49 protein-coding genes and 1 pseudogene (1 of these 50 only partly in view) are annotated in these 57,671 nt (G+C 51.3%); 34 read left to right on the forward strand and 16 right to left on the reverse strand.

Translation table 11 applies throughout. The annotated features are described in order from the left end of the window. Nucleotides 1-1,055 carry the 3' portion of an NADH-dependent flavin oxidoreductase gene (locus ACYP03_RS01945; protein WP_459778283.1) on the forward strand. 82 nt of this gene lie to the left of the window's left edge, so the window shows 1,055 of its 1,137 coding nt (coding positions 83-1,137); its start codon lies beyond the left edge, outside the window; its stop codon occupies nt 1,053-1,055. 32 nt (nt 1,056-1,087) lie between these two features. Here ACYP03_RS01945 and ACYP03_RS01950 read toward each other — a convergent pair whose 3' ends face one another. Then, complete coding sequence (locus ACYP03_RS01950; RefSeq protein WP_459778284.1) at nt 1,088-1,996, reverse strand: AraC family transcriptional regulator; 909 nt, start codon at nt 1,994-1,996, stop codon at nt 1,088-1,090. Nucleotides 1,997-2,360: 364 nt separating this feature from the next. Here ACYP03_RS01950 and ACYP03_RS01955 point away from each other — a divergent pair, with 364 nt between their 5' ends. The 4 genes from ACYP03_RS01955 to ACYP03_RS01970 all read left to right on the forward strand — a co-directional run bounded on the left by ACYP03_RS01955 (nt 2,361) and on the right by ACYP03_RS01970 (nt 7,815). After that, complete coding sequence (locus tag ACYP03_RS01955; RefSeq protein ID WP_459778285.1) at nt 2,361-3,620, forward strand: efflux RND transporter periplasmic adaptor subunit; 1,260 nt, start codon at nt 2,361-2,363, stop codon at nt 3,618-3,620. 13 nt (nt 3,621-3,633) lie between these two features. After that, the gene (locus ACYP03_RS01960; protein WP_459778286.1) at nt 3,634-6,813 is read left to right on the forward strand and encodes an efflux RND transporter permease subunit; all 3,180 of its coding nucleotides are present in this window, start codon (nt 3,634-3,636) and stop codon (nt 6,811-6,813) included. Beyond that, the gene (locus ACYP03_RS01965) at nt 6,810-7,157 is read left to right on the forward strand and encodes a hypothetical protein (protein ID WP_459778287.1); all 348 of its coding nucleotides are present in this window, start codon (nt 6,810-6,812) and stop codon (nt 7,155-7,157) included. Before ACYP03_RS01960 ends, ACYP03_RS01965 begins: the two co-directional genes overlap by 4 nt. 226 nt (nt 7,158-7,383) lie before the next feature. Beyond that, a complete protein-coding gene (locus ACYP03_RS01970; RefSeq protein WP_459778288.1) occupies nt 7,384-7,815 on the forward strand; it encodes a MerR family transcriptional regulator in 432 nt (143 codons plus the stop codon). 56 nt (nt 7,816-7,871) lie between these two features. On the opposite strand, the gene ACYP03_RS01975 is transcribed toward ACYP03_RS01970, so the two are convergent. Further along, complete coding sequence (locus tag ACYP03_RS01975) at nt 7,872-8,582, reverse strand: type 1 glutamine amidotransferase domain-containing protein (RefSeq protein WP_459778289.1); 711 nt, start codon at nt 8,580-8,582, stop codon at nt 7,872-7,874. 224 nt (nt 8,583-8,806) lie between these two features. Here ACYP03_RS01975 and ACYP03_RS01980 point away from each other — a divergent pair, with 224 nt between their 5' ends. After that, a complete protein-coding gene (locus ACYP03_RS01980) occupies nt 8,807-9,772 on the forward strand; it encodes an NAD-dependent epimerase/dehydratase family protein (protein ID WP_459778290.1) in 966 nt (321 codons plus the stop codon). A 125-nt stretch (nt 9,773-9,897) separates the two neighbouring features. On the opposite strand, the gene ACYP03_RS01985 is transcribed toward ACYP03_RS01980, so the two are convergent. Further along, nucleotides 9,898-10,830 (reverse strand): LysR family transcriptional regulator, encoded by a 933-nt coding sequence (locus ACYP03_RS01985; protein WP_459778291.1) that lies wholly within the window; start codon nt 10,828-10,830, stop codon nt 9,898-9,900. Between the two features lie 93 nt (nt 10,831-10,923). Here ACYP03_RS01985 and ACYP03_RS01990 point away from each other — a divergent pair, with 93 nt between their 5' ends. Continuing rightward, a complete protein-coding gene (locus ACYP03_RS01990) occupies nt 10,924-11,844 on the forward strand; it encodes a DMT family transporter (RefSeq protein ID WP_248139496.1) in 921 nt (306 codons plus the stop codon). Nucleotides 11,845-11,923: 79 nt separating this feature from the next. Here ACYP03_RS01990 and ACYP03_RS01995 read toward each other — a convergent pair whose 3' ends face one another. Beyond that, nucleotides 11,924-12,907, reverse strand: a complete 984-nt coding sequence (locus ACYP03_RS01995; RefSeq protein ID WP_248139498.1) for an LLM class flavin-dependent oxidoreductase — start codon at nt 12,905-12,907, stop codon at nt 11,924-11,926. A 402-nt stretch (nt 12,908-13,309) separates the two neighbouring features. Between ACYP03_RS01995 and ACYP03_RS02000 the strand changes: the two genes are divergently transcribed. Next, nucleotides 13,310-14,122, forward strand: a complete 813-nt coding sequence (locus ACYP03_RS02000; protein WP_459778292.1) for an alpha/beta fold hydrolase — start codon at nt 13,310-13,312, stop codon at nt 14,120-14,122. Nucleotides 14,123-14,214: 92 nt separating this feature from the next. Here ACYP03_RS02000 and ACYP03_RS02005 read toward each other — a convergent pair whose 3' ends face one another. Continuing rightward, nucleotides 14,215-16,089, reverse strand: coding sequence for a monovalent cation:proton antiporter-2 (CPA2) family protein (locus ACYP03_RS02005; protein ID WP_248139502.1), 1,875 nt, complete (start codon nt 16,087-16,089; stop codon nt 14,215-14,217). 548 nt (nt 16,090-16,637) lie between these two features. On the opposite strand from ACYP03_RS02005, the gene ACYP03_RS02010 reads away from it, so the two are divergent. From ACYP03_RS02010 to ACYP03_RS02035, 6 genes and pseudogenes are all read left to right on the forward strand, one after another. Next, complete coding sequence (locus tag ACYP03_RS02010) at nt 16,638-16,823, forward strand: DUF2474 domain-containing protein (RefSeq protein WP_248139503.1); 186 nt, start codon at nt 16,638-16,640, stop codon at nt 16,821-16,823. A 195-nt stretch (nt 16,824-17,018) separates the two neighbouring features. Beyond that, nucleotides 17,019-18,023, forward strand: coding sequence for a GTP 3',8-cyclase MoaA (moaA, locus tag ACYP03_RS02015; RefSeq protein WP_459778414.1), 1,005 nt, complete (start codon nt 17,019-17,021; stop codon nt 18,021-18,023). Between the two features lie 12 nt (nt 18,024-18,035). Continuing rightward, nucleotides 18,036-18,554, forward strand: a complete 519-nt coding sequence (moaB, locus tag ACYP03_RS02020; RefSeq protein WP_459778293.1) for a molybdenum cofactor biosynthesis protein B — start codon at nt 18,036-18,038, stop codon at nt 18,552-18,554. A gap of 30 nt (nt 18,555-18,584) precedes the next feature. Beyond that, the gene (gene moaD / locus ACYP03_RS02025) at nt 18,585-18,845 is read left to right on the forward strand and encodes a molybdopterin synthase sulfur carrier subunit (RefSeq protein WP_459778294.1); all 261 of its coding nucleotides are present in this window, start codon (nt 18,585-18,587) and stop codon (nt 18,843-18,845) included. 1 nt (nt 18,846) lies between these two features. After that, nucleotides 18,847-19,329 (forward strand): molybdopterin synthase catalytic subunit MoaE, encoded by a 483-nt coding sequence (moaE, locus tag ACYP03_RS02030; RefSeq protein ID WP_459778295.1) that lies wholly within the window; start codon nt 18,847-18,849, stop codon nt 19,327-19,329. Between the two features lie 348 nt (nt 19,330-19,677). Next, nucleotides 19,678-21,992: pseudogene (locus ACYP03_RS02035) on the forward strand (FdhF/YdeP family oxidoreductase). A 27-nt stretch (nt 21,993-22,019) separates the two neighbouring features. On the opposite strand, the gene ACYP03_RS02040 reads toward ACYP03_RS02035, so the two are convergent. Both ACYP03_RS02040 and ACYP03_RS02045 read right to left on the reverse strand, forming a co-directional pair. Continuing rightward, a complete protein-coding gene (locus ACYP03_RS02040; protein ID WP_459778296.1) occupies nt 22,020-23,756 on the reverse strand; it encodes an Lnb N-terminal periplasmic domain-containing protein in 1,737 nt (578 codons plus the stop codon). Nucleotides 23,757-23,860: 104 nt separating this feature from the next. Then, nucleotides 23,861-24,223 carry an adenosine deaminase gene (locus ACYP03_RS02045; protein WP_248139512.1) on the reverse strand — a complete coding sequence of 121 codons (363 nt, stop codon included), beginning with the start codon at nt 24,221-24,223 and terminating at the stop codon, nt 23,861-23,863. Nucleotides 24,224-24,969: 746 nt separating this feature from the next. On the opposite strand from ACYP03_RS02045, the gene ACYP03_RS02050 reads away from it, so the two are divergent. The 3 genes from ACYP03_RS02050 to ACYP03_RS02060 all read left to right on the forward strand — a co-directional run bounded on the left by ACYP03_RS02050 (nt 24,970) and on the right by ACYP03_RS02060 (nt 27,360). Further along, nucleotides 24,970-25,500, forward strand: a complete 531-nt coding sequence (locus ACYP03_RS02050) for a hypothetical protein (protein ID WP_248139513.1) — start codon at nt 24,970-24,972, stop codon at nt 25,498-25,500. Nucleotides 25,501-25,586: 86 nt separating this feature from the next. Beyond that, nucleotides 25,587-25,991: a hypothetical protein gene (locus tag ACYP03_RS02055; RefSeq protein ID WP_459778297.1), complete on the forward strand. Its 405-nt coding sequence runs from the start codon at nt 25,587-25,589 to the stop codon at nt 25,989-25,991. Nucleotides 25,992-26,370: 379 nt separating this feature from the next. Continuing rightward, nucleotides 26,371-27,360, forward strand: coding sequence for a hypothetical protein (locus tag ACYP03_RS02060; protein ID WP_459778298.1), 990 nt, complete (start codon nt 26,371-26,373; stop codon nt 27,358-27,360). 185 nt (nt 27,361-27,545) lie between these two features. Here ACYP03_RS02060 and fdhD read toward each other — a convergent pair whose 3' ends face one another. The 4 genes from fdhD to ACYP03_RS02080 all read right to left on the reverse strand — a co-directional run bounded on the left by fdhD (nt 27,546) and on the right by ACYP03_RS02080 (nt 31,157). Then, on the reverse strand, nt 27,546-28,382 hold the full coding sequence (fdhD, locus tag ACYP03_RS02065) for a formate dehydrogenase accessory sulfurtransferase FdhD (RefSeq protein WP_459778299.1): 837 nt from the start codon (nt 28,380-28,382) through the stop codon (nt 27,546-27,548). 108 nt (nt 28,383-28,490) lie between these two features. After that, the gene (locus tag ACYP03_RS02070) at nt 28,491-29,387 is read right to left on the reverse strand and encodes a LysR family transcriptional regulator (RefSeq protein ID WP_459778300.1); all 897 of its coding nucleotides are present in this window, start codon (nt 29,385-29,387) and stop codon (nt 28,491-28,493) included. 105 nt (nt 29,388-29,492) lie between these two features. Next, on the reverse strand, nt 29,493-30,098 hold the full coding sequence (gene mobA / locus ACYP03_RS02075; protein WP_459778301.1) for a molybdenum cofactor guanylyltransferase MobA: 606 nt from the start codon (nt 30,096-30,098) through the stop codon (nt 29,493-29,495). Between the two features lie 159 nt (nt 30,099-30,257). Next, nucleotides 30,258-31,157 carry a bestrophin family protein gene (locus ACYP03_RS02080; protein ID WP_248139521.1) on the reverse strand — a complete coding sequence of 300 codons (900 nt, stop codon included), beginning with the start codon at nt 31,155-31,157 and terminating at the stop codon, nt 30,258-30,260. A 579-nt stretch (nt 31,158-31,736) separates the two neighbouring features. Here ACYP03_RS02080 and ACYP03_RS02085 point away from each other — a divergent pair. The 3 genes from ACYP03_RS02085 to cydB (ACYP03_RS02095) all read left to right on the forward strand — a co-directional run bounded on the left by ACYP03_RS02085 (nt 31,737) and on the right by cydB (ACYP03_RS02095) (nt 36,556). Next, on the forward strand, nt 31,737-34,061 hold the full coding sequence (locus ACYP03_RS02085; RefSeq protein WP_459778302.1) for an FdhF/YdeP family oxidoreductase: 2,325 nt from the start codon (nt 31,737-31,739) through the stop codon (nt 34,059-34,061). An 86-nt stretch (nt 34,062-34,147) separates the two neighbouring features. Further along, nucleotides 34,148-35,527 (forward strand): cytochrome ubiquinol oxidase subunit I, encoded by a 1,380-nt coding sequence (locus tag ACYP03_RS02090; RefSeq protein WP_459778303.1) that lies wholly within the window; start codon nt 34,148-34,150, stop codon nt 35,525-35,527. Between the two features lie 12 nt (nt 35,528-35,539). Beyond that, nucleotides 35,540-36,556, forward strand: coding sequence for a cytochrome d ubiquinol oxidase subunit II (gene cydB, locus ACYP03_RS02095; protein WP_459778304.1), 1,017 nt, complete (start codon nt 35,540-35,542; stop codon nt 36,554-36,556). Nucleotides 36,557-37,236: 680 nt separating this feature from the next. On the opposite strand, the gene katG is transcribed toward cydB (ACYP03_RS02095), so the two are convergent. Beyond that, nucleotides 37,237-39,447, reverse strand: a complete 2,211-nt coding sequence (gene katG, locus ACYP03_RS02100) for a catalase/peroxidase HPI (protein WP_330959780.1) — start codon at nt 39,445-39,447, stop codon at nt 37,237-37,239. A gap of 1,398 nt (nt 39,448-40,845) precedes the next feature. On the opposite strand from katG, the gene ACYP03_RS02105 reads away from it, so the two are divergent. After that, a complete protein-coding gene (locus ACYP03_RS02105) occupies nt 40,846-41,436 on the forward strand; it encodes a hypothetical protein (protein ID WP_330959779.1) in 591 nt (196 codons plus the stop codon). Between the two features lie 110 nt (nt 41,437-41,546). Here ACYP03_RS02105 and ACYP03_RS02110 read toward each other — a convergent pair whose 3' ends face one another. Further along, nucleotides 41,547-42,965, reverse strand: a complete 1,419-nt coding sequence (locus ACYP03_RS02110; RefSeq protein WP_330959778.1) for an aminotransferase-like domain-containing protein — start codon at nt 42,963-42,965, stop codon at nt 41,547-41,549. A 149-nt stretch (nt 42,966-43,114) separates the two neighbouring features. Here ACYP03_RS02110 and ACYP03_RS02115 point away from each other — a divergent pair, with 149 nt between their 5' ends. The 3 genes from ACYP03_RS02115 (at nt 43,115) to ACYP03_RS02125 (ending at nt 45,768) form a co-directional block, all read left to right on the forward strand. Next, entirely contained in the window at nt 43,115-44,482 is a 1,368-nt protein-coding gene (locus ACYP03_RS02115) for a cytochrome ubiquinol oxidase subunit I (RefSeq protein WP_330959777.1), read from the forward strand. Nucleotides 44,483-44,526: 44 nt separating this feature from the next. After that, nucleotides 44,527-45,534 carry a cytochrome d ubiquinol oxidase subunit II gene (gene cydB / locus ACYP03_RS02120; RefSeq protein ID WP_330959776.1) on the forward strand — a complete coding sequence of 336 codons (1,008 nt, stop codon included), beginning with the start codon at nt 44,527-44,529 and terminating at the stop codon, nt 45,532-45,534. A 108-nt stretch (nt 45,535-45,642) separates the two neighbouring features. Further along, the gene (locus ACYP03_RS02125; RefSeq protein ID WP_248139536.1) at nt 45,643-45,768 is read left to right on the forward strand and encodes a DUF2474 domain-containing protein; all 126 of its coding nucleotides are present in this window, start codon (nt 45,643-45,645) and stop codon (nt 45,766-45,768) included. A gap of 300 nt (nt 45,769-46,068) precedes the next feature. Here ACYP03_RS02125 and ACYP03_RS02130 read toward each other — a convergent pair whose 3' ends face one another. Next, nucleotides 46,069-46,245, reverse strand: coding sequence for a hypothetical protein (locus ACYP03_RS02130; RefSeq protein WP_330959775.1), 177 nt, complete (start codon nt 46,243-46,245; stop codon nt 46,069-46,071). A 205-nt stretch (nt 46,246-46,450) separates the two neighbouring features. On the opposite strand from ACYP03_RS02130, the gene ACYP03_RS02135 reads away from it, so the two are divergent. The 9 genes from ACYP03_RS02135 (at nt 46,451) to ACYP03_RS02175 (ending at nt 52,662) form a co-directional block, all read left to right on the forward strand. After that, nucleotides 46,451-46,807 carry a hypothetical protein gene (locus ACYP03_RS02135; protein WP_248139539.1) on the forward strand — a complete coding sequence of 119 codons (357 nt, stop codon included), beginning with the start codon at nt 46,451-46,453 and terminating at the stop codon, nt 46,805-46,807. Nucleotides 46,808-46,894: 87 nt separating this feature from the next. Next, entirely contained in the window at nt 46,895-47,212 is a 318-nt protein-coding gene (locus tag ACYP03_RS02140) for a hypothetical protein (RefSeq protein WP_459778305.1), read from the forward strand. A 226-nt stretch (nt 47,213-47,438) separates the two neighbouring features. Continuing rightward, entirely contained in the window at nt 47,439-47,969 is a 531-nt protein-coding gene (locus tag ACYP03_RS02145; RefSeq protein ID WP_459778306.1) for a cytochrome b, read from the forward strand. A gap of 284 nt (nt 47,970-48,253) precedes the next feature. Further along, entirely contained in the window at nt 48,254-48,586 is a 333-nt protein-coding gene (locus ACYP03_RS02150) for a DUF7709 family protein (protein WP_330959774.1), read from the forward strand. Nucleotides 48,587-48,596: 10 nt separating this feature from the next. After that, nucleotides 48,597-48,797: a hypothetical protein gene (locus ACYP03_RS02155; RefSeq protein ID WP_459778307.1), complete on the forward strand. Its 201-nt coding sequence runs from the start codon at nt 48,597-48,599 to the stop codon at nt 48,795-48,797. 109 nt (nt 48,798-48,906) lie between these two features. Then, on the forward strand, nt 48,907-49,668 hold the full coding sequence (locus ACYP03_RS02160; RefSeq protein WP_330959772.1) for a metallophosphoesterase: 762 nt from the start codon (nt 48,907-48,909) through the stop codon (nt 49,666-49,668). Nucleotides 49,669-49,729: 61 nt separating this feature from the next. After that, nucleotides 49,730-49,894 (forward strand): DUF2256 domain-containing protein, encoded by a 165-nt coding sequence (locus ACYP03_RS02165; RefSeq protein ID WP_330959771.1) that lies wholly within the window; start codon nt 49,730-49,732, stop codon nt 49,892-49,894. A 198-nt stretch (nt 49,895-50,092) separates the two neighbouring features. After that, nucleotides 50,093-51,640, forward strand: a complete 1,548-nt coding sequence (locus ACYP03_RS02170; protein ID WP_330959770.1) for a methyl-accepting chemotaxis protein — start codon at nt 50,093-50,095, stop codon at nt 51,638-51,640. 89 nt (nt 51,641-51,729) lie between these two features. Continuing rightward, on the forward strand, nt 51,730-52,662 hold the full coding sequence (locus tag ACYP03_RS02175) for an isoaspartyl peptidase/L-asparaginase family protein (protein ID WP_330959769.1): 933 nt from the start codon (nt 51,730-51,732) through the stop codon (nt 52,660-52,662). Nucleotides 52,663-52,669: 7 nt separating this feature from the next. Here ACYP03_RS02175 and ACYP03_RS02180 read toward each other — a convergent pair whose 3' ends face one another. Continuing rightward, nucleotides 52,670-54,001 carry a DUF2252 family protein gene (locus ACYP03_RS02180; protein ID WP_459778308.1) on the reverse strand — a complete coding sequence of 444 codons (1,332 nt, stop codon included), beginning with the start codon at nt 53,999-54,001 and terminating at the stop codon, nt 52,670-52,672. 120 nt (nt 54,002-54,121) lie between these two features. After that, nucleotides 54,122-55,057, reverse strand: coding sequence for a DMT family transporter (locus tag ACYP03_RS02185; protein ID WP_459778309.1), 936 nt, complete (start codon nt 55,055-55,057; stop codon nt 54,122-54,124). Nucleotides 55,058-55,358: 301 nt separating this feature from the next. Here ACYP03_RS02185 and ACYP03_RS02190 point away from each other — a divergent pair, with 301 nt between their 5' ends. Next, nucleotides 55,359-57,575: an esterase-like activity of phytase family protein gene (locus ACYP03_RS02190; protein WP_459778310.1), complete on the forward strand. Its 2,217-nt coding sequence runs from the start codon at nt 55,359-55,361 to the stop codon at nt 57,573-57,575. Nucleotides 57,576-57,671: the final 96 nt, after the last annotated feature.

Consider the following 57,671-nt stretch of genomic DNA (forward strand, 5'->3'; position numbering starts at 1 on the left):
CGATGACCACCTGGTCGTCGAATGTCGATGGCACGATTTCCGAACAGGAACTGGCATATTATCGCCGTCGCGTGAATGGCGTCGGTCTGGCCATCACGGGTTGTTCTCATGTCATGGCCAATGGAATTGGATTTACCGATGAGTTTGCGGCCTGGGATGATTATTTTCTGCCAAGCCTGACCCGGTTGGCAGCTGCGACCAAAAGTGGTGGCGCACCTGCCGTGCTTCAGCTGTTTCATGCCGGCAACAAAGCGGTGCCTGAACTGACACCCAAGGGTGAAATTGTCAGTGCGAGTGAACTGGCTGCCGCACCCGGTCCATTCAATACCGGGCAGCAAGCCAGCCGCGCCTTAGCCGATGAAGAGATTCATGACGTGATTCAGGCTTTTGGTGAGGCGACCCGTCGGGCTATTGAGGCCGGGTTCGATGGCATTGAGCTGCATGGTGCGCATGGTTTCCTGATTCAGAACTTCTTTTCACCTCATTACAATCAACGGACCGACGCATGGGGCGGTTCACTGGAAAATCGCATGCGTTTCCCGCTTGCGGTGGTGAACGAAGTTCAGCGCGTGGTCAAGCAGTACGCGCAACGTCCGTTTCTGGTCGGCTACCGGATTTCTCTGGAAGAAGCGGAATCGGGCGGGCTGCGGATAGGCGATAGCTTCGCTTTGATCAACCGATTGATAGAGCAGGGGATCAGTTATCTTCATGTGTCGCTCAAGGATTTGCTGACCGATAAACCCATCGATGATCGGGATGGTCTCCCGACCGCTTCGCTGGTGGCTGCGCACGTAAAACAGCGAGTCCCTGTCATTGCCGCAGGTCAGATCAATCGCCCGGAGCAGGCCGAGCAGGCGTTGCAACTCGGCGTGGACATGGTCGCGATTGGCCGCAGTCTGGTGATCAATCCTGAGTGGGTCGAGATGGCGCAAGGCAGAGTGCCGGCTTTTATGCGGGAAATGCTGCCGCGGGATGCGAAACCTGATCTCACAATTCCGGATAAACTCTGGCAGGTGATTGAACAGACGACGGGATGGTTTCCACTGGAAAAATAAGATTGTTGTGTAGCCCCGTTCAGGGGCTACGACTATATCCGGTCTTCCATCGTTGGTTTGTGGCCTCGCAGGCGGCTGATATCTGTCATGGGCGGTATGCCAAACAGCCGGCTGTATTCGCGGTTGAAGTGGGACGGGCTTTCATAGCCGACCCGATAGCTGGCGGCGGAAGCGTCGAGCCCGTCCTGCAGCATGATCCGGCGTGCTTCATTGAGCCGGAGTTGTTTCTGAAACTGCAGCGGCGTCATGGACGTCACGGCTTTGAAGGCATTGAACAGGGAAGACTGGCTCATGTGGACCATATCGGCCAGTTCCTGAACCCGGATCGGTTCCCGGTATCGCTGCTGAATCATCTCAACCACTTTGCTGATGCGGTTGGCCTGCGTGTCCCGAAGCAGGAACTGGCGAAGCTGCACACCCGCCGGGCTTTTGAGCAGCCTGTACATGAGTTCCCGTCTGAGCAGCGGCAGCATGACGGCAATATCTTCCGGATGGTCGAGTAACGTCAGGAAGCGTTTGAAGACCGACAGCATCTCTTCATCAGAAGACACGGTTCTGATGCAGTAAGGACATTTGGCGATGGCTTCGGGCGGCTCTTTCATGGCGATCAGCAAATCGGTCAGTTCTTTGAGATCCAGCGCAATGCTGATGCCGATGTAAGGCTGTTCTTCTGAAGCCCGAAGAATTTCGCCGACCACAGGCATCATGACGGGCACCAGTAAAAAATCTCCGCCTTTCAGTAACAGTTCGCGTGCGCCGGCCGTAATGCGCTTTTCACCCTGCACCAGTAAACACAGCATCGGGCTGTAAATGGTCGGTGAACAGGAGGAATTTTCCGTGCTGTGCATCAGCTTTAATTCTGGCAGCACCGTTTCGGTCAGTCCCGGCCCATCAATATGCCGATTCACCAGATTAATTAATTCTTGTTGGGTCGCCGTCATTCCGTCACTCGTCTTTTTCTGTCCACATGCGACTATAGAGTATAAGGCAAGCCTGGGGCCACCGTTTTGTGGAATGACAGCGTTCGGAGGAATAGGCAAGGATTGTGTAGGAACAGGCAAGGCTGGCTTTTGTCAGGGGATTTATGCAGTGTTTTGTGACTTTGTTCGGTCTGTCGAAAGTGTGTTGATTCTATGGGTGAAAATCCTGCTTTGTAGAAATAGGCAATCATTCCCGAGGTTTCGACAATATCAATAAGCTGAATGAGACATAGAATGTCAAGGTGACATCTGAACCCTGAGAGGTGGTTCGTCACGACATTGCATTTTTCGAATTCAGCCTATCAACGTCAGAGAGGATTGCCTGATGATGACTTTCAACCGATTTGGAAACCGCCTGCGGGGCGGCATTTCTGTGATTCTGCTGTCCGCCTCCGGGGCAGCATTTGGCAATGAATCTCCGGCATCGCCTCCGCTTCCGCAAATCAGTGTGGCCCCCGTGATCAGCGAGCGAATCACGGAGTGGGACGAATATACAGGCCGTTTGCAGGCGCCTGTGAATGTCGTCCTTATGCCCCGTGTGTCTGGTTATGTGACCGAAGTGGCTTACCGGGAAGGCGACATGGTTCATCAGGGCGATGTGCTGTTCAGAATTGATGATCGCCTGTTCCGTGCGGAAGTCGAGCGGCTGGAAGCTCAGCAGGTCAGTCTGCAGAGTCAGCTGAAGCTGGCTGAAAGCGAGTTCGTCCGGGCGAAGCGGCTGAATGCAACCAAAGCCATTTCCGCCGATGTCTTTGATAATCGTCAGGCAGGGTTACAGCAGGCCAGAGCAGAGCTGGATGCGCTTAAAGCATCGCTCAAACATGCCCGTCTGCAGCTCTCATTTACCGAAGTGGTGTCCCCAATCGATGGCCGTGTGTCCCATGCACAGGTGACGCAGGGAAATTATGTCACCAGTGGTCAGAGTGAACTGACGACCATTGTGTCGACCGAGCAGATGTACGCCTATTTTGACGTCGATGAACAAACCTACCTGAATTATGTCCGGAATCACCTGTTGCGTGTGTCTGACGCCAGTGAATCCAGCCCGGTGATGATGGCTTTGTCCGGTGATGCCGGATTTTCATATCAGGGTCATATCGATTTTGTGAATAACACCGTGAATCAGCAGACCGGTTCAATCCGGATGCGTGCGACGTTTGAGAATGAAGCACAGGTGCTGATGCCCGGTCTGTTTGCACGTTTACGTCTGGTGGCCAGCAAACCCTATGACGCCATTCTGATTGATGAAAAAGCGGTGGGCACTGATCTCAACCGGAAGTATGTCCTCAAACTGGATGACGCCAATGTGGTGACTTATCAGCCCGTGACCCTGGGTGAGAAAGTTGCCGGATTGCGGGTGGTGCAGTCCGGTTTAACTGCAGCCGACAGAATCGTGGTCAGCGGTCTGCAGAAGATCCGGCCAAGTATGCAGGTGTCACCGAAAATCGTTGACATGGCGACCACAGAACAACTGGCGGATATCCAACGTCTTCAGCAATGGGGCACCGAAGAAAGCTATGCAGAAAACAGCAATGGTGAGGGAAGCCATGTGCTGACCGCCCGCCAACCGACCGACGCACAGTAATCAGGACGCTTCTATGTTTTCACAATATTTTATTCGCAGACCTGTCTTTGCCTCGGTGCTGTCATTGCTGTTTGTCATTATCGGCAGTATTGCGGTCTGGCAGTTGCCGGTCACTGAATACCCGGAAGTCGTGCCGCCGACCGTGGTCGTGAGCGCAAAATATCCCGGCGCGAATCCCGACGTGATTGCCCAGACCGTGGCCTCGCCGCTGGAGCAGGAAATCAATGGCGTGGAGAACATGTTGTATATGTCTTCGCAGTCCACCGCAGACGGCATGATGACGCTGACCCTGACCTTTGCCATCGGCACCGATGTTGATCTGGCGGTGTCTCAGGTGCAAAGCCGGGTCGACCGGGCGTTGCCGCGCTTACCGCAGCAAGTGCAGCGATTGGGTGTGGTGACGGAAAAGTCATCGCCCAACCTGACCATGGTGGTGCATCTGTTCTCGCCGGATGACCGTTACGACATGCTGTATTTATCCAATTTTGCCAATCTCAAAGTGAAAGATGAGCTGGCGAAAGTCAGCGGTGTCGGCTCTGTCCGGTCGTTTGGTGCGGGCAACTTCAGTATGCGGGTCTGGCTGGATCCGAATCAGGTCGCTGCGTTGCATCTGACCCCGGCGGATATCGCGGAAGCGATCCGTCAGCAGAACCAGCAGGCCGTGGCGGGCAGCCTGGGCACGCAACCGGCAACCCACTCGGATTATCAGTTACTGATCAATGTGAAAGGGCGGTTGTCGACCGTTGAAGAGTTTGAAAACATCATCATCCGCGTGGGTGAGCACGGTGAAATCAGCCGCCTGAAAGATGTGGCCCGGATTGAGCTGGGCGCGGATTCCTACGCGCTGCGCTCTACGCTGGACAATCAGGATGCCGCAGCTATCGGTATTTTCCAGGCCGCCGGTTCGAATGCGATTCAGATCTCCAATGATGTTCGCGAGACGATGGCGCGTCTGGCGGAAGACTTCCCGGAAGGCGTGTCTTACGAAATCGCCTATGACCCGACGGTGTTCGTGCGGGGCTCGATTGAAGCCGTGATTCAGACGCTGCTGGAAGCGGTGCTGCTGGTCGTTGCTGTGGTGGTGGTGTTCCTGCAAACCTGGCGGGCGTCGATTATTCCGCTGGTGGCGGTGCCTGTGTCGCTGATCGGTACATTCGCCTTTATGCTGCTGATGGGATTCTCCCTCAATGCACTGTCACTTTTTGGTCTGGTGCTGGCAATCGGCATCGTGGTGGACGATGCCATCGTGGTGGTGGAAAACGTCGAGCGGAATATCAGCGAGGGCTTGTCCCCGGTTGATGCCACGGTAAAAGCCATGCGTGAGGTCACCGGGCCGATTGTCGCGACCACGCTGGTACTGGCGGCAGTGTTTATTCCGACGGCATTTATGACCGGACTGACCGGCCAGTTTTACAAGCAGTTTGCGCTGACGATTACCATTTCAACCTTCATTTCCGCGATCAACTCGCTGACGCTGAGCCCTGCATTATCAGCGCTGTTGCTGAAAGGGCATGATGCGCCGAAAGACTGGCTGACCCGCGGCATGGACCGTCTGTTTGGCCGCTGGCTGTTCAACCCGTTTAACCGGTTCTTCAGCGCCTTGTCAGATGGCTACGGCGTGGTGGTGCGTAAAGTGATTCGTGCCGGTGCAATCGCCGCTGTGGCTTATGTGGCCTTACTCGGTTTGACGGGCTATCAGTTTGCCACCACACCGACCGGTTATATTCCGGCGCAGGACAAGCAGTATCTGATTGCTTTCGCACAGTTGCCGAATGCAGCCTCGCTGGATCGCACCGATGCGGTGCTGAAAAAGATGTCTGATCTGGCGCAGGCGCAGGCAGGGGTTACGAATACACTGGGCTTTCCCGGACTGAGTATCAACGGATTCACCAATGCCTCCAACAGCGGCATTGTATTTGTGATGCTGGATGATTTTGACCAGCGTCAGGATCCGGCTGCCAGTGCGTATGCGATCGCTGCCCGGCTGAATCAGCAATATGCCGGGATTGAAGAAGCCTTTGTCGCGGTCTTCCCACCACCGCCGGTGATGGGCCTGGGCACGATTGGCGGATTCCGGCTGCAGATTGAAGACCGGAACGGGCTGGGTTTTGAGGCGTTGCATCAGGCAACCATGACGGTGATGCAAAAGGCGGCAGCGACGCCAGAACTGGCCGGGGTTTTCTCAGGGTATCAGGTCAACGTGCCGCAGCTGGATATTGAAGTCGACAGAACCAAAGCGATGCAGCAGGGCGTGAATCTGGATATGCTTTTCCAGACGCTTCAGGGCTATCTGAGTTCAACTTATGTCAATGATTTGAATCTGTTTGGCCGGACGTATCAGGTCAATATGCAGGCCGATCAGGCGTATCGTCAGGATGCGGCGCAGGTCGGGCAGATCAAAGTCCGGAATGCGCAGGGCGACATGGTGCCGATTGATTCTTTCATCCATGTGAAAGATACCGCCGGACCGGATCGCGTGATGCATTACAACGGCTTTATGACGGCAGAGATCAATGGCGGTCCGGCACCGGGTTACAGCTCCGGGGAAGCTCAGGCAGCCATCGAGAAAATTTTGGCTGAAACCCTGCCCAGAGGCATGAGCTATGAGTGGACGGAACTGACCTATCAGCAAATGATCACCGGAGACAGCAACCTCTATGTGTACCCACTGGTGATCCTGCTGGTGTTCATGGTGCTGGCCGCTCAGTATGAAAGTGTCCGCTTGCCGATGGCGATTATTCTGATTATTCCGCTGACCCTGCTTTCTGCGCTCAGCGGGGTGGTGCTCTACGGCGGTGATAACAACATCCTGACGCAAATCGGCTTTATCGTGCTGGTCGGGCTGGCCACCAAGAATGCCATCCTGATCGTCGAATTTGCGAAAGAGTTGCAGGATCAGGGGTACTCGGTCAAAGACGCGATTCTGGAAGCCAGCCGGTTGCGGTTACGACCGATTCTGATGACTTCCATTGCCTTTATCATGGGTGTGGCGCCTCTGGTGTATTCGACCAGCGCAGGCGCCGAGATGCGTCAGGCCATGGGAGTTGCGGTTTTCTCAGGCATGATTGGTGTCACCGTGTTCGGACTCTTGCTGACCCCGCTGTTTTATTACCTGCTGGCGAAGCGGGGGCAGAAACAGTCCGGTGAAGCAAAAACGTCAGCCACATCAGAGCTCCAAGAGGCCACAGGATGAATGACTGGCAGGAACCACTCCTTGGCATCCTGGTGTACTGTGTGGTCAGTCTGACGACGGTGCTTCAGTGTGCGCTGTCTCCCGAGCGGCAGTTTCAGCTTGCTGAGGCTGCTCCGGGGGTGCAACAGCAGGATGATGGTGCCTGGACACAGATCTTCGATGCCGAGGCATTAGCGCAGCTGTCGGTTTCGGAAAGGTCGGAGAAAACGGCTCAGCCGTTATGGCAGCCCCCAGAGCTACCGGTTGGCACCGGGGGGATTGATTCCGAAAGTGCGGGTGTAAAAGCGGCGCACTGTCTGAGATCTTCCAATGAAGCAACCGGTGCAGTCAATCTCGTGTTCTGACGCACCGCATATCAGGTCGTAATCCGCTGAATCACTGTGGCGGGGAGTGACCTGATTTTTTGCTCGTGTTGTGCAGAAGGATTGATTGGGGATTGAATGTACACCTGAATGCACTTGATCCGGAAAAGAAGACAAAAGGCATGACGAGGTATCTGTGTCATCCCGGCTTGAGAGTGGTAACCTTTGATTGAAGGTTCAGGTCAGACAGATGAAAAAGGCGGACACGATGAAAATTGGGGAATTGGCGAAACGCACAGGTGTTGCCCCATCCCGCATTCGTTTTTACGAGAGTATTGGTTTGCTGAAGGTGGTGCAGCGCAAGGCAAATGGTTACCGGACGTATCCGCCGGAAGCCGTCCAGGTACTCCATCTGATTTTGATGGCTCAGAAAGCAGGATTCAGTCTGGATGAGCTGCGCATGTTATTGCCATCAGATTTAACCCGGTGGGACCACGACTCGCTGGTCAATACTCTCCGTGAAAAAATTCGGGACATTGAAGTCTTGCAGCAACAACTGACAGAAAGCAAAGCGCATTTAGTTCAGGTGTTGGCGGAGATAGAAGCCAAACCCGATGATATGGATTGTACGACGAATGCCGGGCGAGTATTGTCGCAACTTGGTCTGAGTGAACCGGTAACGAAAGAGGATAAAGGCTAACCCGCTGTCAAACATGTTGTTTTTCAGCATGAATGTCAGATGAACCCTCCGCTTTTTCAGTTTGTTGATTCCATCTTTGATAAATGCGCGCCGGTCGTCAGCAGCACAGCCACCTGCTTCGCGGTTGCCTGAGCCGATTGCGGATTCTGACCGGTGATCAGCCGGCCATCCATTTCAACTCGGGCTGTAAATGGCAGCCAGTTTTTCCGGAAGCGTGCACCGCGCTGCTTCATTTCAGATTCTGCGTTGTAGGGCATTTTTTTCGCAACGCCCGCGAGAATCTCTTCCCGCCAGGAAAAGCCTGTGATGCGTCGCCCTTCGACCAACAGCGTACCGTCCGACAGCTTTGTATTGAGCAGCCCGCAGTACCCATGACAGACGGAGGCAACAATACCGCCATGGTCATAAATGTCACGCGTGATCTTCTGCAATCCGGCGTGATTTGGAAAGTCCCACATGACGCCATGACCGCCCGTAAAATAGATGGTGTCAAAAAGCGCCGGATCGATGTCTTCGGGTGTGGCGGTGTTTTCAAGCAGTGCCATCCGATGATGATCGGCCAGCCAGGCTTTGGCTGTCGCGTCCAGATTCGGCCACTTGAGGGAACGAGGGTCCAGTGGTGCGTGCCCGCCCATGGGGCTCACAATGGCCTGTTCGAATCCATATTCTGCAAAAACCTGCCATGCGTGGGTGAGTTCTGACAGCCAGAGGCCGGTTGGCGTTGATTGTGTGGTGTTGGTGACCACGTGAAGAATTCGCCGGGCCATCTCTGATGCTCCTGTTCTGGCGGGTTAACATTGATGAAAGGCATCATCACTTGCTGAGTATCGGGATATTTGCAGCTTAAGGTTAAAGGTCACTTGAAGGTCAAGTCTTTCATCCGGTTGTGTGCTGCGCCGAAAAGGGTTCAGCATAACCATTGACATTCAAGTTAACTTTAACCTTAGGATTCCTTCATTGCAGACATCGACAGTTGAAGGAGTACGAAGGTATGCAAACGATATTAGGGGCAAACGGCCAGATCGGCCGAGAACTGGCAGTGGGTCTGAAGCAGGATTTTACCCCGGATATCCGGCTGGTCAGCCGGAACCCGCAACCGGTGAATCAGACCGATCAGTTGCTGAGTGCCGACTTGCTTGATCCGAAAGCTGCACAACGGGCGGTTGAAGGTTCAGACATTGTGTATCTGACTGCCGGGTTGCCGATGGATACACAGCGCTGGATCACGCAATGGCCGGTTCTGATGCGGAACGTTATTGAGGCGTGTGCGCAGCAGGGAGCGAAACTGGTATTTTTTGATAATACCTATATGTACCCGCAGAGCAGTGCACCGCAAACAGAAGCGACCGAATTTCAGCCGGATGGTCAAAAAGGTCAGGTACGGGCATTAATAGCCACGGAACTGAATGACGCCATTGCGCAAGGCCGGGTGGAAGCCATGATTTGCAGGGCGCCTGAATTTTACGGTCCGGGTAAGACGCAGAGCATTACCAATTCGACAATCCTCAGTCCGCTGAAGCAGGGGCAGAAGGCCCGGGTGTTCCTGCGCGACGATACGCTGCGCAGCCTGATTTACACGCCGGATGCCAGTCGTGCAATGGCGCTACTCGGCAATACGCCGGATGCTTACCAGCAGACCTGGCACTTACCCTGTGACGACAACCGTCTGACTTACCGTCAGTTCATTGCGCTTGCTGCGGACATCATGGGTGTGGAAGGACGTTACAACGTGGTGAAACACTGGCAGCTCAGGCTGGTGGGATTGTTCAACCGTACCGTGCGGGATGCGGCCGAGCTTTTGCCCCGCTATGGCGAGGACAACATCTTTATTTCAGACAAATTCAAGGCTCGTTTTCCTGAGTTTCAGGTCACGACTTTCCGCGAAGGACTGACGACTATTCTGCAGGAAAGCACGCAGCAAAAAGACACGCAGCAGAAAGGCACGGGCCATGCGTGAACCGTGCGCGGCTGGTGATTGCCTCCATAAAGGGGATACGGTGGAGAAATGCACGAAGCATCGTCTTGTGCTGAATCCGGAATGGGTTGAAGTTGCACAGGACAATGCATCTGAGCTGATTGGGTTCACTCGTGTATGGCCTGCTTATCCGGCTGCTGCGCCTTGCCCGTCTGCCCGAACCGTGCCATCACGAAAGCGACAAATAACCGCACCCGCATCGGCAGATGATCCCGGTCTCGGTACAGCATAAATAAAGTCCGGGGTTTGCTGCGCCAGTCGGGCAGTACACGGCTGAGTTCGCCCTGTTCAATCATGGGCAGGGCGTAATAATCGGGAATGTAGCCGATGCCCAGACCCGCCTGAATGGCGTGGGTCAGCATCCGAATTTCATCAACTTCCATACGAATGGCTTTGGCAGGCTGGTGGTCAAACGTCTGCCCGTTTTTCAGGTGCGCCAGCTGCCAGATGTTCATCGGATGGCAGAGAATGGAAGGATGTTCGCCGAGCATGTCAGGGTGCGTGATGGCCTGTACCGGATAATCCGGGTGCGCACAGACAATAAAATGGATATCTTTCAGAGGCCGGGCAATCCAGTTTTCGACCACTGGGGTGCCAACCCGGAACACAACGTCCATGGCCTGCGCTTCAATGTCGATCAGGGTATTTGAAAACTGCAGATCAAGCTGGATCTCCGGATACTGCTGTAAAAATTCTAAAAAGATGTCGCGCAGAAACTGTGACCCGGCATTAATGGGAGCACTGATGCGAATTTTCCCTTTGGGTTCATGCTTATCCCGGTGCAGATCTTCCCCGATATCACTCAGCTCATCAAATAAGGTGCTTGAGCGTTCAAAATACTGCTGGCCGGTGTGGGTCAGTGAGACACGGTGGGCATCCCGGTTCAACAGCCGCAACTGAAGATCGGTCTCCAGCTGACGGATACGCCGGCTGAGGGTGGACAATGGCATGCCGAGGTTTTCTGCGGCCAGTTTGAAACTGCCCAGTCTGGCAACTGAACAAAAACAGCGCAGATCGTCGAGAGAGTAGTTAGATTTCATTTTTGAGATTTACTGTCTTAATTTTGCCTGTTTATCCATATACTGAAACTAATAGACTATCGATTATCTTCTGACAAGTCATCTGGAGAAACGATGAACTCATCTTCAACAATGAAAGCGGTTGTCCTGCTCATTATCTGCAGCTTTTTTTGGGGCAGCTGCTTTCCGATTGGTAAACACGCTCTGAATGAAGTGCATGCGCTGACCCTGGTTTTCTGGCGATTCACCATCGCGGCGGCCTGTCTGGCGCTTTATATTCTGGTCATGGGTTCTGAACGGTTTAAATTAACCGCAAAACAATGGGTCTGGGTGATTGCCGTGAGCGCAGTCGGGGTGGGGGGCCTGAATCTCGGCCTGTTTACCGGTCTTGAACATACGGCGGCAACCAACGGTTCGCTGATTATGGCGCTGAGCCCGTTGATGACGGCACTCATTGCCTGTGTGGCGATGCGCACGTTGCCAACTCTTCTGCAATGTCTCAGCCTTGTGGTGAGTTTGTCCGGCGTCCTGGTGGTGATCACCAATGGTCATCTGGATGCGCTGTTCAATATGCAATTCAATCAGGGCGATAAGATGATTTTCTGCGGCATGTTTGCGTGGAGTTTTTACACCTACTGCAGTCAGGGAATCAGCCGCTGGATGCCTGTCATCCCCTACACATTCGTCGGGATGATCAGTGGTGCCACTGTGATTGGGCTGATGTGTCTGGCGACCCCGGAAGTCCGTCCGTTTGCAGAGTTTTTCAGCAGCACTTCTGTTGGCATGACGGAAGTCGTTTACATTGGTGTCTTCGGTACAGTGGCCGGATATTTGTTGTGGCTGAATGGTGTCCGGGTCCTGGGTTCCCCAACGGCAGCGCTGTTCTTCAACTTTGTACCTGTCTTTGCGGTCTTTACAGCTTTTCTGATGGGGCAGCCGGTGACACCATTGCAACTGATCGGGATTGCCGTCGTGATTCTTGGCCTGCTGCTGCCAAGGCTGCTGACGTTCCGGAAAGCCGCTCGCGTGGCCTGAGTCCGATCGTTTCTGTCTTCATTTCTTTCAACAAGTGCTCCCGCGATTGCGGGAGCACTGGATCAGGTGGGGGGAAAATTCAAAGCTCCGCCAGCAACTCATACGATCGTAGCTTTTTCTCCTGATCAAAGATCAGGGCATTCGCCATAATCTCATCAGCTTGTGTGCGCTCGACCAGATCCATCAGACGACTGCGAACGGTTTCGGGATCACCGTGGATCGACTCCCGCAACTGGTTTTCAATCTGCAGTTTCTCATGGGGCAGCCACAGGGATTCCATGCTCCAGACCGGCGGCGGGATCTTGCCCTGAACGCCGCGGATCATATTGAGGAATTTTTGCTTCTCGGTGGTCCCCAGATACTGTGCTTCCTCATCGGTGTCTGCCACAATCACGTTCACTCCAATCATCACATAAGGTTGCGACAGCTGTTCGGAGGGCTGGAAATGATCGCGATAGATTTGGATCGCGCTCATCATTGCATCCGGCGCAAAGTGTGAGGCGAAAGCAAATGGCAGCCCTTTGATGCCGGCCAGACGGGCGCTGTAAGTGCTGGAGCCCAGCAGCCAGATCGGTACTTCGGCATTGGAGCCGGGACAAGCTTTTACCGGTTGGTTGGGCGAGACCGGACCCATGAAAAATTGCAGTTCTTCTAACAGTTCATCAAAGTTCGGATCCATGTGTTCCGGGTCACGTCTCAGAGCATGCATGGTGGGATAGTCAGTACCCGGCGCACGGCCCAGCCCCAGATCAATCCGGCCCGGATACAGGGCTTCCAGCGTACCGAATTGTTCGGCAATCACCAGTGGCGCATGGTTGGGCAACATGATCCCACCGGAACCCAGCCGAATTGACGAAGTTTTGGCACCAATATGGCTGATCAACACCGATGTTGCAGCACTTGCGATGTCTGGCATGTTGTGATGTTCAGCCAGCCAGAACCGTTTGTAGCCCCACTTTTCGGCATGCTGCGCTAAAGAGACGGAACGCGCATAAGTTGTTGAGAAATCGGCGCCTTCAACAACAGGCGCTAAATCCAGGATTGAGCGTGGCGGTAGTGTCATGGACCCTTCTTTCAGATTAATGATGCATGAATGTCAGACTATGCCCGTTTATTTGAACCGGGTAAACGGACAGAAAAATGCTTGGTTTGAAATAGGGGATGCACTTACAGGCGGAATGTTTTCCGTGCAACAAGAAATCTGTTATTGATATTTAACCTATTGTTTTTAAAAGGTTGATTGCGAGAAGGAATGTTTCTATAGTGCTGGCCAATTCAATCAGGTTATTCCATTCAGCGATGTAGCCGATAATTTTGAATCCAATGGAAATTCATGGCTTATCCATGTGTTTCATTTCAATCACCACTGTTGATTGGATGTGGTAAATCGCGTGAATGACTGAAATGAATGCTCATATTAAACCAGTGGAGACAGGCAAATGACAAAGTATGATCAGGAAGGTTCATGAAAAGAACAGTCAAGTTATCTCATTCAAGAGTTTCGTATACAGTCTATTTGCCTGAGGAAAAGAAAAAAGATGTGCTGACCCCGCTGGTTTTCTTGCATGGCACAAACAGCGACGGTGAGTCCAGCTTTGGCCAGATTCATCCCCGGTTCAGTCTGAACCGGAAAGTCATTATTCCGGATTATGCTGGCTGTGGTGACTCCACACTTCCTTGTGGCGGCATCACGGTAGAAACATTAGTCGATCAGGTCGTTGCGATTTTAGATGATTACGGCGTCAGTCAGGTTGATCTCGTTGGGCACTCTCTGGGTGCGGTGGTTGCAGCGGCACTCGCTGGCCGACACCCGGCATATGTGAATCGACTGATTCTCAGCTCACCATGGTGTGATTCAGATGATCCCCGGCATCAGCTGATTTTTGGTACGTGGAAGGCGTTAGAGGAATCCAACACTAAGCTGTCGATGTCTTTTGCGCTGAGCCATGTCCTGAGCCCGGCATTTCTTTCCCGACTGGGGAAAGAGATGATTGAGAAGATATGTCATCGTGAAAGTGCCATGAATACCAATCTCAGAATTGAACTGGGAATGAATATTGATATTCGTCATTATCTGGAAAATATTCATGCAAGAACGCTGGTGATGGGGATGTCTCACGATACGCTGATTCCTGCAAATATGGTTCAGGATGTTGTGAGCCGAATTAAAGATTGTGAATACGGTGAAGTAGAGAGTGGTCATGCGGTTCAGCTTGAAAATCCATCAGCTTGGTCACATGAAATTTCTAGTTATTTACACCGAAACATAGCCGACTGATTCAACATGAAAGGGTAACTTCTGCATATACTGGATATGCAGAAGTTTGGTTTTAAAATGGATTATTCAGGCCAAAATAAGCATCAGTGTAATTAAGACTCATGATTTGATTCATGATTCGAACGCTCAAACGCCATCTCTTCTTTGATTCGATCTTCAAATTGCAGGAAGAGTTTGAGGTAGTTATTGTCGAACCGCTCACCGCCGCCCGATTCGCCCAGCCATGCTTCATACAGGCTGGCAGACAGCTCTTCCGTTACCCGTTTATAAGCCAGCTTCTGTTGTTGTGCCAGCCGGGGCGGATAACCCAGTTCCCTCAGGGCTGCACCGCCGATTTCCAGTGCGGAATGATACGTTTCGGCTTCAATCACATCGGCACCGGCCTGACGGAGACGATACATGTGTCCCCGGTCATAGGCCCGGGCCAGCACTTTGACTCTGGGGTAACTGTGTTTGATGTATTTCACCAGATTGATGCTGCTTTCCGGATTGTCCATCGCAATGACTACCATGGCGGCCTGCTCGATCCCGGCGGTGTGAAGCAGGTCGTGACGGGTGGCATCGCCGAAATAGGCTTTGGTATTGATTCTTCGCATGGTGTCGATAATGGATGACTGGTGATCCAGCACCACAGTTTTGACCCCATTGGCAATCAGCAGGCGGTTGATAATTTGGCCGAAACGGCCAATCCCTGCGATGATGACGGTGCCTTGTTCATCGATGTTGTCCGCTTCCCGTTCATTCGAGGACTGTTCAAAGCGGGGCAGAATCACTTTGTCGAACAGAATAAACAGTCCCGGTGTCAGCATCATTGACAGAGCGACTACCAGCGACAGAATCTGAGCCAGTCCGGGGGGCAGTACATGGTTCTGCACGGTAAAACTGATCAGCACAAAGCCGAATTCACCGGCCTGCGCCAGACTCAGAGTAAACAGCCAGCGGTTGCTGTTCCGGATGCGGAAGATGAAAGCCAGCATATACAGCACAAAGGCTTTTAAAGCGATAACCCCCAGCGTCAGTCCAATGACTGTGAAGAATTTGCTGAACAGGATGTCAAAGTTGATCCCGGCGCCGACTGTAATGAAAAACAAACCCAGCAGCAGACCTTTGAACGGGTCAATATTGGATTCGAGCTCATGCCGGAATTCACTGTTGGCCAGGACCACGCCCGCCAGAAAGGTGCCCAGTGCCGGAGAGAGTCCCACAAGACTCATCAAAATTGCGACACCTAAAACCAGCATCAGAGCCGTGGCCGTGAAAATCTCACGTAAGCCTGAACTTGCCACAAACCGGAACAAGGGTCTGCTGAGATAATGACCGCCGATCACCACAAAGGCGATAGAAGCGGTAATCACCAGACCATAAGCCCAGCCGGGCAGGCCCGCGACAAGACTCAGTTCTTCATGATGCTCTGCGGCGGCAGCGGTTGCAGCCTGCGCCTGTTCAATCAGTTCCGGCAATGCCAGTAAGGGCAGCAGCGCCAGTAGCGGGATGACGGCAATATCCTGGAACAGCAGGACAGAAAAGGCATTTTTACCGCCTTCCGTTTTACCGAGTCCTTTTTCATTGAAGGTTTGCAGGACGATAGCGGTGGATGACATCGCAAGGATCAGCCCGATCGCCAGCGCCAGTGTCCAGGGCAGGTGAATCAGGATACCAAAGCTGGTAAAGGCGAGGGCAGTCAGACCGATTTGCAATCCGCCGAGTCCGACTAATCGGTGGCGCATGGCCCAGAGCGATCTGGGCTCCAGCTCCAGACCGACCAGAAACAGCATGATCACGACCCCGAACTCGGCAAAATGCTGAATGGTTGTGGTTTCTTCGCCGACAAGACCAACCACGGGGCCAATCACGATACCGGCGATCAGGTAGCCGAGCACAGAACCTAACCCAAAACGCTGTGCAAGCGGCACAGCAATGACGGCAGCAATCAGATAAATAAAGGCATAGATAAGGTATTCCGTCATGTTTTTTCCTTGAACAGCAGCGGTGTCAGCAATTCAGTGTACGAGTCGAAAGCTATGCTTGCCCGATGATTCAGCGGCGTCACAGACAAGCACGTCTTTTGAGTGTAGAGCAGATAATTTAAGCCTTTTTTTCTCAAGGGGCTACGGGTTCCGGGGGCTTTTTCGCAACTGATTTCATCTGTCCGGTGTTGAGCGCAGAAAATCAATTTCAGGCAAAACTGGCGGCTTGGTTTGGGAAGTCGGGTTCGGGGAGTTGGGCTCGGGGTGTAGCGTTCGGGGTTTGAGCTTCGGTGAGGATTACCTGCAAGCGGGGAGGAGGCGCAAAATCATTTCTCTGGAAATAATTTTCTGGGCAATGGCTGCTGTTCACCGAAGAAACAGAAATGAATTCAGGGATATTCATTGCTTCATCAATGTGGTCTATGAACCCATCTATAACAGTGATTTGACGCGATAATCCGGGTCTTTAAAATGATAAATAAATCGATAATATCTGATCTTGTTTTCAATCAATATTTCATCAGTTTTTGATGAAAGGAGTAACTGAGATGAAACTATCAGTGGTTCATACCGAACATTCTGAAGAGATAAAAAATACCCCCCATTCAACAGAACATGGCTGGAAACGCTGGTTCTGGATGGCTTACCTGTGGGCGGGCAGTGTGCTGGCTCTGGCCTTAATTGCCAGTTTGATCCGGATATTCATGATGGCTGCCGGCATGAAAATGCATTGATGACTCTGTGCTGAATTCAGCCCTGATTTGCAACCCGCCGGAATCAGGATATCGATAGTGTTTTCGATGGAAAGGATATTATCCATATCTTGATTTCTTCCATTCCGCCTGTTCACTCTTTTCAGCATCCCAGAAAAGGGAAAAGGGAAAAGGGAAAAGGAGGGGGCCGTGACTGCGCCTCATTTATTTCAGACACTGGATCAAATCGTGCCGGTGGCACAGTTTGAAGATACATGGCAGCGCCAATTTTATTATCTGCGCTTGTCCGTGACGGATGTGTGTAATTTTCGGTGCACTTATTGTTTGCCGGAGGGTTACCGGCCCGGTCACGTCAAGAATAAAAGCTTTCTGACACTGGATGAAATCCGCCGGGTGACCCGGGCATTTGCCATGGCCGGGACAGATAAAGTTCGTCTGACCGGCGGCGAACCGTCGTTGCGCCGCGATTTTATCGACATTATCGCCGCGGTCCGTGAAAACGAATCTGTCCGGCAACTGGCGATGACGACCAATGGTTACCGGATGGCCCGGGATGTTGCGGCCTGGCGAAAAGCGGGTCTGACATCGGTCAACGTCAGCCTCGATAGTCTCGACGCACGCCAGTTTTATGCGATCACCGGACAGGACAAATTTCATCAGGTCATGGCCGGAATTGATGCAGCCTTTGATGCCGGGTTTGAAAAGGTCAAAGTGAATACTGTGCTGATGCGGGATATCAATCACCATCAGCTGAAGACATTTTTAGCGTGGATTCGTCCCCGTCCGATTCAGTTACGCTTTATTGAGCTGATGGAAACCGGGGATGGCGGCGATCTGTTTCGCAGGCATCATATTTCCGGGGACGTCATTCGCCGCCAGCTCACCGAGATGGGATGGCAGTTGCAGCCGCGTGGCCGCAGCGATGGCCCGGCACAGGTTTTCTCACATCCGGATTATGCCGGAGAGATCGGCCTGATCATGCCTTATGACACTAATTTTTGCGCCAACTGCAACCGTCTTCGGGTTTCGGCCGTTGGTCAGCTGCACTTGTGTCTGTTTGGCGATCACGGCGTCCCGCTTCGCGATTTACTGGCGTCTGATGATCAGTTGCCTGAGTTACAGGCACGTATCGCCGATAGTCTCGGACAGAAAAAACAAACGCACTTTTTACATCAGGGGAATACAGGGATCACGCAGAACTTATCGTTTATCGGTGGCTGACAGGAGGCAACCATGGGCAAAACTGATTCTTCATTCATGCCGGTCAGTGTGGCTGTACTGACGGTGTCCGATCACCGGGATGCCCGCAATGACACGTCCGGCGATTATTTCCGGCTGGTCAGTCGTGAAGCCGGACATCAGGTGGTTGAATCGCACATCGTCCCGGATAACAAATATGCGATTCGTGAAATCGTGTCGCGTTGGATTGCAGGCAATTCGGTGCAAGTGGTGCTGGTGAATGGCGGCACTGGATTCAACGCAAAAAATTCGACGCCGGAAGCGCTGCAACCATTGTTTGACCGGGACATTGCGGGGTTCGGGGAAGCGTTTCGTCGCCTGTCCTGGGACGACATCGGTACCAGTACGTTACAGTCCCGCGCGCTGGCTGGCATGGCGAACGGGACACTGATTTTTGCCGTGCCGGGCTCAACCGGTGCCTGTCGTCTGGCATGGGAAGAGCTGATTGCCCCGCAATTGGATGCCCGGACGCGTCCCTGCCAGTTTGTCCCGCATCTGAAGTCGGTGGAATGATGAAACCACGGATACCCTTCAGGCCATTGTGTGATTTGGAGAGATGATGATTCACGTTTTTTTTTTGCGCAGGTCCGGGAACTGACCGGATGTGATGCGCTGCAGTTGGATGCTCACTACGACAGTGTCGAACAACTGAGGGCTGCGCTTGCTGAACGAGGCGACCGCTGGGCGCTGGCGCTGGAGAAAGGCAAGCTGCTGGCGGCAGTAAACCAGACGATGGTACCGTTCGATCATCCGCTGAAATCCGGGGATGAAGTGGCTTTATTTCCGCCGGTGACCGGAGGCTGAGATGTTAAACCGAATTCGGGTCTGTCCGGAAGCTTTTGATATCCGGACAGAACATGACTGGCTGGCCGCTGATGATCAGGATGGTGCCGTTGTCACTTTCCTTGGCAAAGTCCGACATCTGAATCTGGGCGATTCAGTCAGTTCGCTGACGCTGGAACATTACCCCGGCATGACGGAAAAAGCATTGCAGCAGATTGCCGGGCAAGCCCGGCAGCGTTGGGCACTGAACCGTATCACTATCGCCCATCGCATTGGAAAGCTCGGCGCAGGCGAAAACATCGTCCTGGTTGGTGTAAGCAGTGCGCATCGCGGGAACGCCTTTGCCGCTGCAGAATTCATCATGGATTATCTGAAAACCCGGGCTCCTTTCTGGAAACGGGAATCGACGCCGGCTGGCGATCGCTGGGTTGATGCCCGCGACAGTGATCATCAGGCCGCCGCACGCTGGACATCGGCCAGCGAATCGCACTGTAAAAGAAACTGACTCAGTTACCTTCCGCTCTCTCACTTTTTGGAAAATACGCACATCATTTTCCCGGCGCCTTGTCTGCACTGACAGGCGCCGATTTTTTTCGTTCTCCCTTTTTTCATTCGCCCTTATTTTATTCACCCTTTTTTATTTACCTATGCCGGACTCACCCATCTGGCCCAGCCGTGTCTGCTTGATTTCTGCGTTAGAGTGTATGTCCGGCCGGGCGCACAGCCTTGACGTCAGACAGCACCGTACCTATACCCAATAAACATCTTCATCGTGAGGTTCGTCTTCTGGCGAGCCGGTTTCTTATTCACCCGTCGTTTTTCGAAGTATTCGCTGGCGGGTTAAGGAGAATACATGGTCAAACAACGGAAAGTCCCGGGTGTGAAAAACTATAAAGCACCGGCTGGCGGATGGGGGGCACTGAAAGCCACGGCGATAGCTGTGAGACAGCAGATGGATACCGTGAAAGCGCCCATCACGCTGCTGCGCACGAATCAGCCGGATGGCTTTGACTGTCCGGGATGCGCGTGGCCGGACAAGGAACACAAATCCACCTTTCAGTTTTGTGAAAACGGCGCCAAAGCCGTGACCTGGGAAGCCACCAACAAACGGGTCGCCCCTGAGTATTTCGCCAGTCATACGGTGTCGACCTTACTGGCCTACAGCGACTTTGAACTGGAAGATCTGGGGCGGCTGACCCATCCGCTTGCTTATGATCCCTCGACGGATACGTATCAGCCGGTGGCATGGGAAACCGCTTTTGAACGCATCGGTGAGATTTTGCGCCAACTGTTGCCACAGCAAGTTGAGTTTTACAGCTCTGGCCGGGCCTCGAATGAGGCAGCATATCTCTATCAGCTGTTTGCCCGGGAATACGGGACCAATAATTTCCCGGACTGTTCCAATATGTGCCATGAACCGACGAGTGTCGGACTGCCGCGTTCTATCGGTATCGGGAAGGGCACGGTGTCACTGGCTGATTTCGATGACTGTGAGCTGATTATTGCCATCGGACATAATCCCGGGACCAATCACCCGAGAATGATGGGAACCCTGCATGAGGCTTCGCGCCGGGGGTACCGATTATTGTTTTCAACCCGCTCAGAGAACGGGCGCTGGAACGGTTTGCCGACCCCCAGAATATGGTGGAAATGGCAACCTACCGTTCAACGCGGATTGCATCGTCTTACTTTCAGGTGCGGGCCGGAGGCGATGCGGCGGCGCTCAAAGGTATCATGAAAGCCTTGCTGGAGATGGAAGCCGATTCTGGGGATGTGCTGGATAAAGACTTTATTCAGCAGCATACCAACGGGTTTGATGTGCTGGCTGAGGATCTGAAGACGACAGCATGGACAGAAATAGAAACGATCAGCGGACTTGCCCGTGACGATTTAGAAATGGTTGCAGCGACTTATGCCAAATCCAATGCGACCATTGTCAGTTACGGCATGGGAGTGACACAACATAATACGGGGACTGCCAATGTCCGGCTGATTTGTGATCTGCTGATGCTTCGGGGCAATTTTGGCAAACCGGGCGCTGGGATTTGCCCGCTGCGCGGACACTCCAATGTGCAGGGGAACCGGACGGTGGGGATTACGGAAAAGCCTTCTGCTGAATTCTTACAACGCCTTGAACACACCTTTGGATTTAAGCCGCCAACGGCACAGGGTCATGACGCAGTACAGGCCATGCAGGCTATCGTGGCGCAATCTTCGAAAGTTTTGATTTGTCTGGGAGGAAACCTGATCGTTGCCTTACCGGATCCGGCGCAATGTTTTCCCGCCATGGGCAACATGGAACTCTGTGTGCATATCGGGACCAAACTGAACCGGACCCACTTGCTGGTGGGGAAAGAAACTTTTCTGTTTCCCTGTCTGGGCCGGACTGAGCTGGATGAACAGGAAAGCGGCCCGCAGTCTGTCACGGTGGAAGATTCGATGTCGATGGTTCATGCATCTGCGGGCAAGCTAAAGCCAGCCTCGGAACAGCTTCGCTCTGAAATCGCGATTGTTGCGGGGATGGCTCAGGCAACGCTGCCGGACAGCAAAGTCCCGTGGCAGTCGCTGACTGCGGACTATAACCAGATCCGTGATCTCATTGAACAAACCGTGCCGGGGTTTGAGAACTTCAATGAACGAATCCGTCAACCGGGCGGTTTCAGGCTGCCATTGCCGCCGACCGAGCGCATCTGGAACACACCGTCAGGCAAAGCAGAGTTTTATGTTTTTGCGGGATTGCTGGAAGACAAACAGGTCAAAACAAGCGATGTCCTGCGGCTCATCACCATCCGAAGTCATGATCAGTACAACACCACAATTTACTCGCTGGATGACCGGTACCGTGGGGTATTCGGCCGCCGCGATGTGCTCTTCATGCACCCGGACGATCTGGCCAGTCGCGGGCTGTCACATGGTGATACTGTCGATCTTGCAACCATCACACAGGGTGAACCGATGGTTTATCAGGGGCTGACTGCCATCGAATATCAAATTGCTGCCGGATCGGTAGCTGCGTATTACCCGGAAGCCAACAGACTGGTGCCATTGGACTATATCGACGAAGAGTGCGGCACGCCGTCGTACAAGTCTGTGCCGGTCAGAGTGCGGAAAGCTGAGTCCTCATCATCGAGCACGTGCCAGCGGAGCGGGGGCAAAGCTGGCACGTGAATCCCTGTCATGGTCAGTATGCGATGGTCAGTAATACCGGCGGAACATGACATTGAACTGAGTTTCGTGCAGTTCCGCCAGATCGGCATACTGGGCACCCAGATCGATAGCGGTGTCTTCAAGACCCAGATAAGTCAGGGTCGCCGAGGCCTTATGCTTAAAATTGCTGTCTGCGTACTGGTTCCAGACGGTATTGGCTGAAAGCGAGATTTTCACATCTTGCCTGAAATAGCTGAACAGGCCGGTATCGATGGCAAAGGCACCCCAGACTTTGTCTGAACTGGCCGAAAGCTCCGTATCAACCGTGGCATAGACCTGAACGGCGTTATTGACCGTATGGCTCAGGCCGAGACCGCCGGACACAAACAATCGCTTGTTATCCCGTTCGGCAAAGTCGGTTCCTCTGTCCCACTGTACGGAGAATTTGCCGGACCATCCGCCGAACAAGGGGTCATAAGGGATATAGCTGTTGATGGCGTATAAGGTGAAATTATCCAGACGGAGCGCGTTCCGGCTGGCGCTGACGGAGATTTTCATCAGTTCCAGCGAGGATTCACTGAAAGCATTCCGGTTGTCATCTTTGAGCGTGTGTGATGCCGGTAACCAGGTAGCTGTTAGTTCCGGATCATTCTGTTGATCCCAGCGGGTTCCGATTTGCCACTGAGCATCTTTTTGACGTTTGAGTGGGTTTTTAAAGTCACTCAGGTCAACGGCCAGGGATTCGAACTGGTCATCATAGCGGGCCAGCGCTCGGGCATTGTCGGTATAAGATGCCTCAGAAATTTCTTCGGTTTCCAGCAAATACTGATTCAGCGCGCTGGAGAATTCCCAGGTCAGAAATTGCTGCTCGACCGGGCTGTCTTCGTCGATGGCGCTTTTTTCCAGCGCACCGTCGCTTAATTGTTTCACGAGCGATTGCTTTACCGCATCCGCCTGAGAGGCACCATAGGCGCGCAGACGCCAGTTCAGGGAAGGGGTTATGCTGGCTTGTTCGATCATCTGGCTCTGGTTCGCGAGCTGAATTAAATCCAGCGGGCTCAGCCAGTCCCGGCGATGTGCCATCAAATCCGGATTGCTGATAGCAATCAGATTCAGCGTGATCGACGCACAATTCTGGTCGTGGAAGTAGTAATCAATTTTGGTGTCTTTCAGTTCCCACAAGTGCAGCTTAATGAGTTGTTTGTCTTTTTCAGACAGATTGAGCTGGTACTCGTAGACATTCCTGCCTTCAATGCCTTTATAGTGCTCCAGACTTTCCCGGTAAGGGGAGACCATGAAATAACCTTCTTTTCCGACGACAAGGGAATCGAACATGATCTTGGGCAGATTAAATCCGGCAACTTCCGTAAAGAAAGAGACGGCATGGCCCGGGTCCTGCGTATTCTCGCTGAGCTTGATAAAAGCGTGCCCCATAAAGCTGCTCGGACTCAGCAGGTTTTCTGAAGCGTAGACCAGGCTGATTGAATTTGCGGAAACGGCATCAAGATAGGTTTGTAATTCACCACATGGAGAAAAATCTGGCTGTGGGATATACGAGTAACTGTCGGCCAGCAACTGTGCCCGTGCCGGAAAACGGCAAATATAATCTTGTGCGTGTTCCGGCTGTGTCAGCTGAGCGATATTTGCATCGATCTCGGCCTCAATATCCGTCGGGTTGGATGAGAAATAAAACCCGGGATCCTGAATATTCAGTTGCTCGTCACTGACATGCAGGAGCGTGGCAAAAGTTGAGGAGGTGTTCTGAACCTCATGTGACTTTGACACATGTGACGGTGTTTTTGCCATCACAGGCAAACTCAGAGGAATACAAAAAAAAGAAGCCCAAAGGCTTCTTATCATTGAAGACTGAAACAACTGCATTGAACAGATTATTGGCAGTTGATTTGCAGCGTATCCTGGTAACGCCACATTTTTTCAGAAGCGAAGTCTGTGGTTGAACCGAATGCACCGCCAGACAGAATGTTTACGAAGAATGTTGGCTCAACTTCTTTGTTCAGTGCCACTTGCTGCTTACAACCTTCAGAAGTCACGAGCAGTGTTTTGTCTTTGTTTTCTTTCTTCACAGTGATGATGCCTGGTGCAGTTTGCTCAATGCCATCAACTTCAACAGTGAATTTCTTATCAGAAGAAGAAACAACGTTAATGCGCTGGTTTTCATCAGTCAGAATGGTAGAACAACCTACAGCAGAAATCGCTGCACCAGCAACAATCAGAGTTTTAATTACGTTCATGATACATCCAAATAGTATATAGCTAAGATAAGCGCGGTGATTATACTATCAAATTTATAATTGACAATATCCTGACAAATCCGATCTCATCTACGTTAAATGAATGTACCTGATTTTTTAATTGCATTAACTTTGTTTATCTGAAAAATACAATGTTCGAATGTAAAGTTCATTCTATATTGATTCAAACTTTTGCATGCATCTCATGGTTGAATACATCAAGCTGACCCGACAGGTTCATTATCGTTTCAGCGTATTTTCCCTAGTCAATGTTATCATCGCTTTAGGGATTCCTTATTCTCAGAGAGAATCGTGAAGCATCGTGCAAGGAACATATACAGCGGCAATGCATCGCTGCATGAGGCCTGACCAGGAGAAGGGGCTGGATATGTCTGTTTTGATACCGGACCAGACAATCCGGAGGTGGCCTGACGGCCAGAATGGTCTCAGTAACCTTCGCAAGTTGCTGAGAAAAATCAGGGTTTTCATCATGAGCAGGGTTAGGAAGAGGCCCGGTGGCTTGGAAATCAAGTGTTTGAAATCCCGGTTCAGCCACGTATGAACTGGATTTCATCTATAGTTAACTTGGCACTGTATCTGGCGAGAAGATCAGGTCAGGACGGCTTGGGTTGAGTACGGTTTCATGTTCAATGGCGGCAGGTCGCACTCTATAGTGATAATGTATTGTTGGTTGGCGAAAAAAATGGCATTTTCGTCAGTGACTGTTTCAGGGAATAAAAAAGAAAATGAAAAAATTAGCGTTATTGATCATTCTAGGGTTTTCAGCAACCAGCGCTCATGCTGAAGTGAAAGAAACGATTACTGACATGACAAGAGGGATTGTCAAGTTCACGAAAGAAATCTCAAGTGGTTTGACTGAAGGTTTCAAAGAAGGCAGAAGTTCCACGGAAAGTGCGGATGGTTCGGTTGTCGCGACCAATGAAAAAGAAACCCTTGAATATATTGAAATCGATCTTGTGAGTGTAATGACGGAAAAAGATTCGAATTTGACTGTTGTGGAACTGAGCTTCAAAAATAAACACAACAAACCCGTCAAAATCACCGGACTCAGCGCAGAAGGTGCGCTGCTGACGATTGATAAAGATGGTTTCTCTCACGCGCTGGCAAGCTGGCAGCAGATTGAGTTCACGGTGCCAAACGAAGCTGCGAAAAAATATTCGTTCACCTTCTCCGGTGATCCTTCACAAGTCAAGCAAGTGAGAGTCTGGCATAAAACCTACGACGTGGGTTCAAAGCGGAAAGATATCGGCGCGTAACCTCAAAAGCTCCTCTCAGTTGTCAGCAAGCGGCGCACATTGGTGCGCGCTTGCCTGATGCGGTTGGTTTATGAAACAGACAAACTTTGAGCGTCATCCTTGGTCAGCATCAGGGCCGTATTGAGTTTCAGTGCGAGCGTACTCTTGTCTGGGTTGATACATCAGTACTGGCAATAGAAAGAAGTCTTGAGATAGCGAATCAAGACTTGAATGACGTTTGGGAATCAATGTCGCTTGTTTTGTCTTTCGCAGAGAAAAAGATGCGTGAGCTGGATGCTAAGCTTTGGGCGAAACTGGATGATCTATCAATGAGCTCAGAAGCGTTAGAAGTTTGGGGTGTTTGGTATTATCCACACACCCGAGCGGCGCATTATGATGTCAATTACAGTCTCACGGCAGTTGATTTCGATTTACCTGAGGAGCGTGTGATTGTTCTTCGTAAAACAGACGGCACACTCAATTTCGCTGAAAATACGATATCACTAACTTAAAAGCGCAGTGCCTTTACAAATTATGCTTTCTGCCCGCAGCGTTGGATGTTTCCTATTTCATCGGTATCTAACGCTGCGTGCTACTTCCTGAAGTTCACTAATACGTGCGCGTAAATTGCGCAAGAGCGTTGCGTTGACATGAGTGTGTTGACTGCGTGCTGTTGTCATGAGTCTTGATTGAATATTCACTGGATAGATGCAGTGTATTGCGTTTTGGCGTTGTTCAGTTTGGAATGAATGAAAATGATAGCGGTATTTTTCTTAAGGAGTCTGTCTTTGTAATTTTGCTTGTAATCGTTGTTTGAGAACAAGCTGCTATGCATTGAGTTGCAATTGTGTGTAATTCATCTTCCTCTTTATTATTTTGGAAACATAATTTATGCGCCGTTTGATTCCCTTCTTCGGGCTTGTTGTTCCTGCTATCTATTCCCCAATTGCTGCGGCAAGCTATTTCCAAGTCAGTACCTGTGATGAGTTTGTTGATATTTATAACAACTATAGTTCAACCATAACGATGGAGATTGAAAATGACCTTGATTGCAGTAACTCACCAACTTTAAAGCATGCGATTCGAGGCTCAATAATTGGTAATAGTCATAAGATCAGTCATCTAAATTTTGCCGCAGAGAATGAAATGCTCACTAAAAACTTGGATTTGAGGGATGTTACCTTTATCAATACATCGATCCACAATATTGATGAGAGTTATATTTTTAGCGTGAAATCCAGATGGAGCAATGTTAATTTCCTTGGTATTCATACTACAGGGTTGCCATTCAAGGTGCTATTTTATGAGTTAAGAAACAATGAGTTAAGTGATTCTGAATTTGATTTATCAGGTGTCAAATTAGACAGCTCGTATTCCTTAGCTATTGGTTTTTTGGGTGGCAGTCATCTCACGAATGTGAAATTTTCGAATGCAACAGTAAATAGAAGAGTCGCTAGCAGTTTCTCGTTATTAGCTGAAACTAGTTTTGATTCCTATGTTACCAATGTGAAATTTTCGAATATCAAACTGCTCGGACAGCCAACCGGGCCGAATGGCTGGACTAATCTTGGATTTAATCGACAAGAAAACACCCATGTTAACGGTTACACGCTTGAAGATATTTCTTTCTTTAGAACGTCAAAAGATTCAATCTTCTGTTCCGAATCAGATAATAAAAGTACTTATGTGAATATTACTCACAATCTGTTTGATGATAATCAAGAAGCAGGTGCAATTCCTTTAGTTAGATATAGTCAAGAGAATCTCGAAAGTCGGGTGATCAATTTTCAATCAATGAATCAGCCCACACAACCGCCAGCAATGTGTGCTCCTTACTTGCTGCAAGACAGCTACTTTGCCATTCAAAAACCTGAACTTTAATCGCTCTTCCAACTGAGAAGGTTATGTTGGGGCTGTTGAATAGTTAACGATGACAGCCCTGTTTTGATGCCTGTCCCGCTGAAGCATCTGCAATCATAAAAAATGATTTATAGAAGCCATTCTCTCCTTCACGATCCTAAGGGGTCAGGCCTGAACAGAAAGTATGTCCGTTTCAACGCTGGAATTTACCCCCCGCTATACAACCTCGGCGCACTCCGGTGCGGTAAATGGATGAGATTCAGGTTGTTGTGCCGCGCCCAGCGGACGGTCATTGCCGTAGGGGCGGAGAGGCTGACGAGTGTGCCGATTTTGGCACGGACGGCCTTCTGGATAAGCTCCAGGCTGCACCGGCTGGTGATCACGGCGAAGCCGGATTTCGGGTTGATGCGGGTAGCAGCCATCGCACCAATCAGTTTGTCCAGCGCGTTATGACGGCCGATGTCTTCCCGGCAGAGCTGAATGTTGCCTGTGGCATCGACATATAACGCGGCGTGCAGCGCGCCACTGCTGCGGGCGACTTCCTGCACTTCACTGATCCGCGACCGCAGATTGTGCAGCAGGCTGGATTTGGGCGGCGGCACCGGTGTGAGCGGTGTTAAAGGCGGCAGTGCCTGTTCAATCGCTTCCACACCACATATCCCGCAACCACTGGTACCTGCCAGCTGACGACGGTGATTTTTCAGCGACCAGAAAGCCCGGTTGGAAATCTCAACTTCAGCATGATGCGAATCGCACCCGGCAGTCAGGGTAATGTCGTAAATTTCTCCGACTGAGCTGACAATGTCGTTGCTCAGGCTGAATCCTTTGACGAAATCTTCAATGTTTCCCGGGGTGACCATCATTACGGCCTGACTGATGCCGTTATAGCTGATCGACAACGCCGTTTCGCTGGCTAAGACGGCATGGTCTGTAATGGTTGCCTGATCATCATCGAGCAGCTCAACATAAGTAAATGTGTCAGGTGAAGGCGGGGCCGCATTCACATCTGAAATGTCATACGCTTTTTTTTCAGGGTCATTCATGATGCTGCCTGTTACCGGAAAATCATGGGCTGGAATCGGATACAGACAGGCTACGCAACTGCCTGTCTGTTGTCCAATGGCTTGTTTTGATGGCCTGATAAGGCGGGTCTATGGCGTTTTACTGGTTTGAAAAATCCCTTTCGCTTCAGCAAAACATTTGTCGGCCAGTGCGGACCGGGGCTCGCTGCGGCGCATGACCAGTCCGAGCGGCGAATGAATGACGGCATCGGTGATGGGCACGATGTTCAGGTGTTCGTTCATCGCCTCAATCCCGCTTCTCAGGGGCATGATGGCACAGCAAATTCCCGCGTTCACCGCCTGAATCAGCTGAAAGGTCGAATCACTTTCCAGAATGGTGTGCGGGTCGATGTCGTGACTGCGGAAGCTGAGATCAATGGACTGGCGGTAGTGCATCCCTTTGGTCAGCAGCCCCAGCGGTTGCCGGCCAACGGCTTCCCAGCTGAGATCAGCATCGTCGAACTGAAAATGACGGACGTCATGCAGCAGGCCCATGCTGGTAGCGGTGAGCCGGATGACATCGAAAAACTGGGTATCGACCTGATCGAGATAGCAAAAACCCAGATCGAGCTGGTTGCGGTTGAGATGATCGATGATCTGTTCTGAGGTTAATGAACTGAGCTGGAAATGCAGCTCGGGATAACGTTTGGACAAGGGCTTCAGCAGTTGCATGGGATTGAGGCTTGCCAGCGGAACCATCCCAAGACGCAGACTGCCGACCAGCTGGCCGCGGCAACTGGCCGCTTCGGCTTGTAAACCGTCATGGGCGGCTAACAGGGTTCGAGCCCAGGCCAGGATGCGTTCGCCTTCTTCGGTGAACCCTTCGAATCGCTGTCCGCGGGTGACCAGAACCAGATCCAGCTCGTCCTCCAGGTTGCGGATCCGCATCGAGAGGGTGGGCTGAGTAATGTGGCAGAGGGCTGCCGCCTGACCGAAATGCCGGGTTTGATCCAGCGCGATCAGGTACTTCAGTTGTTTGATATCCATGTTTTACCCTGAGGGTTTGTTTTTATTTGGGAAAATGCATTGACCCCGGCATCTCTGAAGATGCAGCAGCATTGGCTGGAGCTTCAGAACGTTCGGGGATATGTACTAATCATGGTGCAAATTGAGTAATTGTTGCGGAGTATTGACGTTCTGAAGCCGTGGATCGTTCTCATCACAATCGATGGCAATCACATCATGCTGTTTCAGAATCGTCATCAGGCTGCGTTCACCTGACTGCCAGGCCGCTTTCAGCTCAGGCAGTAAAGCCTTTGGGATCAAGCTGAACATGGGCTGCCACTGCCGGCCCTGACGGACCATCGCCGGACGAGGCGTTTGTGCAGATGCTGCGGCCAGCATCTGATCAATCAGGGTTTGGTTCAGCAGGGGCGCATCGCAGGGAAACAACAGCAGCCAGTCATATCTGGCTTCCGTCAGTCCCTTCAGGATGCCGGCCAGCGGGCCGGGAAACCCGGCGACGTCGTCAGAAAGTGTCCGGTCGCAGTAAGCAGCGTAGGTTTTCGCGTTCCGGTTGCAGGAAATCAGCAGGTCATCTGTCAGCGGCCTGACAACGTCATGCAGACTGGCAATCAGCGGTCGGCCACGAAACGGAACCAGCCCTTTGTCTTGTCCTCCCATACGTGAGCCTTGCCCGCCAGCGAGCAGGAGTACAGAAAAGGAAACTGGATTCTGGTTCATTTTGTTTACAGCCATTTCAACTATCCTGCTCAAAAATATAACGTTTATGCTTCATAGTCCAATAAACGCAATTGATGAATTGATAGATAAGATTTATCACAGCAGTGGTCGTGTGCTGATTGATCTGGATCGTCTGTGGCTGCATATGTGGGCTGTAGGTCCATCTGCCGCGGCTCAGTTTAGCACATACTCCACGGGCTCTAAGGGCGCAGGCAAATCAGGGTGTCCCAGTGCATCCAGCAGGTCACGTTCAATGGTGCGGACAAGGGCATCGGTCGGCAGATCATTTTCATCCCGGCCAAAGGGGTCTTCCAGCTCGTCACCGATGGCATCCAGTCCGAAGAAGGTATAACTGACAATGGTGGTGAATACCGGTGCCAGCCAGCCCAGAGGCTCGGCCATCGCGAAGGGCAGCAGGAGACAGAAGATGTAAATAGTCCGGTGCAGCAACAGGGTGTAGGGGAACGGCAGTGGCGTGCCCTTGATCCGCTCGCAGGTTGCCTGTGCTTCCGACAGTCCGTGCAGGCATTTCTCCAGCGTGATGTAACGCCAGTCACTGATGGCATTGCATGCTGCCAGTTCAGAACATTGACGGCTGATGTTTCTCAAAATGCCGTCACTGATATTCTGGCCGTAGGTCCCGGGGATGTTTGACACCCAAGGGCCTGCGGCATGCAGTTCATTTTCACCGCGCAGGCGGGCATTCAGGGCATGGGCAAATCCGCACAGTTCTCTGAGCATGGCTTCGCGTCTGGCCGGATCGGGGATGGCAATGCTGGCTCTGGCAAAAGAACGCATTTCAATCATCACTTTGCCCCAGGCCTGACGGCCTTCCCACCAGCGGCCATAACAGGCGTTATTCCGGAAACTCATAAAGATGGACAGGGAAATCCCGAGCAACGTAAAGGGCGTTGCATTCACGCGGGAAAATAGCGCCGGATAAAGCACCTCGATGAAGACAATCATTGATGCCAGCGCCGTGACCATCAGGCTGCGGAGCGCAATGCGTTTGGCAATGGATCCTTTTAATGAAAAAAGGATATCCGATAATTTCGGTTTGGGATGGACGATCATGGGATACCTGAACTCTTTTGGGAAAGCCTGTTTTGAATCAGTTTCTGTTTGCACAGAAATTATGTTTTATATTATTTATGGTTGATGGTTCGGCAGCGTTTTGTGATGAGTTATATTTCAGCTGGCTGTTGATTAAAGCGTATTCAGCCCGTTTTTAATGGTCAAATAGATTGTTTTGATTGGATGATAAATACGATTGATGAAGATGATTTATCGCAGGGGATATTCATTTGTTGCGGGGAATAAAAAATCAGGTGGATTTATTTTCTGCTTGCGTGATGTTTGCTTTTATATATCTTAATGGGCTGAGATGAAAGCACTTTCTGATATTTTACCGCCCTGATAGATACAATTTATTACCTCTTCAATAATATCAATTAGACGCCACGATTAAACCGCCATAATCTTTGATTCAGATCATTTTAAATGCAGACCTTATTCCTGGTCCCGCATGAAATTCATCTGCAAAAAATGAAACGGATGTCAGTTTGAATCAGAGAACGCTGAATTTCTGATCATGCGCCGTGACTTTCATGAACGCATTCGCAACCGCTGACACCTAATCTGAGGCTTACTTTTATGAACCACAAAGAAAATATCAGAGATTACAACGGCCCGGCTGCAGGCTGGGGAGCGTTGAAAAGTGTCACCAAAAGCTGGCTGGGCAGTGAGAATGCGTTTCGAAATCTCAGGGCAATGCTGAAAACAAACCAGAATGGCGGCTTTGACTGTCCGGGATGCGCCTGGGGAGAATCGCCGGAAGACGGGTTAGTGAAGTTCTGTGAAAACGGCGCCAAAGCGGTGAACTGGGAAGCAAGCGGGCGTCTGGTTGATCCGAATTTCTTTGCGCAATACAGCGTCTCTGAGCTGCTGAAACAAAGTGACTACTGGCTGGAATATCAGGGGCGGCTGTCTCACCCGATGCGTTACAACGCGGAAAGCGATCATTATGAGCCCATCAGTTGGCAAGATGCTTTCGCACTGATTGCGAGACACCTGAACAACCTTGAATCGCCGGATCAGGCGGAGTTCTACACCTCAGGCCGTGCCAGCAACGAAGCCGCTTATCTGTATCAGCTGTTTGTCCGTGCCTTCGGCACCAATAACTTTCCGGATTGCTCGAACATGTGCCATGAGGCCAGCGGGATTGGGATGTCCGAGACCATCGGGGTCGGCAAAGGCACGGTCGTGTTTGAAGATCTGGAGCTGGCCGATGCCATCTTCGTGATCGGTCAGAACCCGGGCACCAATCATCCACGGATGCTGGAGCCATTACGGGAAGCGGTGAAACGCGGCGCGCAGGTGGTTTGTTTTAACCCGCTGAAAGAACGAGGTCTGGAACGTTTTCAGCACCCGCAGCACCCGTTTGAAATGCTGAGCAATGGCTCGGAACCCACCAACACCGCTTATTTCCGCCCGGCACTCGGCGGCGACATGGCTGCGATGCGCGGCATGGCGAAGTTTTTACTGAACTGGGAGCGTGAGGCGCAGGAAAAAGGCGAACCGGCCGTGTTCGACCATGACTTCATTGAACGCCATACCACAGGATTGGATCAGTATCTGGCCGAAGTCGATGCCACCAGCTGGGATCACATTGTTGAGCAATCAGGTCTGACGCTGGCGGAAATTGAAATGGCTGCGCGCATGTACCGCCGTGCCGAAAGGGTCGTGATGTGCTGGGCGATGGGGCTGACACAACACCGCCATTCGGTGCCGTCCATTCAGGAGGTCGTCAATCTGCAATTGCTGCGCGGAAATGTCGGGAAACCGGGGGCAGGGCTGTCACCGGTGCGTGGGCACAGTAATGTGCAGGGTGACCGTACGATGGGGATTGATGAACAGCCGCCGGAATCCCTGCTGAATGCACTGGAAGACCGGTTCAGATTCCGGGTGCCCCGGATGCACGGTCATAACGCGGTTCTGGCCATTCAGGCGATGGAAGAAAAGCGTGCCAAAGTCTTTATTGGTCTGGGCGGTAATTTTGCACAGGCAACTCCGGATACGCCGCGCACCCATGCAGCGCTGCGAAACTGTGACCTGACCGTGCAAATCTCAACCAAGCTCAACCGGGGTCATCTGGTGACCGGGCGGGAAGCGCTGATCCTGCCGTGTCTGGGCCGGACTGAAGTGGATCTGCAGGCGGAAGGCCCGCAGGGGGTTACCGTGGAAGACACGTTCAGCATGGTTCATGTCTCCTATGGTCAGCTGAAACCCCGTTCACCTCAGCTGCGTTCTGAGCCGGCCATTATTGCAGGGATGGCAAAAGCGGCGCTGGGCGATCATCCGGTGAACTGGGACTGGGTCGTGGCGGATTACAGCCGGATTCGGGATCTGATTGCCGATACGATTCCGGGTTTTGAGAACTTCAACGAAAAGCTGAAACATCCGGGCGGTTTTCATCTGGGGAATGCGGCCGCACAGCGGCAATGGCATACCCCGAGCGGAAAGGCGCAGTTCACGCCTTGTGAACTGCCCGGACAGCTGGTGAATGAAACGGTGCTGGCGCGTGGCGAAAAGCCGGATCTGATCCTGCAAACCATGCGCTCGCATGACCAGTACAACACTACCCTCTATGGTCTGGATGACCGTTACCGTGGCGTCTTCGGCATCCGGGAGGTGGTGTTTGCCAATGAAGCGGATATCCGTCGCTTCGGGTTCGAACCGGGCGAAAAAGTGGATCTGGTCTCTTTGTGGGAAGACGGAAAAGAGCGTCGGGTCTCCGGATTTATGCTGGTCGCCTACGACATTCCGTCCGGTCAGGCAGCCGCTTATTACCCGGAAACCAACCCGCTGGTGCCGCTGGAAAGCTACGGTGACCGGACCTACACCCCGACATCGAAATTTGTGGCGATCCGACTGGAAAAAGCACAGGCAGACAACCGGATTCCGTCGTCTGCGGTATGAATCAATCGTGATTCGCTGAACGTTTCAAACGGCAGCCGGCAACGGCTGCCCTGATCAGATAAGTTGTTATCGAAAAGGATAGTTGTATGTTTCATCTGGAAGCATTAGATCTCGCGCGGATTCAGTTCGCGTTTACGGTCTCTTTTCATATTATCTTTCCTGCCATCACCATCGGCTTAGCCAGCTACCTGGCTGTGCTGGAATGGCGCTGGCTGAAAACCGGAAATCAGGTTTACAAAAATCTGTATTACTTCTGGTCGAAAATCTTTGCCGTCAATTTTGGCATGGGCGTGGTATCCGGGCTCGTGATGTCTTACGAGTTTGGCACCAACTGGGCGCGTTTTTCCGATTTCGCGGGCAGCGTGACCGGACCGTTATTAACCTATGAAGTACTGACGGCTTTCTTCCTTGAGGCTGGTTTCCTGGGCGTGATGCTGTTTGGCTGGGAACGTGTCAGCCGCAGGATGCACTTTTTCGCAACCGTGATGGTGGCGATCGGGACGCTGATCTCGACCTTCTGGATTCTGTCTTCGAACAGCTGGATGCAGACGCCGCAGGGTATTGACATTGTGGACGGCCGCATTGTGCCGCTCGACTGGTTCAAAATCGTGTTTAACCCGTCTTTCCCGTACCGTCTGGTGCACATGGCGCTGGCTGCTTTCCTGTCGACTGCCTTCTTCGTGGCGGCATCCGCAGCATGGCACTTACTGCGCGGACGCAATACCGCTGAAATCCGGAAAATGCTGTCGATGGCGATGTGGATGATTCTGCTGGTTGCGCCGATTCAGGCTTTTGTCGGCGATGCCCATGGGCTGAATACGCTGGAACACCAGCCCGCTAAAATCGCTGCCATTGAAGGTCACTGGGACAACAAACCGGGTGAGGCCACCCCGCTGATTCTGTTTGGGATTCCGGATATGGATGCGGAGAAGACCCGCTACAGCCTGGAAATTCCTTATTTAGGCAGCCTGATTCTGACCCACAGTCTGGACAAGCAGATTCCGGCACTGAGCAGCTTTCCGAAAGAAGACCGTCCGAATTCAACCCTTGTGTTCTGGAGCTTTCGCATCATGGCGGGTCTGGGCATGCTGATGCTGCTTTCCAGTCTGGTGGCCCTGGTGCTACGTCGCAAAGGAACACTGTATCAGAATAAAACCTTCCTGCGTTTCATGCTGATGATGGGCCCGTCGGGGCTGATTGCGCTGCTGGCTGGGTGGTTCACAACCGAAGTCGGCCGTCAGCCCTGGGTCGTTTACGGCATGATGCGGACGCATGACGCGGTCTCGAATCATGACGTGGTCCAGATGACCATCTCGCTGGCTGTGTTTGTGGTGGTGTACTTTTCAGTGTTCACCGTCGGGATTGGCTACATGATGCGGCTCGTCAACAAAGGCCCGAAAGGCTTATACGGACTTCAGCCACAAGAAGGGCTGCCATCGCTGAAACCTCAGTCGGTCACGGAATAAGGAAGCGGAATCATGAATATACAAGGTATCGATCTGTCGATTATCTGGAGCGTTCTCATTGCCTTCGGCATCATGATGTACGTGATACTGGATGGTTTCGATTTAGGACTGGGCATCCTGTTTCCGTTTATTTCCGATTCGGAAGAGCGGGATGTCATGATGAATACCGTCGCACCGGTCTGGGACGGGAATGAAACCTGGATTGTTTTTGGTGCGGCGGCAATGTTCGGGGCATTTCCGCTCGCGTATTCACTCATTTTTGAGGCGCTCTATCTGCCGCTGATTTTTGTGCTGGCCGGGCTGATCCTCCGCGGCGTTGCCTTTGAATTTCGCTTTAAAGCGGAACCAGAGAAGCGTCATATCTGGGATAAAGCTTTTATTGCCGGGTCTGTGCTGGCGACCTTTTTCCAGGGCGTGGCACTGGGCACGTATGTCTCAGGGATTCCGGTGGTGGACCGCCAGTTCGCGGGTGGCGCATTTGACTGGTTCGCACCGTTCCCGCTCTTCTGTGGTGTGGGGCTGGTCCTGACCTACGCGTTGCTGGGCAGCACCTGGCTGCTGATTAAAACGGAAGGGATGCTGGAAGCGCGGATGCGTCATTACAGTCGTCCGCTGGCTTATCTGCTGGCATGGGTGATCGTACTCACTTGCGGATGGACGGCACTCATTCATAAAGATATCGCACACCGCTGGTTCCATGGTTCACACTGGCTGCTGACCGGCGCCATAGCCGTGCTGGCCGTGATCGCCTTGTATGCACTGCAAAAGAGCCTGCGAGAACGTCACTCTCATAAGCCGTTTATCTCGACACTGGGATTGGTCTTTCTGGGGTATGCGGGTCTGGTGCTGAGTGTTTGGCCGAATATTGTGCCGCCGTCGATTGATCTCTGGGAAGCGGCATCGCCAACGACCAGTCAGTTGTTTGCATTAATAGGCACCTTACTGATTTTACCGGTGATCCTGATGTACACCTTGTGGGGATATCATGTCTTTCGGGGTAAGGTGAAACCGGGGGATGCATATCACTGATTCCAGCTCATCACAGTCGGAATAACGAGAAACGGGCACCGCAGATTGCGTGCCCGTTTTGCATTCGGAAAGCTATCAATCTATGCAATTTATGGGTAAATGCCCGCAGCTAATTAATCAGATAAATATTGCTGTTTGTATTTCGACACTTTGGCAAAAAATGGCAGGGTGCATCCGATGAAAAGAATGACCACTGCAAACTCAATCATTTCATATTCAACCAACATAAACGCAGAAAATAAAAATAATAAAACAAGAAATATAATAATAGAGATATGCACGTATGGATGTTTTTTTGAGAATTTAGCATATTTCACGATCATCATATCCCTCTTTAATATTCATTAAACTGATGATTGGATAGAGCCAAGAGACGCAAATATAAATATGATGCTTTGATAAAGCATTTCTTTTATTTTCTGTTGACTGAAGTATACGACAGAATTCACAGTTTTACTGAGTTTAGATGAGTTTACAAAAAGAGAAATGTTAAATATTCGTTGAATAACAGTTGTTTAGGTTGATTTCCGAACTGGTGTGATCGTGAGAGACCACCCAGTTTGTGCTGGGACAATTCTGTCTGTGAGCACTGTTCACATGTTAAAAGGCACTTCTCAGAGAAGTGCCTTGTTGTGGTTGCGAATGAGACCGTTTATTTCAGAACATCGACTTCAGATCTTTTATTTCAGATCAAAGCGGTCGGCATTCATGACTTTGGTCCAGGCATGCACGAAGTCATGCACGAACTTCTCTTTGGCATCGGCACCCCCATACACCTCAGAAATGGCACGGAGTTGCGAATTGGCACCAAAGGCCAGATCGACGCGGGTGGCGGTCCATTTCACCTGACCGGTCTGACGGTCACGGCCTTCAAACTCGTCGGCTTCTGCGGTGGTTGGCGACCACTCGATATTCATATCAAGCAGATTCACGAAGAAGTCGTTGGTCAGTACGCCGGGTTTGCTGGTGAAGACCCCCTGTTTTGAGCCGCCGTAATTGGCGTCCAGCGCACGCATCCCCCCGATGAGGACGGTCATTTCCGGCGCTGTCAGAGTCAGTAACTGCGCCCGGTCAAGCAGCATTTCTTCTGCAGGGACGGTGAATTTGGTCTTCAGGTAATTCCGGAAACCATCGGCAACAGGCTCCAGCACATCGAACGAATCAGCATCGGTCTGATCGTCTGTTGCATCCGTCCGTCCCGGTGAGAACGGAACCGTGACGCTGAACCCTGCGGCTTTCGCTGATTTTTCGATGGCAGCCACGCCGCCGAGGACAATCAGGTCAGCCAGAGAGACCGCTTTTTTGCCCGACTGAGCCGAATTGAAGTCTTTCTGAATCCCTTCATAGGTGCTCAGGACTTTCTTCAGCTGAGTGGGCTGATTCACTTCCCAGCCATTTTGCGGTGCCAGACGAATCCGGGCACCGTTGGCGCCGCCCCGGCAGTCAGAGCCGCGGAAGGTGGATGCGGAAGACCAGGCGGTATACACCAGCTCCTGCACGCTCAGGCCGGAGTCCAGAATCGTCTGTTTCAGGCCGGCAATGTCGCTGTCTGAGATTAGTTCATGATCCACCGCAGGCACTGGATCCTGCCAGATCAGATCTTCTGCCGGGACTTCAGAACCAAGATAACGGGCTTTCGGCCCCATATCACGGTGCGTCAGTTTGAACCAGGCCCGGGCAAAAGCATCAGCAAATTCATCCGGATTGGCACGGAAATGTTCGGATATTTTGCGATATTCCGGGTCTTCGCGCATCGACATGTCTGCCGTGGTCATCATGATGTTCACGCGTTTGGACGCGTCTTCCGGATCCGGTGCCTGATTTTTGTCCGTGACATTTTTCACCTTCCACTGATTGGCACCCGCCGGACTCTTGGTCAGTTCCCACTCGTTGCCCAGCAGCATTTCAAAGTAAGTGTTATCCCATTGGGTTGGCGTTGGGGTCCAGGCGCCTTCCAGGCCACTGGTAATGGAATCCCGGCCTTTACCGCTGCCGTGTGCGTTCTTCCAGCCCAAACCCATCTGTTCCATGGGAGCGGCTTCCGGATCCGGCCCCACAAGAGCAGCATCACCGGCACCATGACATTTCCCGAAGGTGTGACCACCGGCGGTCAGCGCGACGGTTTCATAATCGTTCATCGCCATCCGGGCGAAGGTTTCACGCACGTCACGACCGGATGCGACCGGATCCGGATTGCCGTCCGGGCCTTCAGGGTTGACGTAAATCAGACCCATCTGAACGGCTGCCAGCGGGTTTTCCAGATCACGGTCACCACTGTAACGTTTGTTACCCAGCCATTCGTCTTCAGCACCCCAGTAGATATCCACTTCTGGTTCCCAGATATCTTCCCGGCCGCCGCCAAAGCCAAAGGTTTTGAAGCCCATGGATTCCAGTGCCACGTTCCCGGTGAGAATAAAGAGGTCGGCCCAGGAGAGTTTCTTGCCGTATTTCTGTTTGACAGGCCACAGCAGACGGCGGGCTTTATCCAGGTTGCCGTTGTCCGGCCAGCTGTTTAACGGGGCGAAACGCTGGTTACCGGTCGATGCGCCACCCCGGCCATCGCCGGTCCGGTAGGTGCCTGCGGCATGCCAGGCCATACGAATCATCAGCGGGCCGTAGTGACCGTAGTCTGCGGGCCACCAGTCCTGGGAGGTTTTCAGGACGTTCTCAATGTCTTGTTTGACCGTTTTGAGGTCGAGTGTTTTAAATTCTTCCGCGTAGTTGAAGCCTTCACCCATTGGGTTTGACTTTCTGTCGTTCTGATGAAGGATTTTGAGATTCAGTTGATTGGGCCACCAGTCTTCATTGCGTGTACCTGAGCCGCGAAGATTGGTGTTACTGCCGTGCATTACCGGGCAGCCACCTGATGCGGCACCTTTACCATTACTCATACAAGACTCCTTGCTTACCTTGGCATTAAGGTTGGTTTTGACAGTTACCTTTTGGTTTACACACTTGAATATAGTCCGAGTATCAATCGAATAAAGACGTTTTTATCAATAATAGTCATCGGTTTTTTCAATCGCAGATATCTGGATACAGCCAAAGTATTGGAGTTTGTTTGTGGTGAAGATGAGTGAATAAGTTTTATGGAACAAATGTCATAACTATCCTCTCTGTCAGCGCTTATGGAAATGAGGAAATTCGATTAATATGTGAAAAAATTCTGACATTCTACGGATATGTTTAAAAAATCTTTATCTTATATCGGTTTTTTTTATGATCACTTGCGTGATCTTGTACGCATTTATTTTTCTGTTTAACATCATTGCCATTCCTTTTTTATCTCTGTGATTTGGCAGTGTGCTGAATTTTTTTGCTTTTTATTTTTCTTTCATTAATTTACTTGCCTCAATTGGGTCGTTTCTGAGTTACTTGAAATCAATCCTCTTCAGGAAAGAGGAGAGGGGTTTAATTTATAAATCTATACACGGCTTGATTGTATTTTTGTTGTTTTCCGGATCTGGGGTAGGGGCGTTTTATTTGCTGTCTGGGAATTTTATGCGCAAGGATAGCTATATCATTGGGGTCGGTGTGCTTTCTGAATCCAGTAAAGAATTGTTATTTTCCGTCTTATTGTTTGGCGGGATTATTTTGGCGTTTTATCATTCGTTTGGTCTTATCTTCAAAATTTTAAGGTTGATAAAGTAATCTTATTTTTGCCTATCAGATGGAATCTTTTGGCTCATTATTGTTGACGTTATTGCTGGTCGCGCTGCTTTGATTGGGTTTAGTATCCAGGGTGAAGTTGTGAACCTTTGCTGGCTATCAAAAAAGACTTATTTGTTCACTCCGCGCAGTTAGCGGCGGTGCTCAAGGTTAGTTTGAGATACGGGAATCATTCTCACATGAATTGAAGGCAAAGTTGGCGTGAACGATGACCAAATATGACGTGGTTCTTATCGCTGAGATGATCGCTCAAGCGTTATCCATAGAATGAATGTCTATGCTGCATTTCATAAAAGAGTGCACAGACAATTGAAAACAGAACAAGAAGGAAACGAAATTGCAGCGATTCCCCAAAGGATAAGCATGTTGCGAGGTTGCCTCGTACGATTCATGCAGCTACACGAGGATGTGATCGCTTTTTATTCGATTGATGAATGGTGTCAAGCAAATGATCGCTGCTATTGGTTGAGTACCTCGACAAGCGAGGTGATATTTCATGAGCTCTGTATGACGAAATATACGATGTTTTTTATGCGGTACATTATTCATGGGAAATAGGTTTAAAATTTTAAACTTTTTGTCGCCTAGAAAACGAGAATTTTACAAGTCTCGGAATCAAGATGGAAACGATTGCAAAATTTTTTTTAGTCTCACTATTGATAGTTATCGCTGGATTTATATTCACAAACCCTTTTGTGTTAATGTGCCTTGGGGCGATTGTTAACCTATTTTTCTTTCTTGGTGCCGCCAATCTGTATTACGAACCCATTAAAGACTTATTTGATCAGACACCCAAGCAGCCGAGTCGACATAAAGATTCATTTTTTGTTCATGTTTTTTCTTTGATCCCGGGGCTTGCGCTCTTACTTGTTGGGTTTGCAATTTATTATCTGTTTTCTTACCTGTATTTGCACACCCCTCAGTACCATAGCGAGCGGGTCTGGTCCGGCACTGTTCAGGTTGTCAGAGCCACTTCCAAGGAAGTTGCTGATTCCAATAAGATGTTCTGGTTTGTTTTCTTTTATGTTATTGGTGGAATTCTTTCGCTTAAAATTGTCACAGGAGGGAAATCAGAAGATCAAAATTTCGCTCCCGGTAAAAACCATCATCATTATCAGCCGCCCACACAAGAAGAGATTGAAGCCAAAAGAGAAAAGAAACGCCGGAATCTTGAGAACCGGAGGAAGCGGAGTAAAAAGAAGAAAAAGTAAAATTTGTGCCCGTTATTACTGCAGCTTCGAGAGAAACTCAGTTTATGATTCGAATCAGAAATCTTGTCAAACAGAAAAAGCGCAGCATACAGAAGCGCAAATGAGGCGCTTCAGTGTGGATGACCGATGTGAAGCTGAATGATTCGAGACAGTTGGTGGATCGCTTGGGTATGCCGCTCATCCAGTTCAAATGACGTATTCAACCTGAGACAATGATTAAACTGGCTGCCGGGTGAAAACATGTTGCCGGGGGCAATGGTGATGTTTTCCGCCAGCGCCTGCGCGTAGATCGCCATGGCATCCGCCTGCTGCGGCAAGATCAGCCAGACAAAATAACTGCCTTCAGAGTGGATCATCTGGACGGAAGCGGGGAGTGAACGGGCAAGAAGCTGGCACATCCCTTTTTTTCTTTTGTCCAGCGTGCGTCTGAGTTGCTTCAGATGATGCTCATAATTACGCGTATTCAGATAATCAACCAGTGCGAGCTGGATCGGCACGCTGGTTGTCAGCGTGCTCATTAACTGAAGCTTTTGAATCTCCAAAGCCCTTTTGCCAGCAGCAACCCAGCCGATGCGGTAGCCCGCAACCAGTGATTTTGAGAATGACGAACACAGCATCACATTTCCGGTGGTATCGAAGGTTTTAGCCGGTATGGGTTGCTCTGTACCTGAATAGAGTTCGTTGTACACATCATCTTCTATCAGCGCGACCTGATATTTCTGCAGCAACGCAATCAGGCGCCGCTTTTTCGCTTCAGTCAGGGTAAACCCCAGCGGATTCTGCTGGCTGGTCATCAGCCAGCAGGCTTTGACCGGGTGAGACTGAAGCGCACGCTCCAGCGAATCCAGATCAATCCCGGTGTGCGGGTCAGTCCGGACAGACAATGCCTTGAGTCCGAATCGTTCTATTGACTGCAGCGCGCCATAAAATGTCGGCGATTCAACAACCACCCAGTCGCCGGGCCGGGTCACGGCCTGAAGGCTCAGGTTCAGGGCCTCGAGCGCGCCGGCTGTAATCACGATTTCATCCGGTGAAATATTGACGCCCTTTGCTGCATAGCGCTGGGCGATCATCGTCCGTAATGTGTCATTGCCCGGCGGCAGATTATCAAGGGCATTCGAAACGGGCAGGCTGCGGGCGGCATGCATCAGCGATTTATTGACCTGATGCCGGGGGTAGAGGCTGGGGTCCGGATAAGCAAAACCGAAGTTCACCATATAGGGTTTCCGGCTGGCCTGCAGGACATCAAAAATGAAGCTGTTGATATCGACGGATTCTGCGGTCTCGACGGCTGCTTTTTCTGATTCGGCAACGTTCTGGATGTTGTCGGCCACCGTGTAACCGGAGCGGGGATGGGCTATCAGCCATCCCTGGGATTCGAGCAACTGATAAGCATGCATTACGGTCATCAGGCTCATGCCTGAGTGTTCCGTCTGTTTCCGCAGTGATGGCATGCGTTCTCCGGCACGCCAGATACCAGATTCAATCTGCTGGCGGATCTGTGCCGCCAGTTGTTCGTATTTCGCCAATGTAGGGTCCGGAAAGAAGACAGAACAAGTCGGAAATATAACAATTTTTTAATAAATCTGTTATAGGTTTTGAGCGCTTTTCTGTATCTTTTTTTATTACAGGGTTCTTTCAATATATGCGTACTATATAACGACTCAATAGGAAGCTTATGTTTGGGCTTGATGCTTTCATGCTTGCGCGAATCCAGTTCGCTTTTACGGTTTCTTTTCACATCATTTTCCCCGCAATTACCATTGGTCTGGCGAGTTATTTAGCGGTCCTGGAAGGACTATGGCTGAAAACCCGTCAGGAAGACTACAAAACCCTGTACCACTTCTGGTCGAAAATCTTTGCCGTGAATTTTGGCATGGGCGTGGTGTCCGGACTGGTGATGGCATATCAGTTTGGTACTAACTGGAGTGGTTTCTCTGAGTTTGCCGGCAGTATTACCGGACCGCTGCTCACTTATGAGGTGCTGACGGCATTCTTTCTGGAGGCCGGTTTTCTTGGCGTGATGTTGTTTGGCTGGAAACGCGTCGGCGATCAGCTTCATTTTTTTGCGACCTGTATGGTTGCTCTGGGAACACTCATTTCGACCTTTTGGATTCTGGCCTCCAACAGCTGGATGCATACCCCGCAGGGGTACGAAATCATGGATGGTCAGGTCGTGCCGATCGACTGGTTTGCCGTCATTTTTAATCCGTCATTTCCGTATCGCTTGCTGCACATGACGGTCGCCGCATTTTTGAGTTCCGCGCTGTTTGTCGGCGCTTCTGCAGCCTGGCATCTGCTGAGAGGGAATCAAAGCAATGCCATCCGGAAGATGCTGTCGATGTCGATGTGGATGCTGCTGCTGGTCGCACCGATTCAGGCTTTCATCGGAGATTTACACGGACTCAATACCCTGAAGTATCAGCCGGCCAAAATCGCTGCGATTGAAGGGCACTGGGATAATTCGAACGGGGAGCCAACACCGTTGATCTTGTTTGGTCTGCCGAATATGGCTGAGGAGCGGACAGATTATGCGATTGAGATTCCGGCTCTGGCGAGTGTGATTCTGAAGCACAGCCTGACGGAGCCGATTCCGGCACTGAAAGACTTTCCTGCTGAAGAACGGCCTTATTCTCCGGTTGTATTCTGGTCATTCCGGATCATGGTTGGACTGGGGCTTTTGATGCTGCTGCAGGGCGTGATTGGTCTGTGGATGCGGCGGAAGAACAGGCTTTACCACAATCCCTGGTTCCTGAAATTTACCTTATGGATGGGGCCGTCGGGTCTGATCGCTATTCTGGCTGGCTGGATTACGACGGAAGTTGGCCGTCAGCCCTGGGTGGTGCATGGCCTGCTGAAAACCCAGTCTGCGGTGTCTGCCCATGGTGATCTCCATATGAGCCTCAGTCTGCTCACTTTCTTTGTGGTGTACAGCTTCGTGTTTGGTGTGGGCTATTACTACATGGTGCATCAGATCCGACTTGGACCTGACGGCAATCATGAGGCTGAAGAGCATGATCTGCCAACGGTTTCCGGCCGTATTTAATTGGTTCCGTTATTTGAATGAGTCATTAAGAAAAGGACGCTGTTATGGGTGTGGACTTATCTGTTTTATGGTTTGGCATCATCGTATTCGCCACGCTGATGTACATCACCATGGATGGTTTTGATCTGGGCATTGGCATTCTGATGCCGATGGTGAAAGACAGTCAGCAGAAAGATCTGATGGTGAATACGGTCGCTCCGGTGTGGGATGGCAATGAAACCTGGCTGGTGCTGGGCGGTGCCAGTTTGTTTGGCGCCTTTCCGCTCGCTTATGCCGTGATCATTGATGCACTGACGATTCCGCTGACGATCATGCTGATTGCGCTGATTTTCAGAGGAGTGGCTTTCGAGTTTCGCTTTAAAGCGCTGCCAGCCCATCTTGGATTTTGGGATAAGGCGTTTATGGTGGGTTCCATCGTGGCGACTTTCAGCCAGGGTGTGGTTGTGGGGGCTGTGATTGAGGGCTTTCCGGTCACTGGACGGCAGTTTGCCGGTGGTGCTTTTGACTGGATGACGCCGTTCGCGATGTTCTGCGGGCTGGGTTTGGTCGTCGCCTATGCGCTGCTGGGCAGCAGCTGGCTGATCATGAAAACAGAAGGAGAGATTCAGGCATTGATGTACCGGGTGACGCTCAAAATTTTGGGGGTGCTGTTGCTCATCATTGCCGTTGTCAGTGTCTGGACGGCACTGGCACAGGAAGCGATTTCAGCACGTTGGTTCAGCCTGCCGAATCTGATTTATTTTGCGCCGGTACCTTTGCTGACGGTGTTTCTGGCAAAAGCGGTTCTGCTCTCGGTACAAAAGCAAAAAGAGCGTCTGCCGTTTGTGATGTCTCTGGGGATCGTTTTTCTCGGGTTCAGCGGGCTCGGGATTAGTCTGTGGCCCAATATTATTCCGCCGGATATTTCCATCTGGGAAGCCGCTGCACCGCCACAGAGTCAGGGCTTTATGCTGGTGGGCGCTCTCTTTATTATCCCGTTCATTCTCGGGTACACCTTCTGGAGCTATTCGGTGTTCAGCGGCAAGGTGACTGCGGAAGAAAGTTATCATTAATGAACAATCACTAAATAGCAATCACTCAAAAGTGAGCACGAATAAACGAGCACGCAACAATGATTTTGCACTATGAGACAGGGAATTTATCCGGATAAGGAGAGACAGATGTTCAGAGAATCGTTTCGGCAGTGGTTGTGGCTGGCAGGCATCTGGGGTGCCAGTGTGGCGGGACTGGCTTGTATATCCTGGTTGTTTCGTTTGCTGATGAGCAGCGCAGGCTTAACGACTTAACGGTAAGACAGGGAAAACCAATAATCCGATGGCTCGCAGCCATCGGATTGATTTCACTGAAAAATCAGGCTTTTTTCAGTTTTTTCTTCAGCTTTTTCAGCTTGTCGGCGTGCTTCGCCACTTTCGCTTTACGGACTTTGATTTCTTTCTTCAGTTTTTTCGCTTTCTTAGACACATTTGCCATTTTTCTTTTCTCCTGTTCATACAACGATTGATTAGAAAATGGCTGACAGGAAAGGAACTGCTTTTCGCCTTACATATCAACCGGGTCATTCAGACCACATGCACGAGATGAGGAGGTCACTCTGTTTGTGCATTTTCTTTCACAAACTGGCGGATAAATCGACGCACTTCACGTGCTGCACTGGTATCCAGTGTTTCACACAGCGCAACAAATGCATCCCGCTCTTCACTGTTGATTCTGATGATGAGCTGGCTGTCTTTCTTGCCTGTTTTCGATTTTTTGGGTTGGACCATTCAGGTTCACTCGTCATCGTGCATATACAACGTATATACATTCGCTATCTGTCTGGCAAATCAGCCCGTCGAATTTTGCGATCTCAGACAAGTGTTGTCTGCATATGCTAAATGTGCTGTTTCCCTTTGTCGCCTAGCTTAAGCGAACACATGAAGGGCAGATGCCTGATTGATCTGATCGTTTGAGACGTTTTTTGAGGGTGGCGTGAATACATATTTTGTGATGAAGAAGGGGTTACAGTACAGTGCCCGGGAAAAAGTCAGCCCGGATGAGCTGAAGGGGCAGTATGAAGCCTGTCGTGAAGCAGGTATGTTTTTAGCCGCAGATTCCGTACTGGCGGCTTCGGAAGAAGATGCCATCAGACATGTGAAGACCCTGACCAATCAAACTCTGGTTGCGGCTTCAATCGGGTGTCTGAATGCATTCTCTATGCTGGTGGTGGATTCACCGGTGAATCTGGCGCTGATGCTGATTGTGTTCGGTTATCTGTTTGTTGCCTCCAAAAAGACCAAAGCGTTTGAAAGTGAAGATTTAAAAGCACTGCGTAAAATTGCACGCTAGGTATCCGTTTCTCTGAGGGTGAAAGGAACTCAGAGAACGGTTTGAGAACGACATTTTCGATTCACTCAGCCACTGAGGTTCACTATCGTGTTAGCGCTGATTGCAATGGGACTCATTGCTCTGTATTTATTTTTCAGTGAAGACGGCGTGCTCTATGCCGATGCCATCCTTGGCGCAATCGTGACTATGATTTACGCGGGCGTACATTATTATTTTGCAGAAGATGCGCTGCAGATCATTGGCCGGGCTGGTTTCATTTTTACCCTGATACCAATCGTGTCTCTGGGCGCCATCTTATTTCCGAACCTGAATGACAAGTATTCCGAATCCTCGAATATCATTCTGGGATGGATCGGTTTAATTACTTCATTTGTAATGCTGATTTTATTCATGTTGCTGATTTAATTCAGATGAGTAACGTGAACGCTCATCATTGATGGAACACTTTGCGGAGGTTTCTGGCTGGCTGCTTGACGGACGTCACTGACCCGTTTGTTTTTGCTGCATCATGCCACGTAAAATTTCTGTCAGTCCCGGATTTATTGCGCTGAGTGTGTGTCTATACCTTCATCTGGGTATATTCTGCTAGGGATTACAGCCCCTCGCACTGGAAGCAAAAAAGGATCATGGTATGTCGGTTTTGGATAACAATGAGCGTTATGGCAAGGTCAGTCGATTTTTTCATTGGGGTATGACAGTCCTGTTAGCGGCACAATTTCTGACGGCAATCGTCAGATTTCTGTTTGAGGATTCCTTACTCGATAAACTGATGTGGGGAGTGCACAAACCTTTAGGGGTTTTACTGTTTCTGATGATTATCCTGCGTCTCGGCTGGGCGTTTTTAAATCTGTCACGGCGTCCGGCGTCTGTCAGCAAAGCTGCGTTTGTGGGACACAAGGCGCTTTATCTGCTGATGCTGGTGATTCCGGTGCTGGCTTTGATTCGACAGTACGGCTCCGGAAAAGCATTTTCGCCCCTCGGGTTACCATTGATGGACGGCTTTGATACCGGAAAGATTGACTGGATGGTCGGCCTGGGGAATTTCCTGCATGGTGAATTGGGCTGGTTGCTGCTGGCTTTGGTCATCGGGCATATTGTGATGGCGGTCTGGCACCGGATTCGTAAGAGTCATGAGGATGTCATCGCACGGATGTGGCGATAATCACCTGAATCCAAATGCTTTGCTGTCTGCGGCCGATTGGTGCGCAGGCAGCAAGTAACTCAGCAGATAAGCCACTAAGCCCCTAAGTCGTTCAGAAGCTCAGAAGCTCAGCAACATAGTTTGCTCTGCTTAGTTTCCGCTTTTCAAACCACATCCTCCTCATCGCCTGATTGATCTATTTCATGAAAGCCGGGTTCCCTTCATCTCACTGACCCAAATCTCACTGTGAAACTGAGTGCATTGTTTGTAAGATAAGCCTTCCTCAACCCACCACAGAGAAAAGTATGTCTGACGCGATTTTGGAAAATACGGAACAACTGGGATCGATTAATCGGAAGGTCGTCGCCGAAGGTGAGAATCTGCCGGCAGTGAAACTGAAAGATGGCAGTACTGTGCAAACCGGCACGGTGGCAACCATGCTTCACAATATTGAGCTTTACAACGCAGGTCAGCGGGGGGCGGTAGAGCAGGAACTGGCACTGGCGATTCCGACCTTGGTCAAAGTCGGATTGTTTGATTTATTCGGACCGGATGAATGGATAGCCGGCAATAATCCGGGTCGTCGGTTTGTCGGCCAGAAAGCGAAGCAATATTTAACGGCTCAGCCAGCCAAGTAAGGGAATCGTCATGTTCAACACTCTGTTCGAATATAAGATGTGGGCAAATCGCGATATGTTTGAGGCAGTCAGTCGCATGCATGGCGGTTATCACCGCGGGGCCGTCGGCCGCATTCTCGCGGATTCAGATATTCAGCCGCCTGCAGACACGCTGGCTGGGTTCTGGCATCAAACCCAGCCGGAAAGACGGGAACCAAGACGAGAACAATAAAGAGGACAGAGTCGGGCTGAATGGAGGGGATTCAGCGCCAACCTTGTTGGCTGGAATTTTCTGTTGCTAAACTTAATTCAGGCAATGGAATGACACGGCTGGCAAAGCGATGCATGAATACCTTCAGCTCGACACGCACGATGATATTTATTTCCTCTCTGACCCCCATGGCCAGTTCGGGTTAATGCAGGACGTACTGGATAAAGTGGGATTTCGTTTTCCGGAAAACGGTAAAGTCAGGGATCGGCTGTTTATTCTGGGAGATCTGATTGACCGCGGGCCGGATTCATTACGTCTTCTTCAGACCGTTCAGCAGAACCCGGCGTTTTATGCGATTCAGGGTAATCATGAACAAATGGCGATGCAGGCCATCCATGAAGGCAGTGATAAAGCCTTGTGGCTGATGAATGGCGGTCGCTGGCATGAAGACTGTGATCAGGAAACGCTGTCGGAGATGCTCACCTTCGCTGCCAGTCTGCCTCTTTGTTACACCCTTCAGATTAACGGCCATCAGATAGGACTGGTACACGCCGGTGTTCCCGAGCCTTACGACTGGCAGGCGTTTACCCGGCAATGTGATGCGGGATGTCTGACCCACGAAGACCTGACCTATGCGCTGTGGGACAGAAAAGCATTTTCCCATGACCCGGATACCAACATTGCTCATATTGATGCCGTGCTGATGGGGCATAACATTGTGTCCGGTCTGAAACCCAAAGTCTGTGGCAACCGGGTTTATATTGACGGTGCGATGTCGATGGGTGATCGCGGCATGTTGCTGAGGTATCGCCGGGGCGGTGAAGTACTGGAGCTCTTTCAGGAATTTGCATTTTTGCGGGAAAAAGACTCCGAGCATCTGGTATGGATTTAAGTCTCGTTTCTGCATTTTTCACCCGTCACTCCAATACATACCCACCATACCTGACGGCATCATGATGGCTGCCTGTCCGTTACCGACCAAGATTTGTCCGGTCTGCCAAAGGCCATTTACCTGGCGTAAAAAGTGGCGGTATTGCTGGGAACATGTGAAGTATTGCTCTGAACGCTGCCGAAGACACAAGTCTGAAAGACACCAGGAAAACCAGTCTGACGGATAGTACTTCGGCCGGTTTCAGTCAGTCAGATCACAATTGTGATACATCTTTGTAAAGAATGCTGAAAAGTTCTGACCTGAATCAAATGTGATTCTCCTTCCAATTTTATGATGTGCATCGGTATTCATTTACTCACATCAACTTTGGCCTGCATGCAGGATGGCATGAGGGACAGGGACAAATAAGAGAATCATCATCACAATGACAACTTATTCAGAAGAACAAAAGACCTACAGTGATCACCTGAACCTGATTTCGACGACGGACCCGGAGAGTCATATAACGTACACCAATGACGATTTTTGCGCCGTGTCTGGCTTCACGCCGGAAGAACTGCTCGGTTATCCCCATAATATGGTCAGGCATGAAGATATGCCCAAAGCGGCGTTTGCTCAGATGTGGCAGTACCTGAAGTCGGGCAAAAGCTGGATGGGACTGGTGAAGAACCGCTGTAAGGATGGCCGCTATTACTGGGTCACGGCATTTGTCACCCCGATCCGAAATCAGGACGGTGAAGTGACGGAATATCAGTCGGTCCGCACTGCGCCTTCAAAAGATCAGGTGAAACGGGCGGTGTTGTTCTATCACTCGCTGAAACTGGGCAAGGTCCGGGCGGTGCCTCGGCTGAGTCAGCAGAAAATGATGACTGTGTTTTGGGGAATACAACTCCTGCTCACCGCAGGGGGAGTGGTGTTTGATGTGCCTGCGTGCTTTGTTGTGAGTATGTTGCTGGGTGCGGGCGGCTTGTGGCTTTCATATCGCCAGGGACGACGTCTGGCCGCAGTCACACAGTTTGCAAAAGCGGCGTATGATAATCCGCTGATGGAAAAGGTGTATACCGGTCATGAAGATGATTTTTCTCCCTTTGAGCTGGCATTGATTAAAAAAGGGGCGGAGCTTCGGGCGCTGGCTGCGAGAGCAGAAGGCACCTCAGCCGGTATTTTATCCGCCGCAGAGGAAGAACTGGCGACCGTTCAGCATGTGGGCAATACACTAGAGTTGCAAAGTCAGGAAACGGATGCCATCGCGACGGTGATCAGTGAACTGACTCAGTCGATAAACGACATCGCTGTTGCGGCTTCTGCAGCGCAGTCGCTGACGGATGCATCCAGAGAAGCCACCCAGGAAGGACTGGGCAGTATTCAGCAGACGATTGCGGCGGTGAATGCACTGGACCAGGAGCTGGAAGATGCGCAATCGGTGATTATCGCCGTGTCAGAAAGCAGCCAGAAAATCGACAGTATTCTGGAGGTGATCACATCCATTGCAGAGCAGACTAATCTGCTGGCGCTCAATGCAGCGATTGAAGCTGCCCGGGCCGGGGATGCCGGAAGAGGATTTGCCGTGGTGGCCGACGAAGTCAGGCATCTTGCAGAGAAAACCCAGTCCTCAGCCGGGGAAGTGCACACCATGATTGATCAGCTTCAGTTGCTGGTGAAACGCTCGGTCAGCGCAATAGAGCAAGGCAATCAGCTGTCCGGAGAATGCAAACAGCGGGCGGATGAAACCGGTGAAGTCCTGCGGTTGATCTTTGACTCGCTCGGTCAGGTAACCGGAACCAGTAAGGAAATTGCCTCTGCGGTTGAACAACAGGCTCTGGTGAGTCAGGACATCAACCGGAAGATCGTCAACATCTCTGAGCTGTCCAGAGAAACAGCAGCGATCTCAGAAACGTCTGTGCAGCGTACCCGGCGTCAGGTTGATGGCATTGATGCGTTGAATCGTCTGATTGCTCGTTTTATGCATTAATGCCAGGGTGCGTATATTCATTGGTTGATGTGCGTGAGGGGAAAGAATCGTGTTGAGCTGCATGAAAGAGGGTTCAGGGAGAATCTGTCATGAATGAAACGTATGCCATTGCCATTCACGGCGGTGCCGGGGCGCTGTCCAAAGGCAAACTGACACCGGAACAGGAAATCGAAATTCTGTCGGTGCTGTCAACGATTGTGGAAGCAGCCCGGCAGCATCTGGCTGCGGGCGAGTCTGCGCTGAATGTGGTTCAGCAGGCCGTCCGCAGTCTGGAAGACTGCCCCTGGTTCAATGCCGGACATGGGGCCGTGCTGAACAGCGACGGCGGTCATGAACTGGACGCAGCTATCATGTGCGGGCACACGCTGGCGGCTGGTGCGGTCAGCGGAATCCGTTTCAGCCCGAACCCGGTGGATGTCGCCCGTGCGGTCATGGAGAATTCTGAACATGTGTATCTGGGCGGGGAAGGGGCTGAAGCATTTGCGAGGGCACAAGGCCTGCCTCAGGTCGACAATCACTGTTTCACCACCCCGCTGCGTCGCCAGCAGCTTGACACCGCCAAAGCGGCTGAAGCCGTCATACTGGAGCCGACGGCCAGTGACTACAAATACGGCACCGTGGGCGCCGTTGCACTGGACCGGAAAGGGCATCTGGCCGCTGCGACTTCAACCGGCGGGATAACCAATAAGAAGTTTGGCCGTATCGGTGATTCTCCGGTGATTGGTGCCGGGACTTATGCCAACGACCTGACGTGTGCCGTTTCGGCAACCGGTCATGGTGAGCATTTTCTGCGTCATGTGGCCGCACACAATATCGCTGCCCGAATGCAGTTTGGCGGACAGACACTGTATGCTGCGGCCACTGCCGTTGTTTTTGAAGACTTGCCGTCAACCGGCGGAGAAGGCGGGGTGATTGCCGTCGATGCCAGGGGAAATCTGGTGTTATGTTTCAATACGGAAGGCATGTACCGCGGGTGGGGCAATTATGAACAGCCGGCTCAGTCGCGGATTTATGAGGACTGATGTGGACTCAGAGTCGGATGATGTCGCATAGTAAAGCGTGGTCCTGGATGACCTGCTCACTGTATTCCAGACAGGCATCGGTTAATGCTTTGTCGTGTTCTGGCAGCAGCTCAACCATGAAGTGTTCGAAGCGCACTGAACGCCGGTCACCGCGTGAATGTGCCAGGGCCAGGGCGATACCGCAAGCATTCGCGTATTGACAGAATGCCTCACCGGGATGTTTTTTCTGAAGGATTAATGACTCAGGTTTCACCGACAGGCGGGCATGGTGGCGTGAGCGAACCAGCCATTGTTTTTTCCTCCAGACAACTTCATCGAGCAGTAAATCCGGGCGTCGCTGCAGCTGACGCTGGCAGTTCGCGGCAAGATGAGCCGGGTTCAGGGTATTCACCGGGCTGACATCCGGAAAAGCAAGCGTGGGGGACGCCGGGCATTGCTGTTTCACCTCAACAATGTGGCAGAGTGACAAATCATGAATATCGTGTAACTCAGCCGGGCCGACCAGAAAATAATATCGCTCGGCATGGTTTGCGCCGATTCCTGCGCCCAACCGCGCCACAATATCGAGGATCTCATCATCCAGATATGGACGGAAAGTGGTTTCCAGTGCCAGATAGTCCTTTTCATGGAGCCGTTTATATTTGAATGGGTTCTCGGTAAATCGTAATTTTCCGTCTTCAAATATCGTCGACTTCGCCAGTTGGCTTTTTGTATAAAAATCGTCTCCTCCTGCGGCACGCTTAGCTGCTTTTCGGCAGCAGGCATTGAGGACATGGTCATGATCAAACTTTTTCAGGACCTGATATCTCACGTTTTCATCTTTGAGAATGCGCTTGAGGGTATTGCGGTAAGCAGACAGGAATGTTTTGCAGGCGGCTTTCACATCATCTTCCTGAATGCTTTTCAAATCGTCAGTGATTTCAATTTCATCGGTCAGGTATTGGCCGATCAGTAACCCCCGGCCCAAATCCCCCGCGAGTGACAGGCTGATCAGGAAGCGGGCCAGGTCCCAGATGCCATAGCCAACGCAGGCATCGTCAAAGTCGTTGGGGGAAAAGATCACCTGATCTCCATGAGACCCTTCTTCGGTCAGAAAGCCAAAGTTCGCCAGATGGCAGTCGCCCATGATGATGGTTTTGCCGGGGCTGGCGAGCAACATGTCGGGTAAAGTCAAGATGCCGGTTGCCAGATCGGCATAGAACAATTGTGCCGACCCCCTATAAAACTGGTACGGGTTCAGGGTCATTTTGATGTGTTTGTCGAGCGTTTTGACCGGAGATGGGGCGACACCGTCTGTCAGACTCAGTTGAGTGCTCAGAATCGATTGTCTGGATATCATGAGAACCGCCTGTTGCTGTAGCCGCAGTGGTTAGAGTATTGATGAAGCAGAGGCGGGAAAGTGACTCAGGAGCAAGGATGGGATACAAAAAAGCCGGGGAAGTCCCCGGCCAGATATGAATTATTCGGCGATCGCCTGCTGTTCCTGCCGGTCAAGAACGGCTGGTTTAGCTGTTGAGCCCTGACGGATCATCACGGTCATCGACAGGAGCACTGTAACGACGCCGTAGCTGATTTCTTCCCAGGGTACCAGCTGACCGGTAAAACGGTTCACGAGCAGAACCAGAACCGGGATCAGGTAGGTGTAGGCCGACACTTGCTCCGGTGCCAGTGCCACGCTGCCCTGCTGGAACAGGAAGAAGCTGATTGCGGTGGCGAATACGGCCAGATAGCCGATACCCAGCCAGACATCTCCCGGAATTTGCGTCCACTCGGTCTGAATCAGCTGGGGTGCAGTTGCCACCGTCAGCAGACCAGTGGCGCAAATCAGGGTCCAGCAGGTCAGATGCACAAACGATTCACCTTTGTAGCACTTCTTCACAATGATGGGGTTCAGCGCCATGCCCAGACAGCCCAGCAGATAAATCTTGTTGGAGGTGGTCATGGCAATAGAACCGGCAGCCGACAAGTCGCCGCGGAAAATGATCAGACCGGCGCCCAGCATCCCGCCCAGCAGAGAAAGTGTCACGGCCAGTGAAGTCCGACGCTTAAAGATGACGGCCGCCAGTACAGCACTCATCAATGGGACGGTTGTATACAACGCACTTGCATCTAACGGGCTGGTGTCGCGCAGGGCGATAAACATGGCAACGAAGTAACTCAGCGCCGGAAGGCTGATGAGCGTATAACGACCCAAATCTTTCGCGGAAGGAATGCGGAACTGTCCCTTCACAACAAGTAGTCCGACAAACAGTAAGCTGGCCAGCAGATAGCGCACCCAGGTGACGATCAGCGGATCCATGGTGGCTGTAATGTGGCTGCCGATCGGGAAAGACAGGCTAATCAGTACAGTGAAGAAAAATAACTTCAGGTGTGAAATCTGGTTCTGGGACAACATTCAGTTTCTCTATGACTAAGAATAATGCCAAACGGAGTGTATTTAACCAAAAGCTGACCTTTAAGACAAGAAAATTTGACCCGTAAGTTAAGTGAAAACTGGCAAGCAAAGCTGCCACTTTGTGATCTCAGGAAGGGTGTTTGTAGTAAATTTACAAAAATTTCGGGTTTATCTCTTTGAAAAAGGGATACACAGGCCGGAAGCCGAAAATGTGCATTGTGTGTCTTATCCCTGACATGCTTTCGTCACCCCAGTGTCATATGCCTGATGAAAAATTATTGTCTTTTGAATCAGTTAAGGAATGACGATGAAAAGTAACATAAATTGGCTGGCACTGGCTGTGACGGCTGGTCTGGCACTGATGTCTGCAATGTCTGACGCAGCTTCAGCAAAAGCGGACAACTCCTGGCGTTTTCAGCGCATCAGTGCGTTCCCGACTTATCTCAATCTTCCGGCGACTCTGTCCGGGCGGCATGAGACATCGGCAGAAATTATTGCAGCCACGGATGACCAGCGATTTGTGTTGTATACCGACAGCCCTTCAGAAGGTGTCGGGATTGTGGATCTGGGCGATCCGCGTCAGCCAAAGCCAGCGGGTTTCTTCGCACTGGATGGTGAACCGACGTCGTTGGATGTAACGCTGGATTCGGCATTGATTGCTGTGAATACCTCTGAGAGCTACGCACGACCGGGCGGCTATCTCGCGCATTGGCGGATTTCATCACAGCAGGAAGTGTCTCGTTGTGATTTGGGCGGGCAGCCGGACTCGGTCGCCATTTCGCCGGATAAGTCGTTTGTGGCCGTGGCGATTGAAAATGAGCGGGATGAAGATCTGAATGACGGCAAACTGCCGCAGTTCCCAGCGGGTGGTCTGGTGTTGATGCCACTCAAATCCGGTGTGCCTGTGTGCGATGAAAAGCGTTGGGTCAGCCTGACCGGGCTGGCGAAAATTGCTCCCGCTGATCCAGAACCGGAATTTGTTGCCATTAATGCTCAGAATCAGATTGTGGTGACATTGCAGGAAAATAATCATCTGGTCATTGTCGATGGCCGAAGCGGTCACGTGGTCAATCATTTCTCTGCGGGGGAAGTGAATCTGGATCATGTCGATATCAAAGAGGAAAAAGCCCTGCATTTTGATGGTTCGCTGCATCAGGTCCGTCGGGAACCGGATGCGGTGAAATGGCTGGATGATCATCGCTTTGTCACCGCCAATGAAGGAGATTACAAGGGCGGCTCCCGCGGGTTTACGATCTTCGATACAACCGGAAAAGTGCTTTATGAATCGGGGATGGATTTAGAACATCGTGCCGCGCTGGCCGGGCATTACCCGGAGAAACGTTCTGAAAATAAAGGCATTGAGCCGGAAGGGCTGGCGGTTGGCACCTTCGGTGGTCAGCAGTATATCTTTGTGTTGTCTGAACGTGGTTCGGTTGTCGGGGTATATCGGGACACCGGTGCTGCACCGGAGTTTGTTCAGTTGCTGCCGTCCGGGATATCACCGGAGTCAGCGGTTGCACTGGCTGGCCGGGGATTGTTCGTGACGGCCAATGAAACGGATTTGGGCGAGGAAGGCGGAGCGCGTGCCCATGTCATGGTGTATGAGTGGCGTCAGGGCGTAGCGGCGTATCCGCAGATTCAGTCGGTGATGCACCGTGGTCAGCCAGTTGGCTGGGGTGCTCTGTCCGGGCTGGCTGCCGATGAACAGCATCCGGGACGTTTGTATGCCGTGAATGATAGTTTCTACAAAAAACAGCCTGCAATTTTCCGGATTGATGCCCGCCGGCGTCCGGCTCTGATTGAGGAGATGATTCCGGTAACCCGTGACGGGAAGACTGCAAAGGGGCTTGATCTGGAAGGGATCACACCGGATGGAAACGGCGGTTTCTGGCTGGCCTCTGAAGGCAACCGTCAGAAAGCGGTGCCACATGCTTTGTATCATGTGAATGCTCAGGGTGAAATTCTGGCGCAGGTCGATTTCCCCGCCCGGTTGCTGGAAAATGAAACCCGGTTCGGTGCTGAGGGGCTGACCAAAATTGGTGATGTGCTGTGGGTTGCGATACAGCGTCCCTGGAAAGATGATCCCAAAAATACCACCAAACTGCTGGCGTATCATTTGAAGGAGAAACGTTGGCAGGCCGTCCGTTATCCGCTGGAAGCCGTGGAGAACGGCTGGGTCGGGTTGTCTGAAATTGCTGCTTATGGTGATTCTCTGTATTTGATCGAGCGGGACAACCAGATTGGTGAACAGGCGGTGATTAAACAGATCACCCGAGTCCGGCTGAAGGATCTCAATCCTGGTGATCTCGGTACTGAATTACCGCTGGTTCGCAAAGAAGTGGTTCGTGATCTTTTACCTGACCTGAAATCAAGCGGCGGGTATGTGGGGGATAAAGTTGAAGGCCTGACTTTTGACATTACCGGACAGGCATTTGTGGTCACTGACAACGATGGGGTAGATGACAGTTCAGGAGAAACGCTGTTTTTCTCACTGGGAAATTTCAGTACCGCGCAATAAATCTGACTTCGGATATTCCCGCGGATGAACAGAACAACTGGCAGCAGGGGCTGCCAGTTTTGAGTCAGGCTCAAAAGATAACGAATAAACGCCACG

The organism is Photobacterium sp. R1 (assembly GCF_054600795.1).

Coding starts and splice junctions, on each gene's coding strand:
- ACYP03_RS02185 (WP_459778309.1), bottom strand. CDS start 55,057: ATGTTGTCCCAGAACCAGATTTCACACCTGAAGTTATTTTTCTTCACT.
- fdhD (WP_459778299.1), bottom strand. CDS start 28,382: ATGAATGACCCTGAAAAAAAAGCGTATGACATTTCAGATGTGAATGCG.
- ACYP03_RS02175 (WP_330959769.1), top strand. CDS start 51,730: ATGAATGAAACGTATGCCATTGCCATTCACGGCGGTGCCGGGGCGCTG.
- moaB (WP_459778293.1), top strand. CDS start 18,036: ATGGGCAAAACTGATTCTTCATTCATGCCGGTCAGTGTGGCTGTACTG.
- katG (WP_330959780.1), bottom strand. CDS start 39,447: ATGAGTAATGGTAAAGGTGCCGCATCAGGTGGCTGCCCGGTAATGCAC.
- ACYP03_RS02010 (WP_248139503.1), top strand. CDS start 16,638: ATGAAACTATCAGTGGTTCATACCGAACATTCTGAAGAGATAAAAAAT.
- ACYP03_RS02000 (WP_459778292.1), top strand. CDS start 13,310: ATGAAAAGAACAGTCAAGTTATCTCATTCAAGAGTTTCGTATACAGTC.
- ACYP03_RS02105 (WP_330959779.1), top strand. CDS start 40,846: ATGGAAACGATTGCAAAATTTTTTTTAGTCTCACTATTGATAGTTATC.
- ACYP03_RS02170 (WP_330959770.1), top strand. CDS start 50,093: ATGACAACTTATTCAGAAGAACAAAAGACCTACAGTGATCACCTGAAC.
- ACYP03_RS02050 (WP_248139513.1), top strand. CDS start 24,970: ATGAAAAAATTAGCGTTATTGATCATTCTAGGGTTTTCAGCAACCAGC.
- ACYP03_RS02160 (WP_330959772.1), top strand. CDS start 48,907: ATGCATGAATACCTTCAGCTCGACACGCACGATGATATTTATTTCCTC.
- ACYP03_RS02145 (WP_459778306.1), top strand. CDS start 47,439: ATGTCGGTTTTGGATAACAATGAGCGTTATGGCAAGGTCAGTCGATTT.
- ACYP03_RS01975 (WP_459778289.1), bottom strand. CDS start 8,582: ATGGCCCGGCGAATTCTTCACGTGGTCACCAACACCACACAATCAACG.
- ACYP03_RS01955 (WP_459778285.1), top strand. CDS start 2,361: ATGATGACTTTCAACCGATTTGGAAACCGCCTGCGGGGCGGCATTTCT.
- ACYP03_RS02150 (WP_330959774.1), top strand. CDS start 48,254: ATGTCTGACGCGATTTTGGAAAATACGGAACAACTGGGATCGATTAAT.
- ACYP03_RS02130 (WP_330959775.1), bottom strand. CDS start 46,245: ATGGTCCAACCCAAAAAATCGAAAACAGGCAAGAAAGACAGCCAGCTC.
- ACYP03_RS02125 (WP_248139536.1), top strand. CDS start 45,643: ATGTTCAGAGAATCGTTTCGGCAGTGGTTGTGGCTGGCAGGCATCTGG.
- moaE (WP_459778295.1), top strand. CDS start 18,847: ATGTTAAACCGAATTCGGGTCTGTCCGGAAGCTTTTGATATCCGGACA.
- ACYP03_RS02005 (WP_248139502.1), bottom strand. CDS start 16,089: ATGACGGAATACCTTATCTATGCCTTTATTTATCTGATTGCTGCCGTC.
- cydB (WP_459778304.1), top strand. CDS start 35,540: ATGAATATACAAGGTATCGATCTGTCGATTATCTGGAGCGTTCTCATT.
- ACYP03_RS02115 (WP_330959777.1), top strand. CDS start 43,115: ATGTTTGGGCTTGATGCTTTCATGCTTGCGCGAATCCAGTTCGCTTTT.
- ACYP03_RS01995 (WP_248139498.1), bottom strand. CDS start 12,907: ATGACACTACCGCCACGCTCAATCCTGGATTTAGCGCCTGTTGTTGAA.
- ACYP03_RS01965 (WP_459778287.1), top strand. CDS start 6,810: ATGAATGACTGGCAGGAACCACTCCTTGGCATCCTGGTGTACTGTGTG.
- ACYP03_RS02070 (WP_459778300.1), bottom strand. CDS start 29,387: ATGGATATCAAACAACTGAAGTACCTGATCGCGCTGGATCAAACCCGG.
- cydB (WP_330959776.1), top strand. CDS start 44,527: ATGGGTGTGGACTTATCTGTTTTATGGTTTGGCATCATCGTATTCGCC.
- ACYP03_RS02165 (WP_330959771.1), top strand. CDS start 49,730: ATGATGGCTGCCTGTCCGTTACCGACCAAGATTTGTCCGGTCTGCCAA.
- ACYP03_RS01980 (WP_459778290.1), top strand. CDS start 8,807: ATGCAAACGATATTAGGGGCAAACGGCCAGATCGGCCGAGAACTGGCA.
- ACYP03_RS02180 (WP_459778308.1), bottom strand. CDS start 54,001: ATGATATCCAGACAATCGATTCTGAGCACTCAACTGAGTCTGACAGAC.
- mobA (WP_459778301.1), bottom strand. CDS start 30,098: ATGGCTGTAAACAAAATGAACCAGAATCCAGTTTCCTTTTCTGTACTC.
- ACYP03_RS02190 (WP_459778310.1), top strand. CDS start 55,359: ATGACGATGAAAAGTAACATAAATTGGCTGGCACTGGCTGTGACGGCT.
- ACYP03_RS02045 (WP_248139512.1), bottom strand. CDS start 24,223: ATGAACGTAATTAAAACTCTGATTGTTGCTGGTGCAGCGATTTCTGCT.
- ACYP03_RS01990 (WP_248139496.1), top strand. CDS start 10,924: ATGAACTCATCTTCAACAATGAAAGCGGTTGTCCTGCTCATTATCTGC.
- ACYP03_RS02085 (WP_459778302.1), top strand. CDS start 31,737: ATGAACCACAAAGAAAATATCAGAGATTACAACGGCCCGGCTGCAGGC.
- ACYP03_RS01960 (WP_459778286.1), top strand. CDS start 3,634: ATGTTTTCACAATATTTTATTCGCAGACCTGTCTTTGCCTCGGTGCTG.
- ACYP03_RS01950 (WP_459778284.1), bottom strand. CDS start 1,996: ATGACGGCGACCCAACAAGAATTAATTAATCTGGTGAATCGGCATATT.
- ACYP03_RS02155 (WP_459778307.1), top strand. CDS start 48,597: ATGTTCAACACTCTGTTCGAATATAAGATGTGGGCAAATCGCGATATG.
- ACYP03_RS02060 (WP_459778298.1), top strand. CDS start 26,371: ATGCGCCGTTTGATTCCCTTCTTCGGGCTTGTTGTTCCTGCTATCTAT.
- ACYP03_RS01970 (WP_459778288.1), top strand. CDS start 7,384: ATGAAAATTGGGGAATTGGCGAAACGCACAGGTGTTGCCCCATCCCGC.
- ACYP03_RS02080 (WP_248139521.1), bottom strand. CDS start 31,157: ATGATCGTCCATCCCAAACCGAAATTATCGGATATCCTTTTTTCATTA.
- ACYP03_RS01985 (WP_459778291.1), bottom strand. CDS start 10,830: ATGAAATCTAACTACTCTCTCGACGATCTGCGCTGTTTTTGTTCAGTT.
- ACYP03_RS02090 (WP_459778303.1), top strand. CDS start 34,148: ATGTTTCATCTGGAAGCATTAGATCTCGCGCGGATTCAGTTCGCGTTT.